Raw genomic sequence first — 57,671 nt, forward strand, 5'->3', positions numbered from 1 at the left:
ACAACGGAGAGGCTCTCGCTGAGCTGCGTGTTGTCGTCACTCAACCGATCGAGGATCTGCGGGCCGCGCTTAAGGCCGAGGTCGGGGACTATCCAATTCAGGTCAGCTATACCCCGCGCGGCGCGATCCTTAGCGGTACTGCGCCTAATGCCGATGTGGTCGAGACCGCCAGGAAGGTCACTGAGCAGTTTCTTGGCGCGGGCGCGCTGGTGGTCAACAAGATCCAGGTCGCCGGCTCATTGCAGGTAAATCTCAGCGTACGGGTCGCAGAAGTCTCCCGCAGCGCCGTCAAGGATCTCAACATCAACTTCACGGCCTCGAGCCCAAACGGCGCTTTCCTTGTGACCGGCAAAGGGGGCGGGTCCGGCGCGGCCGGCGGCGGCGGCACGATCGGGATTGGGTTTAGCGCCGGCAATACCAACCTAAGCGCTGTTCTCGACGCTCTCGCGAGCGAGCACCTCGCCTCAATCCTGGCTGAGCCGAATCTAACGGCCATGTCCGGCGAAGCCGCAAGCTTCCTCGCCGGCGGCGAATTCCCCATTCCGGTGATGCAGGACAACCGGCAGGTTTCCGTCCAATTTCGCCAGTTCGGCGTGAGCCTCGAGTTCGTTCCGACGGTTCTCAACAATAATCAGATCAATGTCCGTGTGAAGCCCGAAGTCAGCGAATTGTCGAGCGAAGGCGAAGTCAAAATAAATGGCATGGCGGTCCCTGCCCTCTCGACTCGGCGGGCGAGCACCGTGGTCGAGCTCGCCAGCGGTCAGAGCTTTGCGATCGGCGGCCTCATCAGGCGCAACTTCAACACTGATATCGGCGAGTTTCCCTGGCTCGGCGATGTGCCGATCCTGGGCGCGCTTTTTCGCTCCTCATCGTTTCAAAAACGTGAAACCGAGCTGGTCATTATTGTCACGCCCTACATCGTGCGGCCCGGACCGAATCCGAACCGGATGAGTGCGCCGAGCGACCGCATCTCACCGCCCTCAGACGCGGGGCGGATTTTGACGAACACGGTGGCCCGGCCGCCGCGAGAGCGCGATGCGCCTCGCGCCAGCGCACCAGGATTGACCGGCAGCGCCGGCTTTATTATCGAATGAGGTTCGCCAAATGACTTTGCGACATCTGTGCTACCCGATCGTTATTGGAGCAACATTGGGGGGCTGCGCAATTACTGCTTCGATCCAGCCCGGGCCTGCTGACCAAGAGATCCAGGTCGAGCAGAAGAGTAGCGTGCTGTTCCTGCAGAGCCTTCGTGGCCCCGAACGGCGTCGGCTGCGAAGCTTCATTGCAGCGACCAGTCGCGGCCGGCTGGATGCCCTCCATGTGGGCGTCATCGGCCCACCTAGACTCATTGCACAGGTGGCCCACGAGGCTCGCGCAATGGGCGTTGCCACCTACAACATCCGCCTGTCCGCTTCTCGTGTGGATTTTCCGGCTCGTTCCGGGGTGAGGATCGAAGCGATCACTTTCGAAGCCCATCCTCCGCTCTGCCCCTCGCTCTCCATCGTCGGTCCTACAGTGAACGACAATTCGTTCAATCCAACCCTTGGCTGCTCAGTCCGGCATAATCTTGCGGTCATGGTCAATGAACCTGGCGACTTGTTAGGCAATGGCGCTGTCATGCCGACCAGTGGTGATCGTGCAGTGCTTCCCATCACCGCACGTGGGGCCACGTCGGCGGGCAACAGGAGCAATTTGGCGGATGAAACGCATAACAGGGTTGCGCCAGAAACCCAATAGGCGGCTCGTAAGACCCGAGCAGCATGAACGTCGGTTGGCCATTCTTGTCCATATCAGTCTTGGAATCGGCGACGAGCCTCCTGGAATCCAATCTTTGCTCGTCCTTTTCTTGGGATCGTGCAGCTTGCAGATCAGGTTCTGGGACAGTTAGGTCGTTGACTAGAGATTTGAGCGCATCGCTGTTTTGCGCGACGCTAAACTAGGCCGGCGGCAAAGACTGCCTTCGCAACCCTCTCGAAACACTCCATCGGAACGGCCTTGCCCATCGCACCTTTTCGGATCAGCTGACGCGCCAATACATGATCCTCGACAATGCTCAGACGTTGGGCGCGCGCCTCCGCCAGTAACTGTGAAGCCGTTTCGCCCTCGCCGCGGCACACCAGTACCGGAACGCCGGTCTCGCCCCGAACGTAGCGCAGCCCAATCAATGTCGCTCGCCCCGTCAGTATCACTGTCGCCCGATGGATGCCGAGCGGAGACTCGTTCGCCGATTCCCGGCGGAGCCTGCGGTGTTCACCCTTGATCTGCGGATTACCATCCTGTTCCTTGGACTCGCGCTTGGCTTCGCTCTGCGTCATGCGCATGTCGCGCAAGAACAACCAACGCTGAATGAGCAGATCGGCCAAGCCGCCAATCAGAAGAGCGCCGGCAGCAATCGCGATCAGCACTTTGAGCTCTTTAAAGACAAAACCAAAGCAGCTCAAATCGCACACGGGCAAGTATACCAGTGCCCTCCAACTTGCGAGCACAGTGAAAACGAACGTAGCGCCAAGAACCAACACTTTGACGATAGACTTTCCAAGCTCGACAACCGACCGCTGGGAGAAAATCCGCTTCAGCCCTTTGACGGGGTCCAATTTTTCAAAGCTGGGTTTAAGCGGCTCAACCGAAATAGTCAGCCCGCCGCCGGCCAAGACACCGGCCAGAATCGCCGCAACAACCGCCGCACCTAGGATGGGAGCCGCGGCTGTTATAGAAAGGTCCATCAATCCGACCAACGCCTGCCGGGCCGCACTGTTGAAGGGCTGTTCCTGCAGCTTGTCGGTGAGCCGCACGGCTTCGCGCCATCCGTCTTCGATCGGGCCCGCCCTGAAGCACAGGCAGCCGAAACCAGCGCAAAGGCTTGCCGCGGTCACAAAGTCGGCGCTGCGCGGGCTCTGCCCTTTCTTACGCGCGTCCCTCAGCTTCTTGTGACTTGGTGGAAGGTTTTTCTCTTCGCTCGTGTCGTTCATTTCAAGAACTTCTCGAGCCACTCCAGCACGCCGTTGAACCGAATGATCTCTGCTTGCATATATTCGATCAGGAAGACGGCGTAGCTGACCATAATGATGCCAAAGGCGGCATTCTTGATGGTCGGAGAGAGATCGCTCAGCTTGATTTGCGGCGCAAAGCGCCCGAGCAGCATGACGGATACGTCGATCAGAAGCAGCAGAGCCAGCACGGGCCCGGCGACCACGAGGGTCGTATGCATGACATGGTCGAGAAGCCCGATAAACTCCATTGCCCCTTGGTGGGTCAGGGGCGGTAGCAGCCGATACACGGGCCAGATCAGATAACTTCCATAGAGGCATCTGACCATGGTCTGCAGACCTCCTGATACAACGAAGATCGTAACCGCGGCAGTCCCGAGAAAGAGCCCCATCGGGGCGGTTTGACTGCGTGTGGCAGGATCGTCCACCTGGCTGGAGATGCCGCGCTGGGTATCAATGATGTCACCAACGGCCTGGATGCTCCAAAGTGGTATACTAAGCAGAAAACCGAACAGCAGGCCGATAAATATCTCCTTCAAACCGAGGAGCGAGACCGCAACCATACGGGTGCCCGGATCTAGTGTCTGCAAGCCGTTCCTGATCTGCATCAAGCAAGGCAATCCAATCACAACCGTCGCGCTTGCGCGGATAATCCCGCCAATGTGCGGTCGCGTGAATACCGGAAGAACCAGCATAATGCCGAGGGCCCGGGCCGCGCCAAGTCCGGCCGCAACGACGAACTCGACAGCAGTCTGAATCAGAGTTTGCGTTTCGGTGGGTGACAAGGCATCCATTTGAGCTCAGCTCGTCGTTCCTTCAGCCAATGCAACCGTCGCACTCACGTCGCCGGATGTGAGACGTCAAGAACTCTGCAGATCCCGTGTCCCAGCGGTTGCAGAGCGACAGGCCTCCCACAAGGCAGATGACTTCGGCTTCAACCATCCATATGGCTACAGCCATCCGGCGCAGAGGTATGACCATTCGATGAAAGCACGGGCGAAATCGCGCCGCTGCGCGGCCTACAAGCCACGCTTCTTCCGCTCTCACCGGCCGCAGCGCGGTTTGGAGATCTGAGGGCCTCAAAGCTTCCATCAATTTCGCAGTCAATGGAGATCGGTCTCGAGCGGCACCTTCATTCGCAGGCTCATTCACCAGAACGCCAGAATCGTGGGGCCGCTTGCAATCAAGGCGGTTCGCCCGTTCACTGCGTCGACAACTCGCCAGGCAATGCATCGAGGACCAGGTCTCAGCAGGTAATTCCGTCACGTCGAAGCAAAACCTAAATCGAATGGATAGAACTTCCAAATGGGGTCATTCTCCCTCCGAATACGGCAGGCTCACGGAGCCGAACAGGACAGTTCGGATATTTATCCGTCGCATGCTAGTGAGGCGAGCTTTCGATAAGCTGACGAACTCGCCCTTTTGTGGTTCACAATCAAGGCCGACAAACGCGCGCTATAGCTAAAACTTAGACAGCCGTGCGTTCCGCGCACTAATACCTCGCTGTGAGCGCGGGGAACTCAGTGAATATATGCTGGGCTTGCTCGATCAGCGGCGCGCTCAGCACCGGAGCAAACAGAACGAGCACGGCGACGACGACGAGGAGCTTCACGGTAAGCGGCAAGGTTTGATCCTGGAGCTGGGTTGCTGCCTGCACGATGCCGATACCCAATCCGGCCACGAGGGCTGCCAGGAGCGGCGGTAGAACCCAGATCATGAACAGGACCAGTGATCGGCTCACGTGGGTGAGGATGCTGGCCTCGTCCATCTCAACTCCCCGGAGATGCGTAGCTTAAGACCAGTCCGTGCATGAGCCGTGACCAGCCGTCGATTGTGACGAACAGAAAAAGCTTGAAAGGAACGGATATCATTGTTGGTGACACCATTGACATGCCCATGGCCATCAGAATTGTCGTCACAATCAGGTCAATTGTGACGAACGGAAGGTAGAGAAGGAAACCGATTTCAAACGCACGCTTAAGCTCGGAGATCAAAAAGGACGGCACCAGGATCGCAAAATCATCGGCTGTTGCGTTGCCGCGCATCTCCTCCGACCAGATATGTTCTGTCGACGACAGGAAGAACGTGCGCTGCTCCTCAGTGGTGAACTTCTTGAGGTGGGCGCGTAGCGGCTCGCTGCCCTCCTTGGCGGCGGTCAACCAGTCGTCGGTGGTTTGGTAACGAAGTTGCATATCGGTCACGCGGTTGTATGTTTGCTCGAATACCGGGGCGTCTATGAACACGGTAAGGATCAATGCAGCGCCATACAGAACGATGTTCGGTGGTATCGACTGAGTGCCGAGCGCGTTGCGGATCAGGAAGAGAACGACGGAAACCTTGATGAACGCCGTCGTTGTGACGACTGCGAACGTCAACAGGCCAAGGCCGACGGTCGCCGCAACAAGCGCAAGGATGCTCGGTTGAATGTCAACCATTGACCGCCAACCTGCTACGTAACCGGATGCCCAACGCTTCACCGACATGTACGATGTCGCCGCGGCCGATCAATTGACCGTTGGCGACAATGTCGACCGGACCGTCCAGCTGCCGGCCAAGCTCGAACACGTGCCCCTCGTTGATGCTTCTCAACGTACCCAGCGGGATGGGCCAGCGGCCGCATTCGAACACAAGCGTGATCTCAACACTGTCGATGTCGGCTTCCGAGGGCGGGATTGCTTGCTCCGCTTGGGATCGTATCGTCATATTTGCATACCTTAGAGGATGGGACTGCAGGCGGAATGGTCCCCGAAGGATAAGTCTGTCGCCCGCGACCTGCGCCGGCGCCCACAACTTGTCCGCAGCGAGGATGAGCTGGCCATGGGCAAATGGAATGACGTCGGGCAGCAGTGCGTCGCCGGGCTGTGCTTGACGAAGAAGCCTGACGGGCGCCCGCAGCGAGCCGATCTCTCTCGCAATCACGACCGGCAATTCCGAAGAAATCATGCCTAAGTTTCGCGGTAGTTGGCCGATCAACTCGCCTAACACACGAAACGCAGACGGAACCAGACCGTCAAGTGGCGCGAACAAGAACAGGCGGGCCTCGGCCGCCAGCGGTCCGAAAGTAATGTCGAGCTCCAAATAGGGGTCTTTGGCCGTCGCGTCTTCGATGCGGATCAGCTGCAAATTCCGCTCGAGCATGATCTCTAAACGAGCGAGCCAAGGTTCCAGAGCAAGTTCGAGAAGCAGCGAGCGGGTTGGGTCGGAAGGTAAAGTAAGGCCATACTGGACCATTGAAATCAGCGCCTCGACGAGAGGGCGGGGCAAGGACAAGACAGCGGTCTCGCCTCCGGCGCAAAATACGCAGTCGAGCATCGACATGGCATATGGCTCGGCGTGCCAAACAAGCCGGCTTATACGGATCGATAGCGGCTTATCGCCAAGGCGGGTCTGCAGAACCGTGCGTGGTGCTGCGACCTCGTTGAGCCACGAGACCACGCCATGCGACAACTTTACCGCTGGCTGAAATAGTGCGGGTTCACCCACGGCATTTACCGAAAGGTTCCACGGGCGCAGCTCGCGACGTCATAAACGAGCCATCAGTTCGAGCCGCCGACCGCTTGGCTGCGCGAACCACCCTGATATCGGAGCAAAACCTCGTCGTCGGCATCGATTTCGGCTGCACACTCCGAACGGACAGCGGTCGTGCGCTGGACATCGCCCTCAATCTCCTCCCATTTCTGGCTCGCCGCCGAGCGCTTGGCCCATATGGTCCGCACCTCATTCACTGACCGCTGAGCCTGCTCATGCGCGACGCGCGCCTGCTCACGCGCCTGGCGTGCCGATTCGATCTGTGCTGCCAGCCCCCCAAGGATGAGTTGAAAGCGACGATCGAGCTCGGTCACGGACATCGTCTTGAGCGAAGCCAGCTCCTGATAAAGTTCAGCTTCGACCTTGGCGCGACGATTCTCCGCGCCTTCAAGATTCTCAGACGCTCGCTGCAGCGCTTCGACCGCAATTCGGCGCCTGGCTTCCATGTTCGACAATTCACGAAGCGCGCTTCGCTCTCTCATGTCTTTCACCAGCCGCAATTTCGACGCTTGCACGAGATTCAGGCCGTCAGACGCGACATCCATGAAAGGGTCTCCTCAAAGCTAGACGGCTCGTCCTGTCCCTGGCGCAAGAATGCGCGCAGTTCCTCGATTGAATCGATTGCCCGATCAGTCAGTGGATCGCTGCCCGGCTTGTATTCACCGACCTTAATCAGGAACTCAGCCTCATCGTAGCGCGAGAGCAGATCGCGGAAGACGGATGCCGCTTTGCGATGTGGACCAGAGGCGACCGCATCCATGACACGACTTCGGCTCGACAGCACGTCGATGGCGGGAAAATGCTCCCGCGAGGCCAGCGCGCGCGAAAGAATGATATGACCATCGAGAATGCCGCGCGACTCCTCGGCGATCGGATCGCCCGTGCCGTCACCTTCGACAAGCACGGTATAGAATGCCGTGATCGAGCCCCGCTCGCCCATACCGGCACGCTCCAACAGACCAGGCAGCAGCGCAAAGACGGAAGGAGGAAAGCCGCGCCGGGTAGGAGGTTCTCCTGCGGCAAGGCCGATTTCGCGCATCGCACGGCTAAAGCGCGTCAGCGAATCCATCATCAGAACGACCTGCAACCCTTGATCACGAAAATACTCGGCGAGTGCGGTCGCCACATGAGCGCATTGCGCCCGCTCCATTGCCGATCGATCGGATGTCTCAACGACAACGATCGTGCGAGCGAGGGCATCTCCAATATGACGTTCGATGAATTCACGCACCTCGCGTCCACGCTCTCCTATGAGCGCAACCACGGTGACGTCTGCGGCCGCGCCTTTTACAATTTGCGACATCAGCGTCGACTTACCGCAACCGGCATCTCCATAGATTCCGATCCGCTGACCTTCGCCACACGTCAGAAGTCCATCCAGCACGCGAACGCCGAGCGGAAACGGCTGCTCGATGCCACGCCGCCTCATCGGGTTGGGCGCCTTGCCGCGGAGCGGACACGTGTGGACCGTCTTTATCGGCCCCTTGCCATCGAGTGGACGGCCGAAGCTATCGATCACGCGGCCGAGCAGGTCGGGCCCGACTGACACCTCCTGCATGCGCCCGGTCGGGAGCACTTCCGCCCGGTGGGACAAGCCTACCAGATCGCCAATGGGCGTCAGCAACACCCCGTCCGGCAGCAAACCGATGACTTCCGCTTCAAGTGACCATCCGGAAGCGTGATCCTGCAACAGGCAAAGTTCTCCAACACGGGCCCCCGGCAATACGGCATGGAGCAAGGTGCCGATCGCACGCGTGATCCGTCCCCGCACGGCACGCGTATCGACATCCTTTGCTGCTAATCTTAGAGATGCTATCGCCGCATGCACATCTCCTTCGCCGGCCGATTGATCATGGCCTGATCGTTGCGTCGTCACAGATCGCTTTCCTGAGAAGATGGATTAAGGCTGAGACGCAATGTGCGGAGCTGCGCGGCAAGTCCTAAATCGACACTGCCGAACTCACTCCACAGAACGCATTGCTCAGGCCCCACGGCCGGGTCCGGATCAATTCTGACTTTCGGCCGACTATCCGTTCCATCGAACGCCACGAATTCATGCCTTAGTGCATCAGCATTCACAGGAGACACGTGAAGGCATACTTCTGCGCTGCCATATCTTTGCTCGATGCCGTGACGAACGGTCCTTACCAACATCTCACCCGGATCAAAGGAGCCCAACAAATCGGTCAATATCTCAATCACGAGCTGTGGCAACTCCTGTTGCAGAACGGCTTTTCGCCGGGCCACATCGGAAGCAGCTCGGGCGATCAGCTGTGCCATTTCGTCCGAGCCTGACCTAAGACCTTCGCAATGGCCGCGCTCCCGCTCCTGCTGATAGGCTTTCCTTGCCCAACTGCGAACCTGCCGCAGATATCGCTCGGCTAGCGCGCGCGTCTGCACCGCATCGTACCAGATACCAAGTTCCGCGGCTGGTATGAGCGGACCAAGCGGCCGTATCCGCGGGCTATCTGGCAAGACTGTTTCGTTGGCCGTCATGCCGCTGGCTCCTCCGTGGCCAAGTGGGCCACCACCAAAGACAGTAACTGACCCGCTGAATTGCGGTGTTCGGCTGCTGGGGATTCGGCGGTGGTCCCCACAGGTAAGCGGAAAAGAACGCGCACACGGTCAAGCTCTGATGCGTCCTTGAGCCAAGCACCAAGGCAGGCACATCCGTCATGTTCAATCTGGCTCGCGAGCTTTTGCGGATCGTCAATCGATGTGGTTGCGACGGCGCTGGATAAGTGTCGGATTGCGAAAGCATGAGCTTCCGCACCAATATTCTCGATCAGAATCGCTACATCGTGCTTTGACACAAGCTTGAGCACCGAACGGGCATGCCAGATACTGCCGGCGAGCAGGGCCGCCCGACGCGGATCATGCCCGAGCAGAACGTCCCTACCCCAGTCGGTTGCGTTCGAGACCAGCTCACTGCCCAATAGCAATTCGACCAGTCTTTGCTGCAGTCTCGGAGTCTTCTGCAGCTGCAGCACTGTGGCGGCCGACACGAGCCCATCAAGATGGCCGGCAAACCGGCCGGGATGAATCAAAGCGGCAAGCTCGCGGAGGCGATCGGAATGCGGCCTGAGTGAATGATTTGGGTCAGTGGATGCCATCGATACGGACCTGCTTGCCGCCTATTTCGGATCGGAGGACAGTTTTTTGCCGGCGGACTGGACCGCTGGCTTGCTGGCACCTCTGCGGAGATTTGTCACTTTGCGCCAGGATTGACGAAGCTGTCGCCCACGTGTGCTCAGCAGCACGTAAGATAGAATGCCGAACGCGGCGAGCGCACCTCCTGCACCGATCGCAATGTGAGTTGCGATGAACTTGGTTGGTTCGGCGGAAGCTGCCGCTGGCACAACGGAGACCTCATGCTGAGCTCGCTCAACCGGCACGAACACGACCGCCACCTTGTCGTACGATAGACCTTCGATGCTGTTGGCGACGAGCATCTTGATCTGCGGCAGCAAGGCTGAGAGCTTCGCGTTGGAGGCGTGTCGAATGAAAACCGACGCCGAGGACGGGGTTGCATCCTGTCGCAAAAGATCATTCTTCGGCAGAACGACATGAACACGGGCGGAGAGAACCCCATCGATATCGTTGATCGTGCGCGACAATTCTTCACTGAGAGCATAGACGTAGCGGGCTCGCTCCTCAACCGGAGAAGCAACGAGGCCCGCCCCCTTGAACACCTCACCAAGGCTTTTGAAGGATTGGCGCGGCAAGCCATGGTCATTCAGCAGCTCGATTGAGTAGGCGAGCTGCCTTTCTTCCACCTGAATTGTGCTGGTCCCATCCTTACCGACGACACGGATGGCATCGACGCCCTTGCTAAGGAGCAGCCCAAGCATCTCGTTGGCTTCACGCTCCTGAACTTTGGTATAGAGATCAGCTTTGCAACCCGCGAGGGTCAGCAAAAGCGGCAACAGGACGAGAGCATCAAGCCGCTTTCTTGCGGGCCGGCCATTACCGATCTTGTCTTTCGTCAAGACAGCCAACTGCCCACTCAGCCCGCCGATAAAAGCTTATTCAAAGATGAACTGACAGCACCCGTCCCCTTGGAGATGAGCGAAACCTGGATGACGCCGTTGTAAACATCCCGCAGATTCGCCAGCGCCGAGTCGAAATGATCCGCACCCTCCGGTTTGCCCACTGGATGCACCTCCACTTGCTGCACACGCAAGACCGGTTGCGCGGCCGGCCCAAGCTGCAGGCTCTTGGCAGGATCAGGCTCGCCCACGAGCGTCGGCGAAACTGCACCCGACGGAAGTGGTTTGCCTTGGTGGATAGCAGAAATGCTCTGAAGGACGCGATCGCCTAGCGGACTCGCCGGCGCTACTGCGCGCTGCACTTCCGGCAGCGATGGAGCTGGCGCGTGCTCGCTCACAGAAGAGGCGACACCTTGGTTCGAGGCCGCCTGCGCAAGACTTTCGCCAAACTGAGCGTGTGCCGGCGAACAGCCGTTGGAGGCACACTCGACGGCGTTGGCAGAGATCGACGTAACGCCAAACAAGATGGAGGAAATCATTTCTGTCACGTGGTGAGATGAGCCGTTCGTTCACACGAATGGGCCACACCTTAGAGAAGCAAGCTGACCAAAAACTGACGAGCATCTGTCATCTAATGATCACGGTTAGCTTCCAATTTGGGACGAAGCATCGGCTTCCACATTTTGGGACGAATCCCGGTGCTTGTTCTCAAGTGTAAAAATAGCAGGAATGCTCATCCCATCCACAAGGCTGCACATCTTGTCGAAAGTTCTCTATGCTGGTGTTTTCATTTACTTTGGCGTCGTCGAGGCGCTCGGCGCTCCCCTAGCGCTGCCATCGACACCTTATAGTTACACAGTTCTGGATCAGGACCTCGCGGCCGCACTGCAGGAATTCGGCAACAACCTAAATATCAGGGTCAATGTCAGCACCGGGGTGAAGGGGCGGATTCGCGGGCGAATGCCGGATCTCCCGCCGCGAGAGTTCCTCGAACGGTTGATTAATCTCTACAATCTTCAATGGTACTACGATGGGCTGGTGCTCTACGTATCCGATGCGCATGAGGCGCAAAGCCGCCTTTTGGTCTTGAGTCCAATCAGCTTTGATGCGTTCAAGGCTGCACTCGATGCGCTCAACATCTCCGACGAGCGTTACATCGTGAGACCCGTACCGGGAGATGGCCTCGTCTTCGCCTCTGGTCCACCCCGCTTTGTCGCGCTTCTGGAGCAAACAGTAAAAGGACTTGCGGCGGAGGCACAGGCGCGGCGAAACCCGAGCGGTGCCGAAAAGCCGCCGCACGAGTCGGTTTTGATGCTGTTTCGGGGATCCTCCAGCGTGGTCATTCGCGAAGGACGGCCGAATGACGCTCCTTCGCCGGAGGCACCACATCAAGACGGCGTGGTCCACACACCCGATGCAGGTAAGAAATGACTTGATGGCAACAGAAGCCTGGAAGAGATGCAATGAGTCTGCTTATGCCCTCTGTCAGCTTTTCGAAAGCTACTGCTGCCATTGTCAGAGCGCGGATGTGTAGATGGCCGATGCCGCAGGGTGGCGCAATAAACGTCCAACCGGAGCCACGGATGCGAAGCAGAATTCTAGCCAGCAGCATCGGTGAGCGTGCTTTGCCACTTTAGCGCCTCATGCGAGCTTTTGAACAACTCCACGAGTTCCGTCATGCAAATGAGCTTCGTCGCATAAGAATGAAAGCCACTCCGCTGTCCAAAAGGAGGAACAGGATGGACTTCAACGCGCTAAGCTGGGCGGACAACAGCCCAGCGTCCCACTCGTCCTCATCGCGCGCCGGTCCAAGGGAGTTTGAGCGTGAACTAATGGCCATTGCATGAAATACCCGAATACAGCCAGGACCTAATTTGGCAGGACTGGGAGGCAGATCATCGCGTGTCGAGCCATCATTGAGCGGTGGCCAGCGGTCCAATTCCGAACAACCGATCGCTCAACACCGCGCGGACGCCTCCGATCTCGGAGTTTGGCAAGATCTTGAGCCTTGGCTCATGCGGGCCGGGTCACCTCACGCGACCGTCTCAAGCTGGACCCACGTTGCACGCAAGGGTTGCTCCACCGAAAATTGGAGATTTCGCCATGGCGAACGGTCGTCGCGCCAAGGACGACTGGGTCTTCACTGGCCAAACAGCTACGCCCGCTCAGATCGAAATGCTAAGAAGCCGCGATCTCAAACCTCAGGGGTGTCCGGACAACAACGTCCACCATCCTGGGTGTGCCTCACACGGCGGAATGGCGAGAAGAGGGTTTTATTCGTCTCAAACCGTCGCTGGACCCTTCCCTTTGGCCTGTAGGTTCGAGCGAACACTCGCCAAGGGCTAAGCATGATGACATGAAGAATGCCGAGTGCAGCTGAGCTTCGATCCGCTCGGGGCAATAGGTGTCTGCACAATACCGTCAGACTCTTTCGAGCATCTACCCAAGCGCCAACACTCTCGTTGGGCGCAGGCGCGAGGTCGCTACGCGTGGGTGATTTCACCATAAGATGCTGCGGAGACCTGCGACGTTGTTTCACGAATCAGCGCACGTGACCATCCCCAGAGCGGCAGACTCGGCGTCGCTTAACGAACTAGTTGGCCCGGAGGCGAGCGATCGAGCATAACAAGCAAGCCGATTCCGATGTCGAGATCCATCACCGCCTCTCACACCATCATTGCGCGTCTCGTTGTGAAACCTCTGAGCGCCGTCAGCTTTTGGAAAGCTAATCGAACCTACCATGTGGCGTGAATATCTAGACGGCGATGTGCCTATAGATTGTAGCGGAAATGATCGCTGGGGGCGCACTGAGCAATCGGAAGCAAGTGGTAGGAGCCATCGAAGCCTATCGACATTTCTTGCTCGTTGTTCGTCGCAATTCTCGGGCTGCGCCACATGACCGGCTTGTGGTGCGATCTCAAATCAGAGGATGTATAATGTCAGTCAACAACCTATCGCTAACCGCCAGCTCGAGTTTGTCCGGGCTGGCCCCCGGGCCCTCATCGGCGCGGGATCTTTCAAACTTCGAGGCGATGCTGGCTAGTTTCTCGTTGAAAGACAATGTCGATGACCATTCCACTCCGCAGGATCCGCCGGCTGCAGACTCAGCCAAGCAGCTGACGGAGGAACTCACGCAGGAGGTGCGGAACATCCTCCCGCCGGAGATCAAGGCCGCACTGGACGCATGTCAGCAGGCCCCAGAGCCATCCTCCGCGGAGTCCTCCGCCGTAGCGAGCGCCCCGAAGATTGCAGAGGCACCTGTACAAAGCTCCAGGATCACGTGGAACAGCGGCACGCTGACTGATGCCGAGCTGCAGATTGTGTCGGTGCTGAACCGACACAAAGACAAATGCCCGCTGGATTGGAAATCTCTTGGAGATTTGGCCAACGATCCCTCCACACCGCCGGATCTAAAGGCGGCGATCGAGGCTCTGCAACTGGACCCAGAGCTCTTCTATGCGATAGGCTCGCAAGGTGACGGCCGCTGCGGCGGGAAGATCAAAGCAGGTGATCTCTCCGGCTTCTCCGATCACCACCCTCAGGTTGCTGCTTTCCAGGAGCAGCGGGCAAAGAGCTATACGCAAAACTACATCCCTTCCGACGGCACCCGGAATGGCGAGCCATCGGTTATGACCCAGACCGATGCATTGCGCGAGCTCTATCGGTATTCCGACAACCTGCCTAAGAACCTGAGCCTTGCGGATTTCAAGCGGATCGTCGACGGCGAAGCTAAAACCGGCAAATCCCCGCCACAGGTCCTTGCGGCCGCTCAATACTTCCTCGACCACCCGGATGAATGGAAGCACTTGTACGGTGGCTCGATAGACAAGGTCCACAAAGAGGACTTCCTGCAGGTTGCTTCATCATCGATGAATCTCTCGCAAGCCGAGCTCGATACGCTCAATACGATCAGCAAGAACCAAAACGCTTTCTTCGGAAAGGGTGATCTGACCCGAGAAAAACTGGCGAGCATGATCGATGATAAGAGCCTCCCGCCCAACGTGCGAAAGGCGGCCTCCCAGCTGCTCTCCGATCCTGTGTTGTTCGGATTGATGAACAACGCGATTACGGGCTACAAAACCCACCATAAGTTCTTCGACTTCGGCGGCGGCCATACGGTCGATTCCGGCAATATCAGCAACACCGACTTCAATCAGTTCTTCAACAACATGTCGGGGGCGAACCGCACCGTTCACCAAGTGAAGACGCATGCCGCCCGAACGCCTGCCGAGCAGGACGCGGTCGCGGACATGACGATGGGCGTGGCAGACCAGCCCGACATCAAGTCTCCCAAAAAGAACGGTGGCGCCTTCATGCACGCACTTAATGACGTGCTCAAAGTTGGCTCTAAAATGTTCGACTGGGCCGCGACAGCAGTCGGCGTACTTGGCTTCATTCCAGGCTTGGGTGAATTGGCCGATCTGGCGTCAATGGTGCTCGAAGCCGAGGCGCAAGCTGCAAATCTTCTTCACACTGCCATCAGTGGCGGCAACATGAAGCAAGCGCTGGAAGAAGCCGGGCTGAGCCTTGCGGCACAGGCGGTGGGCTGCATCGCCGGACCTGAGGTCAAATTAGCAATGCGAGAAGGCTTGGTGAAGCAGGCAATTCAAGAAGCCGCGACGGCCGGCATCAACCTGCCGGTTTCGGTGGCCCAGTCCTATGCGGAGGATTATCTGAATAACCTAAAGGCTCGCATCGAATCTGAGCGCTTGCAAGCTGCAGGCGCTAACGCCTAGGCGGAGAGCGACGCTATCTTCTCAGGATCACGCTGGAAACGCTAATCGAGCTTGCGCGGCCTCCGCGCGGTTGGGCCTCTCTGCCGAGCAGTAGGTCGCGCAAGCTCTACCAGCATACTTGAGACCGCCCCCGAATCCGAGGAACTTATTTCGGCTCTTCACTGCGTACAAACTATGTTGGCCGCACTCGATCGTTCGAACCCGACCTCAAACCCAGTCTGCCACTGGGAAGTTCACGTCGACTGCATACGTCCGCCTGTCAAGACCGCGATGCATTAACACTACGCGACAGACCGGCCGCAGCCGCGGAGCCTGCCGGTTGCGCAAGGATCGAGAGCACATTGGTCTAGAGCGATAGAAGTCCGAAGGGCTCTTTCTCGAGTGGCGGGCTTCTGCTCGGTCTCCCTGAAACTAGGTCGCGATTGACGGATCTGCTATGGGCCCGCCAGGACCGAGGGACCGCTCTTAGCCGCTGAATCGGCCGTCACTCTGGCTTTCCGCCTCGCTCCGACCAGGTCAAGCTCCATGCCCGCTTCGCCTGACTGCAAGCAAATCGTCGAAAGAGCTCGGAGGCATCGCAAGGGACGTGAGCCCGAGATTGCAGCACGTCGGCCTCAAAACGTTTTTGTTAGTGGTGGCTTTGATATTCCGCTATTGAAGCTTTCGAAACGATGAGCACTGTGCTCACCCGATCAAGCTCCACAAACGATTGTTTGTCTTAACACTGATCTCCAGCTTTCGCGGGCAACTTGTTCAAATACGGTCGGCTGGTGAAGACGTATAATGATGATCGACATCGGCTCGTTGCATTTTCTACGACTCGTCAGCTTGTCGAAAGCTAATACTTGCATAGTGGAGGACGGAAACTGCCTCCATTGGAACGATCGAATTGACATAGGAGAACCCGATGCGCGTTACGAGCTCTAGCGGCGCTGGGCACGTTGATGCTGACCTCCATGCGGCTGGCGGCAAAAGCGGCGGCAAAAAAGGATCTCACAAGCCTGGCGAGGGCGACGATCATGCCCGATCGCCTGATGCAAACATTCCCGTAAACGGCGGCGCGTCCACTCCGGGCGGCAACTCGCACGAAGCCGCTATGCAGCAAGCGTTCAGCGCCGCTTTGGGAGCCGCTGCTCTCCAAGTTGCGAATAGTGCAATGAGCCATTTCGACGATGTCATGGCCGAGACAGAGGAGGATTCCTGACGTCGCATGTTGCGACGTTAGGAAATAGGAGCCGCACGTCGCGGCGAAATTCGAGCACACAGGAGAATAGTATGACTAAGAATGTTGGTGCGTCTCATACCTCGACTGCAGGTGGAGCAGCCGGCACCGCTACTGCTGCAGCCGCTTCCACGGCTGCTGAAGCTGCTGGAGAGGCGGCATTCCAACGGCAAATCGCCGCCCTGACTTTGACCAGCACAAAGGCTGCTGAGAGGGATGTGGAGCTTCGCGTCGTCTCGACCGAGCTCTCGACCGTCAAGAAAGCGGCCGATGAGCGGGTGCAGTAAGGGATGAGATGGGGCGACGTCGCCGCCCCACTTTCCCCGGCTGCTTAGTCTGTGAAGTCGCACGGGCCGTACGGTTTTGCCGTACGGTTCCGTTCGCTGTTCTGGAAACCGACCGTGAATGAACCAAATTGCCCGCATTTTGAAGTGTTGTCGGGGTGTTACTCCGGGCTGACAAGTAAAGTGGGGGTCGGATCGTGTCTGATTGGCAGCAGCCTCGATGCTGACTTGATCTTCGTCGAACAAGGCCTCGAACCGCACCATCTTCGTGTCACCCCCCATTCCAATTCAATTGAGATCGAGGCCCTTGCCAGGGACGTTAGGATCGAGGGGCGCGAGACTGTTTTACCGAACGAATCCATTGTTGTCCCTCTTCCTGTCGTTTTGCATGCAGGGGCGATGTCCATTCGCTGGACGATCGAGGACTACAAACAAGCTGGCTCCATCGACCGCCGGCATATATCGCTCGCCTTTCTTGCTTTGGTCCTGATCAGCTCTGCCGCGGTTGGCGCAGTCTCACCCAGATTTGTCCAGACCGTCACCACCGTGGCGTCAAGTCCGTCGTCCCCTGCTCCGGACATTGCGCCCAAGCTGGCGCTCAGCGCTCCTGATGCTCTGGCCACCGATGCAGCTGCCGAACGGTTGCAAGAGGAAGTTGATAGAGCGGGCCTTGTCGGCATCAAGGTCGGCTCTGGGGCGGGCGTTGTCACCGCCGATGGCACCGTTACGCCCGCCTCGCTCGCCACATGGCGAGACGTCCAGCAGCGGTTTGATCACAATAGCAATGGCGCTTATACGCTCGTCAATGCGGTGGCTATCAAGGATGAGAAGACGCCTCCCGCAATTGGGGTCCAAGCTGTTTGGCGCGGGAGCGACCCCTATATTGTCATTGCTGGTCAAAAGTATTTCGTCGGCGCGCTCTTAAGCAATGGATGGACCGTCTACGGGATTGAGGAAGGGCGTGTTCTGCTGAGCCGGGATGGCCGGCTTGCCACTCTACCCTATTAGCGTTTCAGGCCGCAGGTAAGGAAGCAAAGTGCCATGACTAGGCTGCCCCCCCATCCCGTCGAGCCCGGCACCTCTTTTCAGGAGCCAAACGTTGATCATCATGCATCTGCCATCACGCCGGTCAATTCTCGAGCCAAGTCCATCGGGATTGACCGGACGCGTGGCAATGATCCCAAGAGCCACACCTCACTTTCTCGTCATAGTGACGTGCCGGATCTGTTGGTGGACGCCACGATCGAGAGCGCGCTCGAGCTCAGTTCGATCGATGCAGTTTCGCGCATCAATCTAGACGAGGCGCGCGCCCCGCCAGGTCAGATCGAGCCAAGCTCGGAACTCGCTTGGCTTAATGAGCCTAATCTCGCGCACAGTCTGCTCTCCTTCGTAACGCCGCGCTTACGTCATTCGCATGTTCTGCGTCCAGAGCAACACGGCCTTCTTCTGGAGCGTTTGGCTGATACGCTATCAGCCGCGCCAGAGGATTTGGTGCCACGTGAAGGGGCCGCCCTTCTGCAACTGGAGCTGCAACGTTTAATCCTGCTCCGGCAGAGTCACAACGGCTTGATCAAAGGCTAGCAATGGTCGTGCCAGACAAAGTGCAACACTTCACATCTACACAGCCGCCGATCGTTTCTGAAGCCGGCGCTATCGAGCTGATCTCCGGGCCGGAGCGAGATTTGCTCTGCGTGCTTTCTTATGTCTACCTTGCGTGCGGACAGAGCGCCAAGAGCCTGGCTCTGTTGCGGTTGGTCCCTCACGAACAGTCTCAAGACATCGGCCTGCTCCGCATCCTGGCCTACGCTCTCATCTCGGAGCGTCGCGGTGACGAAGCACTGTCGGTATTGGACAGGCTTGACAAACTGGATGACGAGCCGTCTTCGTGTCCGCCCTTGATGCTGATGCGCAGCCACGCCCTGCGCCACGCTGGCCGCATGATCGAAGCGCAAGCCGTCTTCAAACGCTATGTTTTGTTGCGGGGCAGCACAGCTGCAATCAAACAACAATAAGGCTTCTCATGGCCAACCTTCTACGAAATCTCATCACGCGCGCGCCGGCTCACCCGGATTTGATGGTCGCGTTGATGCTTCTTCTGGCGATCGCAATGATGATCATGCCGATCCCGATCGTCATGATCGATATGTTGATCGGCTTCAATCTGGGGTTTGCCATATTGCTGTTGATGGTAGCCCTGTATCTCAACACGCCGCTCGACTTTTCGTCCCTGCCGGGCGTCATCCTGATCTCCACCGTCTTTCGTCTCGCTCTTACCGTTGCAACGACGCGACTGATCCTCGCCGAGGGCGATGCCGGCAGCATCATTCATACGTTCGGCGATTTCGTCATATCCGGCAACATCGCCGTCGGCATTGTCATATTCCTGATCGTGACCATGGTGCAGTTCATGGTTCTCGCCAAGGGCGCCGAGCGGGTGGCGGAGGTATCTGCGCGCTTCACGCTCGATGCGCTGCCGGGCAAACAGATGGCGATCGACGCGGAGCTGCGCAACGGCCATATCGATCAGCACGAAGCCCGCAGCCGGCGCGGCGCGTTGGAGCGAGAAAGCCAACTGCACGGCGCGATGGACGGCGCTATGAAATTCGTGAAGGGCGATGCCATAGCCGGATTAATAGTCATCTGCATCAACATGCTGGGTGGCATCACGATCGGATCGCTCTCCAAGGGCATGTCCCTCGAGGAGGCGGTGCATCATTATACCATCCTGACGATCGGTGATGCGCTCATTTCGCAGATTCCGGCCCTGCTGCTGTCAATTACAGCCGCAACCATTGTCACTCGTGTCAACGGTCCTTCCAGACTCAATCTCGGCGCCGATATCGTCAACCAACTTACGGCCAGCACACAAGCGCTACGCTTGGCCTCCTGTGTCTTGCTTGTGATGGGGTTCGTTCCTGGCTTCCCTTTGCCGCCCTTTGTCATACTGGCCGCGCTGTTCTCCGCTGCCAGCTTTCTCAAGGTTGGCGTGCAAGAGGGCAAGACCGCTCTCAAGGCCGGCGCCGGTCCCACCGGTTCGGCTCCCGCTTCCGCACAAGGTCAGAAGCAAACCGTGCCCGCGGAGGCACTTCCGATTACGCTGTTGCTAGCGCCGAGCCTGATGCAGGCAATCGACGTAGGGGAACTCGAGCAGTGCGTCGCACGGGTTTCGGCACTGGTTTCAGCTGATCTTGGCATCACAATTCCACGCATTCCCGCCCAAAGCGCACAGCACCTGGCCCAATCGCAATTCCGGGTGGATGTCGAAGGAGTGCCGGTGGAAGAGGGCGCCATTGACCCGACACAACTCTTACTTAATGACGACGTGGCGAACATTGAACTGAGCGGGATTCCCTTTTGGCAGGACCCAGACACGAATCGGATCTGGATCGAAAAAGGCCATGCGCCCGCTCTCAAAGCTGCCGGAATAGGGCACCACCGTCCGAGCGAAATCATCGCCTTGCGCGTCCAGTCGACGTTGACACGCTATGCACAGCGCCTGGTGGGCATTCAGGAAACCCGTCAGCTGCTTAGCCGGATGGAGCAGGAATATGCTGATCTGGTGAAGGAGGTGCTGCGCACGACACCGATCCCTCGCATCGCGGATGTGCTACGTCGCTTGCTGGACGAGGGCATCCCGATCCGGAACACCCGTTTGGTTCTGGAGGCGCTTGCAGAATGGAGCGAACGGGAGCAAAGTGCCGTACTGCTCACCGAATATGTGCGCTCCGTTCTGAAGCGGCAGATCTGTCACCGCTATGCCAACGCCCATCGTGTCGTGGCGGCCTTTATCGTCGAGCGTGAGACCGAGGATATCGTGCGAGGTGCTGTGCGCGAGACCGCTGTCGGTCCCTACCTCGTTTTGGAGGATCGGCAAAGCGAGATGCTACTTGCACAATTTCGCCAGATCCATTCGAGCATCGCGCGCAGTCAGAACCAGCCAGTTATCCTGGGCTCGATGGATATCCGGCGCTTCGTCCGAGGCTTTCTCACCCGCAATGGAATAGACCTACCTGTTCTCTCGTATCAGGATCTCGCCTCGGATTTCACCGTCCAGCCGATTGGCTCCGTCAAACTTGCGCCTGGCAAGGACAAGACTCCTACAGGCGGGCATCGCGACCTCCTCCCTGCGGCCGGCTGACGAGCAGGTGTGGGGTCGTGAGATCGCTTATGAATTCATGTAAGATTAATGTTCTGCGGCGCTGGCGTAACTTTCGTCGCCATTCGTGCTCGGCCTTTCTCCCCATGCTTGCCATTGTGCTGCTCGCGGGTTGCGCTAACTCGCACACGTCGGGTCTTTCACAGCAGCCGACGTCTCCGGCAGAGCTGGTTAGGGCCAAGGAGGTCGATCCAGCTATGCGCGAGCGCATTTCTCACGCCCTCGGTCGCGATGCTGACGAGAAGGCTTTGCGCGATGCGCTGAAGCAACGACCGGACAATGTCGATGCGGCGATTCCTCTTGCGCGGGGCCTGCTGACGCGTGAAAGACCTGATGAGGCGCTTGAAGTGCTCGACGACATCTTGCTTGCAGCACCCGGCGACGTGCGCGCACTGAACGCCAAAGGTGTTGTGCTCGATCACGAGGGCCGCCATCACGAGGCGCAAACGCTATACCGCCAAGCCCTGGCAACTGACCCAGAAAATCCGATGTTGAGCAACAATCTCAAGCTGTCGCTCGCCCTTGAAGGGACGAGGCAGAACGGCAATCCCGACCCGCAACTGCAAGCGGATGGCCGGCACGCACCGTACCGTTAGAGGTAGTCAACGAACAAGAGCGGATCGCCGTTTCTCGGTGCCTGTCTGTCAGCTTACCGACAGCTAGCCGATTGTCAGCCGCCGTGGAGGCTCAAGACTTAAATTCCCTGCGAAGCGACATCGTTCGTACAATGAAACCGACATGTATAACCAGGATCAGTAATCCAACCACACGCCAAGTGTATCCGCGACGGATGAATGAGACGACCCACGAACAATGGCTCGTACTGAACTGATAGTCAAACGTTCAAAGGACATAGTCTCTACTAAGAATTCGGCGCCATCGAATTCTTCCTCCGGGTCAATCTTCGATGGCAATCCCGCCGTACTCGCTCATTTCCAAGCCGCCAGTGGTTGATATCTCAAAGTCTTGAGTTTGCTGGATGAGATGAAAGCACCTCGACGATAGATCTCAGCGTCACTCATCCGCTGAGCGAGAGCGCACATGCGCCAGCCCATCGTTCATTCCCTAAAGGTTCTTCTGAACCCGCACCACGCAGCGTCATCGCCGAAATCTGCGCCAAGACAAAGATCACCGGTTCCGGTCGCTCGACGCCGGCTTCTTTTGAAGGAGCGTCCTCGATATCGCTTCGCCACCGATGTTGAGCCGTCGGCCGCGCCCCCGCTCACCCTTCGATCTTGTTCTCCATGACACGTTAACCTCGCCTCGGCGCGAGCAGATGCATGCTTGCTATTTGCGTCACCAGCCCGCTTCAGCGCCCGCATATCTCGATATTCTTCAGCCGAGTGAGAGCTCGTCGTTCGGGGGGCATCCCTCGGTAATTGACGAGCCACTTCGCTATCTGCCGAAAAGACGATTTGATCCAGCACACCTTTGATCTGCCAAGCCACAGCCGAGCCGCGTAGCACCGCCTTCATTGCGCTTCCACCGAGCTCGCAGTCTGACGCTACGTAAGATTCGGTCGCTTCATGCAATCTAGATAGCGGCAGCGATGGATAACCTTTGGCAACCGCAACGACCACCACAGACAGACAGTTGATTCTTGGTGGTGCATTTCCAGTTGCCCACAATCCTCACGTAGATCACGAGCACAAGTGATTTACTCCCCATTCTCAGCCTGCATCGTCGTTGCGATCCAACGACGTCACTTGCTTGATGTTGAAAACGTTCATCAGTTGCAGAGCTCTCGCATCGAAGGTTCATTGCCCCTTCTTTCTGCCATGTTCGCACCCAAAGCAGAGACGCGCCGGTTGCGCACTTTGCGCGCGGCAATAGCGAGTATCTCAGGAGATTTCCATGGTGAAGCCAGTTGTAATTGTGGTCGGCGCGGACAAGGGAGGAGTCGGCAAGACGACCGTATCACGAACGCTACTGGACTACTTCAGCGTCAACAACGTGCAAATACGCGCATTCGACACGGAGTCGCCGCGGGGAACGCTGAAGCGCTTTTATCCCGAGATCACCGAGATCGTCGACATGACGACGACGGCTGACCAGATGAAGATCTTCGATACCCTGAACTCAGGGCTGTCCGTCACTGTGATCGATGCTCGCGCAGGATTACTGTCCTCTGCGTTGGCTTCCTTGCGCGACATCGGATTTCTGGACTCGGCGCGGTCTGGCCAGATCACGTTTGCCGTGTTTCATATCCTGGGATCATCCATCGCTTCGCTAGACGAGATCGCGGAAACCGCGACCTTCATGAGCGGCGCAAAGTACTATCTGGTCAAGAACTTCATCAACGACACTCAATTCTTCCAGTGGGATCAAGCGACCTATAATTCCTATTTTCACCGCATCAAACATGCGACTGAGTTGGTGATACCGAAGCTTAACGAGATGGCTTATGAGCAGGTGGAAGTCGCATCCGTCCCATTCATAGACTTCGTCGCAAACAAGGGGCGGAACGATGAACCAGCGAACAACTCTTTCGTGCTGCGCGGCTATGTACGGCACTGGCTGGCAAACGTCTGGAGCGAGTTTGATCGCATCAACTTGACGGAATTGGCCGGCGCCAAGTCCGCAACCCGGGCCGGCGAGAAGTAGTTCGCTTATTCGGCGAGCTCAGGTCGGGCCCACGTACGAAACAAAATTGATCTGCTGGCTATGTTAGCGACCCCCATCTACATCATCTGCTCTCCTAGCCCGCAGGTCGGTAAAACTCTCATCGCTCGGGCCATGAGCGAGTTCTTGTTGCTGAAAAACGGCACAGCGCTGTCGTTTGATGTCAACTTGAAAGAGCCGTCATTGCTCGACTACCTCCCCAATATCACGGAGACCGCGGATGTGATCGACACCTACGGCAAGATGCAGCTGATGGACCCCCTTGTCATCCACGATCGGGTACCCAAGGTAATCGATCTCGGCTTTCACGCCTTCGACGAATTCTTTAAGATGTGCGATGAGATCGGCTTCATGAAGGAGACGGCGCGCTGCTATGTCGCCCCTATCATCCTCTTCGTCGCGGGCGCTGACCGCATCTCGTTTCGCGGTTATGAAATGCTGCAGCGGCGAATTCCACCGGCGTCGCTGGTCACCGTCCACAATGAATTCGTGCTGCGTGGCGAATTACCTGAAGCGATGGATGGCGAGCGGGTGCTTCGGATTCCCGCGCTTCCTCTGTTCCTCAAGAGATATATAGACCGGCTTAGCTTTTCCTTCACTGGATATCTGCGCAACGAGAAGGACTGGTCCACCGAGCTGCATCAATGGATCCGACGGAACTACAGCATGTTTCGCGATCTGGATTCGAGTGTGATGCTGCGAAAGGCCTATCGATCTCGGGGCACGGATATCGACAGCCTACGTTCCACAAGGGCTACTTGAGATTCCGATCTGCTTGCCAGCTATTCGTCCGGCTATGAGCAGTCTTCAATAGCGTGCTCAACGGGACGCGAGCCCATGAATTGCGGTGTACGAATCTGCAGTGGATTGCCCATCTTTACCGTGACGTCCGCACCGATCACGCGACCGGCAGTGACGGCAGCTCATTCGCCGAATAGCTCATGCAGACACGCCCGTCCTCGAAAGGATCGATGACTGTCTTCACCTGTGAGCGGCTAGGCGGATCGACAGGCCCTTCCATCAGAGGACGCTCATAGATCAAGGCCGAGTTTCCCGAGCACCTGGTGCATGACCGCGCTTTTGATCTCGCGGGCGATCTCGTTTCGGATCTGGGCGCCGAGCACCCGCTCGGCATCGGCATTGCCTGTCAGACCTTCCTCGGCCAGTTGGAGACTCAGACGGGTTTGAAACTCTTCGCCCATAGCGTCGACGAGCCGCTCCTGCATGGCAGCATAATCGTCGGGCGCGATGCGCCTCGTCACGCTTTCCCACGGTTGCCAGCGCGTTGCCAGATAATCGGCAAATTCCGCCGCTTCCTGATTCCGCACCGATGCCCCAGCGCTGGCCACATCGTCCTCGGTCACGTGAGAGACGTTCATGAAGCGCATGGCGGGAGCGATGTGCCGCAGCTCGAGCGGGTCGCGCAGCTGGGTCTGGTAGGCAAGGTAGACCTCGATTTCATCGACGTCCGCGTCGGGATCGGCACGACGAAGCGAGTTGACCCTCTCGCGCGCGATTTCGTCTAGCGCTTCCAAGCGAAACATGACGCGGCCGTGCTGGAGCAGTTCGCCCAGTCGCCCGTCATAGACGCCGTCCTCGACATCGGCGTTCAGGCGTGCGGTCTGCATGCCGTTCCAGGCCAAAGTAACGCGATCCTCGCAGCTCGCGTTCGCTTCCGAAGCCAACTCGAAATATTGCTCGCGCAAACGCGGCCTGACGGCTGCCTGCCGCAAATCTTCGGCGACCGCCTGGCGGAACGCCTCGTTGCCATAGTTCACGGTGCCACGGAGCCTGTCGAGGAAGCGTGCATAGTCCGCGGCCCCCGCTTCATGGCCGAAGTGCTGCCAAGTGGCCATTGCCATGGGCTCGTCCTCGAGCCAGTCCGCGGCAACCTCTTGCAGGGAGCGCGGCTGAACTTCCACGGCTCCATCCGCCGTCGAGAAGAAAACCTGCGGGCCGGCATAGTTTCCGGCATGCATCGCTGTTGCAAGGCCGGCCTGCACCCAATCGGCGAGCGGATTATTCTCCAGATCAACACTCGAGTCACGACTTAGCTGCGTCAGCAGGGTCTCGGGCACGCTGGTCAGCTGGTTGTTGCTGGCGCCGAGCCACAGCAGCTCGGGCGGGACCGTCTCAGGCAGGCTGGTCAGCCAGTTGTGGCTGGCGCTGAGCCATTCGAGCTCGGCCGGAAGAGGCTCGGGCAGGTCCGTCAGCTGATTGTAGTCGACGTTCAGACGCTGGAGCCCGGCTGGAAGCCCGGGCAGGTGGGTGAGGCGGTTGCCGCTGACGTCCAACTCCTGAAGCGTTGCTGGAAGGCGTTCGGGCAAGCTGGTCAGCTGATTGTTGTCGACATTCAGCCGCCGCAATCCCGGCGGCAGCTCTGCGGGCAGCCGCGTCAGCCCATTGCTGATGGCATAGAGCCGCCGCAGCCCAGGTGGAAGCTCGGGTAGGCTGGTCAGCCGATTATTGCTGGCATAGAGCCGTTGGAGGCTCGCCGGAAGGGTCTCGGGCAAGCTGTTAAGCTGATTATCGTCGACATTCAGGCGGCGCAACCCGGCCGGAATGGACGCCGACAACGCGGTCAGGGACAGAGACGACAGATCTAACGGCTCATTGAGATCGTCCGCGCCCCGCCAAGCCCTCGTTACCGCCTGTTGCCGATCCTCATGTTCCCCCTGCCCGTTTTCGGCAGACCACTCCGTCAACATCTCGTCCTGCGAGGCAGCCGCCTCGGCAGCGGACGCCTGAACGTCCGTTAAGGCCTCTCCCCACTGCGATGCGGCCGGAGAGCCCGGTTCGGAGCTTTCCGAATCGAACGTTGCGGAAGGAGTACCAGCGCCAAGCCGTTCTGCATTCATCGATGTCGTCTCTTCGGTAGCAAAATGAAGCAAGCGCGCCGGGGCGGCGCATCGTAGAACTGGTAACCGGCCATGGAGAACGCTCCACCGGCTATCTGCAATGAGGTGCGATCACACAGCGGGGCCGTCACGCACCGTTGGCGCGAATACGCTGTTGCGAGTGCTGTCGAGTAACTTCAGACGGGGCAGCGAACCCAGGCGAAGTCTCGCTCGTGGATCAGTTGATATTGGAGTCTATCTCGGTGTCCCCTGCCAGATCTAGCCCTTTGAGCCGGCTCTGCCAGCGAGTAGCGATGTTCATGATACGAGAGCCAGCTGTCGATAAGCTGACAGACCGCGGAGCGACGAAACTGGACGGCTCCCATCAACTACACAACCTTAGGCTCAGCGCTACGCAGATGAATTACTTCGAGCTGGGCCGACTGGTGCCGGGTGCGGGCACCCTGGCAGCGGGACGCTTAGGCTGGCAACTTTGCTGTCGCTTGCGGAGACGGCTCCACTTCCCCCTGCGTTCAAACGCTTATGCAAAATAGCTGAGCTAAAAAGCTTGCAGCCCATCGCGCCTAATGCCGCTCGGCCTTCTGCGAGACGCGGCGCGCATCCGATGTTAACAACACGGGCTCGCTCAATTTCTCCGATGACGAGTTCCCAGCCATTGACATCGGGCACAAAGACCGGCCCTCCTCCCTCGGCTCACCGTCGCAGATCTCGACAGGCAAGCGCTGATGAGGCCGCACTCGACCCGTACGCGTTCGACTGAATGATCGAACAGCTGCATCTGCACTGGTGCTAAGAATTTCTGTATGCCGAGCTCAATTTAGTCGATCCGCGCCGCGATCAATGAACTCGAGCATCGACTGCGCCTCGTTGATCTCGCGTGAAACACGTTTCAATATCCGTATTGCCATCTCCTCCGTCGCGATCAGTCCCGCTCTCTCGCAGGATAGCCCAAAATGATGCATCACCTGCTCGTCAGAGGGCGCGATACGGTTCTGCAACAAGCTGGTCGTCAATGACGAGAGCATGTGCTCGACGACGTCATTCTCCGCCTGGATCAAGATCTTGTCCTTCTGATTTTCTGTTCGAATGGTCGACGTTGCGCAGTTTCTTGTCGCACTATTGAGAATGCAACGATGTCGCTGGCGCGATCGATTTTGCCTAGCGCCCCCGTGAGACTGGTTTGAATGGACATAACGACCTTCCGAGCTTTCACCGCAGCGCTCTGTGCGGCCATCAGTGCTGCCGGTCATCGCCTCTGGCCGGATATGAATAGTCTATTCCGTTGGAGTATTTGCTTGCGAGTGCGGGCTGTTCACCCAGCGTGCTTTCGCGGGACCGCTAAAAACGCGATTACGGCTGGGTCAGCCATATTCTGCTGCCTGTATCGTTCCACCATCCAGGCCATCTCGCGACTCCAACTGGTCGGTGTACCTTAGCCCGACGTCCCGTGCAGACGATGCAAATGGCTCCCTGGCACGCCGTCCCCATCGGTCTCCACTTGCGATGCGCCATCAACGCCTGCCAAGCGGGCCTTTATCTTTTACGCATCAGCAAGCCTACAACCTGTCGCAGCGTTAGATTCAAGCTATCAAATTGGTCTTCTGAGGCGGACTGTGCACAGCGGATGTCGATAGCAAGATTGTCCATGGAACTCATTTGGCTGGACACTGCGTCTAGCCGACATTTGCCTCAGATTGCCAAGATCCCAATCCCGGCGCGTGCGTCTCTTTCATTGGATGGCGCGTGCCGGGGATCGCAGCCAGGCTGGCTCGCCTTCCTAGAACAATCGTCCCCATGGCTTTCTCATGTTGTTGATGTGGTCCACCTCGCCCATAAATTATTTATTGCGAATGCCGGGTACCACCGCGGGACTGACCAGCATCAGAGAGGAGGCGTTCGCAAGAAGCCGCCGCCGCTTTACGCCGCTAGAGCTCGACATCGCTACGGTCCGACTCGCGAGCTGTGGCCCAAGTCAGGTCGCGCCCAGCGACTCAACAGGCAACAAAGCCGTCAAGCCCTTGCTAGTTCCGACCATGGGGACATGCGTTATGAGTTAATAGTTCCTGCTTGAGCCGTGTGCATGTCGGACATGAATTTAACTGCTCCGGTTCTCAGTTTTTCTTCGCGCACCAATCAATGCTGTGGAGCGCAGGAATTGTGCAAGGCACACGATCGCAACGCCGTGAAAACGCGAGGATCTGCCTCGAATTCTCGTCGCGCGCGCGGTGTAGGGTGATATCGATGATAAGAGTGGCATACCTCGAACTGCTCGCCGAAAGACGGGCGTGAAGTCGCAAGTCCTCGGATGCGGTTGTTCGGCAGGAATGCGGGGCCAAGGAATGGCCGCTCGATGACGATCACCATAATTGATGCTCCAGGGACGAAGTGAACTATATCTGTGATGACTTCAATTGATGATACATTGAGTGAGATCAGATGGCTGCGGAACGAAATCTGGCGCTGCCGTCGATTCCTTAAAAGGGACCTACCTGGCACGGAGCGCAAGGCCGTCGAGAAGCGTCTGCTTGAACAGCTTTCTGCCTTTGAACGGCTCTTGTCGACGGCGTTTCCTTTGACCTTGAGCCCTAAAGTGTATTCGGCCAAGAGCACCACGATCGGGCGAAGCGACTCCCCTGAAGCGCCCATCGAGAACGCCGCAATGGCATCAAGCGGTTCCTTCGAGAAGCCGATGGGCGGCTAAAAAAAGAGATTTCCTAGCTCAATCTGTACCTTGAGCCCGGCACTCGAGACCAAGCTAGTCCCAGCTGAGAAATCTGAGGAAGACCGCGACGGAACAAACGTCCAACGCTAACATTCCGGCGATCTTTTGCCAGTTATAGCGATTTAGCCACCTGACGGAAAATACCTCGTTGCTGACCACACGCCCTAGATTGATCGGCACCACGGATTCCTGCAGATGTCCGGCCGTAACCACCACAGTTTACGCAGATTGTCCTTCCGATCAGTTACAGTGAACCGATGGCAATCTCACGACGGCCGCAAAGTCGGCGAATGACTGCAGCGCTGAAAAAAGCGCAACTGCTGCAGTACGAAATAGAAGTTCAAGCGCATTACAACCTCGTAACACGCGTCGTCGCACTATTGATCGGTGATCGAGGCCAGTCGATTCACGGAGCTCAGTCCCCCTGATAGATGAACTGCGCTCAGCAGCTTCCAGCGCGATCGACTTTCGGCCACCAAGCTGGCCAAATTCCGGCGCCGTCAGTCTGAACACCTCACTGTCGCTCGATTTCTGCAACTGCTGCTCGGACGCTTCACTCTCGATGGAGGACGATCGGAAGCCTGTTGAGACGTCGTCTCGGTCCGTCGTTTCTCTCCGCCGCGGTTGGCATCATGCGGCGGCATTCGCCGCGCAAGTTCTTGAAGTTGTCCCTAAGACAAAATATGGCTACGTCCACATCGCTACGCCCTGTAAAGTGGTCACAGAAGCGCTTCACGTCTGGTCTGCACGACGTGAAGACTTCCTCGGCCCGCCGATCCCGCGCACGAGCGTGTCCTGTGCACCACGTGGCTGCGATCGCGATCACGATCGCAGCTAGGGCGGCTGTACAGCGATGCGCATTGCAAATCCAGCTCATTCCCCGCTCTCGATTCACCAAACCTGTCTTAAGCCGCATATCCTTCACTATTATTCTTCGCCCCGCGAGCGTAATCTGTTTACCGGATGGGCGCCTCGGGAGCCACTGTCGCTGTTGCGGGGTAGCCGCAATGATGACGGCCTCTCGAATCATCTTCCCGCAACACGCTCATTGCGAAGAGCGAGATACAACGGAGATTGGCCGTTTAGCGCTTGTGTGGCGACTGGCTCCCAATATGGTGTTCAGCTACGCAATGCCTACAACCTGACGCTACGGTCGATTCAAGCACTTTGAGCGTCCGGCATGTGTGAATACGTTCTGAGACGGGCATACCCAGTAGGGCAGTAAGACGAACTCCCGACAACTGCAGGCCTGACCGGCTGCCCCGGGTAGGAAGGTCACCGGTGTTGGTGGATGACGCTTGGCCTAGTGTAGAGTTTGAAGGCGAAAAGGGCACGCATCGAGACGATCGGCGACAAGCTGCGTCGACGCAGCTCGCTTTGTCCGCGTCCGAATCAGGCCTTGACGTGCAGAGTCAAAGAGATCGGTACGATGGGTTTCCGAGAAGCACAGAGGTTTGGACCGACAGGCCAGGATACCGTAGCTGGATGGTGATTGCGGCAACCGTCACGTACCGTCGATTCGACAGCCTCAAACCGCCTGCTGCGGTTCACGGTGCGCAATTGCTTCAAACCAGCTCGGCAGCTTCTGCCTTGAGCCGCCCTGTCATGCCGGTTGCTACTAACACCGGCAGCGCGTAAGCGTGGGTTCAGCCTAGCCGGAACTCGGAAGACACCATTTTGTCGTTGACTGCTCCAGGTCTTTCTGCGGACGGACGCGGACGCGCGCTATGTTCACGATTCCACTAGGACAGAAAGCGAGACTTCACATGAGGAATTGTCGGTACGCGAGCTTTCCTTGGCCCGCAGCTTAAGTGTTGTGGCCGCAGCCATTCTGGTTTCGCCAGCAGCAGGCGCCGATGAGGATTTGATGAGCGCCGCCAAGCGGATTTTCAAGTCGATTCCCTCAATCGTTCCAGCGATGAAGGACAATCCTATAACCCATGAAAAGGTCACACTTCGCAAATCCTTGTTTTTCTATCCGAGGCTATCGGCGATGGAGACGGATATGCTCTCACTGATCAGCAAAAAGCCGGGCTGAAGCTACGAAAAGGGATGCTCCTCTTGCCACAACGGAATCAACGTCGGTCGACAGGACTACTTCCCGTTCGGCATGATTGAAAGGCCAGCCGAAAGCTTGCTTCAGAGGGAGGACAAGGGTCGTTTTGCCGCAACCAAGGATCTTGGCGACGAGTATGTTTTCCGCTCGGCGCCGTTGCGCAGCGTCGCATTGCGTCTCCTCTACTTCCATTCTGGTCAGGTTTGGAGTCTTAAGCAAGCGGTTGACGTGATGGGTGAGGTTCAGCCTGGCGCAAAGCTCAGCGATGAAGAAGCTGACGAGATTGTCGCCTTTCTGAATTCGCTCACCGGCCAGCTGCCAAAGATCGATTACCCGATACTGCCCACTCGGACCGTTGCAACCCTAAAGCGCTCCTTAGACAAATAGGCCTTCACGATAGCGGACACGCTTGTTGTGATTAGCGAGGAAGATAGCGCTGCCGCAGCGAAATCAGGCGGTGTCGCGATCCAAGCTGGAGCATTCAGCAGACCCACATTGCGAGCCTCGAGCCCCAACCCGTCCCTCGCTGACGCAAGAATTCCTTACGGGCCTGTCAAATTATCCATCTTTGGCAGCTCAATCCTGGGTCACCTCGCGTTGCAACGAAAGGCCTGCGCGCCCTGAAATGCGCCAGCAACCGGTGCTGCGAGGAAGACGCTCTTCCCTAACTCGAGGGCACAGCATATCACCTCAAGATCAGCCCTTTTTTCCAAGCGCCCGGCAGCCGACCTTCTCCTGCGCGCACATCGGAAGGTTGGCCAAATCGGATGGCATGGACTTGTGCATCATTGACGAGTTTTACGGCCGCGTGTTCGCCAAAGCACCATCTCCAATGCAAGATGCGATGGATCATCCTCAGTGTGCGGTTGGTGACGCGAGCGTCCAAACCCCTACAATAAGATGCGGCGATTTAAGACGTCCGGTGGAAACCGATACAAAGCCCCCTTGCCGTTAGAGGCGGAGATATTCCTTGAAACGGCACGCGGATTGCTGGGTAACGATGACCCAGTTGCCGCGAAGGAAGCGGCCGCGGCGGAGCCGGAGTTCCAATGAGGCTTATCCGATTCATCCTGATCGATCTGGCTTTGATGCTGCTCGCACCCGAGAATGCAGAGGCCATGACCATGGCTACCGGCGCAAACTCCAAATCGGCTACCAAAGCTGTGGGATCCTTGACGCGAATTTCCGGCTCTGAGCCAGTATTCAGCTCTGGCGTGAGCCGGCATGTTTACCGCCAAACCTCTCAAGCCGCGCCATCTGGACATTCAGCAGAAGCCCTCCGCCCGGAGGAGCAGGCTCAGAACCTCGCGCTGCTGGACGGGCGCTTTGCCTCTCATTGGCAAGCGCACTGGGCAGCGTCCGATTGTCAAGATCCTCGCGGCGCGGGGATACTCAACAAGCCTCTGGTCTTAACACCGATCTGCAGTCCGCCGCCGCACCTTATGCCCTCACGCGAGCAGAGACGCCGTTCTGGAGCGGCACAGACTGGATTGTCGGAGGCATGGCCATCATCTGCATTGCAGCGATTGTGTTCGTAAGTTGGATAGGACGATACAGCACAGGCGCAGGTTCATGAGAGAAGCAAAAGCGGGCTATATTGAGGTTGCCTTCAACGACCCTCTCGCAAATATCCCGCTTGATGCGCAATTCAGCCTACCCGCCAAAGGCGTCACAGCAATTTTTGGTCCGCCCGGGTGCGGCAAGACCACACTCGCGCGCTGCATCGCTGGAGTGCAGCGTCTGCCCAGCGGATTTTGTGCGGTCAATGGAGAGATTTGGCAGGATGAGACGACGTTTCGACCGCCTCATCTGCGTCCCGTCGCATATGTATTCCAGCTATCAATTCTTCCTTCTCATTGGTCTGTACGGCGCACCCTCCTATATAAGGCGTCAAAATCGACACCGACACTGATCGATTTTGATGGTGTGGTCGAATTGCTCGCCTTGGCGCCACTGCTCGAGCGTTCCCCATCACATCTTTCCGTGGCCGAGCGACAGCGACTTGCCCTTGGCAGCGCGCTGTTAGGCCAGCCTCGGCTACTTCTGCTGGACGATCCACTCATTGTGCTCGACCGCTCCGCCAAATGCGAGATCCTGCCATTTCTCGAGCGCATGCGGGAAAAGCTCCCATTGCCGATGATCTACATCAGTCATGATATCGCTGATATCGAGCGTTTTGCCGATCATCTTGTCATGATGAAAGATGGCTTCGTGAGTGCGGCCGGGCCGCTCAATGTCGTTCAGAGCGATCCGGCGCTTGCCAGGCGCGGCGAAGCGGCAGTCTGTCTTGATACCTTGGTCAGCGGCTATGACGGACGCTATGGGCTGATCACGCTCCGCCTCAACGGGGCGCGCCTTCTGATACCTGGAGTGCCGCTTAGGCCTGGCGCGCAGCTGCGGCTGCGCATCGCAGCCAGCGATGTCAGCATCGCACGCGAGCCCCCACGTGCAAGCTCTATCCTCAATGTATTTCCGGCACGCATCAAAGCCTCTCTGCCGTTCGACGAGGCGGAGGTCACCTTGGTTCTGGCTCTTGAAACTGGCCGTTCTGGCGTGCCGCTTTTGGCGCGCATCACGCGCCGCTCCTTTGATGCGCTACGGCTCAGCAATGGAGCGGACGTTTTTGCGGAGGTCGCGCGCGCCGTTCCGCTCGGGGCTGCCGAGCGGTGCTTGCAACGCGTGCCACGATCAGCATGAGAGCGTTCAACAGCTATGCCCCGATACGAGAAACACATCAACAGGAACCCCGCCGTGATCGATAATCTGGATGAGATAGATCCGAATAGTGTGGGGGCTATTCTCTACCGTCCAAAAGACGATGTCGATCGGCTACTGGCCGATTTCGCTCAGGATATCGAGCAGCAAGGCGTACGCATCGGCGGCATCGTGCAGCGACACTCGAGGCGCGCAAATGGCACGCATGTCATGCTCGCAATCGACGTTGCGACGGGACAAGAGATCTCGATTTCTCAGCCACTCGGCAGTGGAGCTATGTCCTGTAATCTCGATATAAATGGGCTTGCCGAGGCCGCAGCTGTCGTTTCCCAGGCACTTCGCAACGAGATCGATCTTCTCGTGATCAACAAATTCGCCAAACAAGAAGCCGCTGGCCGCGGCCTGCGCGCCGAATTCGTTGATGCGATCATCCGAGGCGTACCAGTCCTGACAGCCGTTCCGAAAAAGTGCCTTGCCGAGTGGCGAACCTTCACCGCGGGCGTTGGCACGCTGCTGCCTTGCGATCGTCAATCCTTGGAGCAGTGGTGGTGCGATATTTCAACGCGTCGCGCGCAGCGGGGCCTTCAGCCCCAGCTGCGACTATTTGGCGACGACAATAACGGACCGCTTGATGACGACAGTGAGACTGTCGAGCACGTCGTCTCCGACATCGCCAATCAAACTCTTCCACCACCTCCGAAAACAGCCTTAGCTCTGGCGTTCGCTCCCACGCTCTGTGCCACGTGATGCCTCGCGAACGGCCGATTGCGGGCCTTCAATGGCCAGACGTCGCAGTTCAACCAGCCGCACGCGCTAACCAGTTCAAGCCGACATCAACCCCTCAGTTGGTTCTGCAGTGCCTGCCGGTCGACTACGAGATTGCTAAGGTCCAGGTCTGGCTGTCGTCTCCCCGCTAACCGCCTGGCCAGCGCCCGCGCACCGTCGAGCACAAAGACACCGCAATCGTAGCCGTTCCTCTGCTGGCGTATGGAGGCGTTTTGCAGGTTGGCCCCACACGTTGTGCGAGCGTGGCTGCAGGGCTATCATTGCCGCCTGGCGGAGTCGTAGTGGTGGGCTACGGGATTGTTGCGATCGCGGCGGTCCACCAGCAGCAGCGACCAACGGGAGCCGCGGTGATTGAGGTCCGTAGCGCTGGCTTCGTCCACGGGCATGAAGAGGAAGTCGGCTGTATCATTCCCATTCCGATCATCGTCAATGCGATGGAATGCGCGGAGCGCATCCGCCTCGGCCCGTTCAATACCATTCTCCATAGATGACATAACTCTCCATAGCCGCCCAGAGCCACACGCCGGTGCGCTGTCCACAGAGCCTCCAGCGCAAAAACGCCGGCCGACGAGATGGATGCCTGAACAAAAGAGACCCACATCGCACCGAGCTCGCGCATTACACACACTTGCCCAACCTTTCCTGCTGCAGCAGATCGCCCGCCCCTGAGCGGCATCGCTAAAACTGAAACAGTCCAAGAGAAACGAAGGCCAACTTGCTTCATCCCGAAGAGCAACGGCGTTCGCGCACTCTCCCGGGCAAGGTCGAATGAGGCACATCGGGATCGAAATTGGGCTAATCCATCGCCGTTGGAAGAGCTACCGGGATTTGATACTTGCAACGCAACGTTCTGCTTCGCATTCGATTCTTCACGCCAATGCCCTCACATCCGCGACAAACCGCGTCAAGCGTGCACAGCCACATACCCAATGCACCTAAGATCTTGAGACATTGAGGTCTCTCATTTGACCATGAAGCTCAGAGTGATCGCCGCATGCATGATCCGGACTGTACAACCTGACGCTACGTAGAGTCCAAGCCCCAATCGCCGCCGACGGCGAGCCTGGTTGGCTTTCAAGCGTTTCAGGATTCGGCAAACCCTCGAGCCTGGTGATCTACCGCCGCTTCAAGCGCCTCAATGCGAGGAGCCGCAGCCCATGATTACTCGCACCATACTTGGCAACGGCGAGCATCTGGCCTTACTAGCGCAATCTGTTGTCGCGGCGATACAGCCACTCTTGTTTGCGCCAGATGTCGCGCTTCGTCAGGTTCAGTATTTCCATTAAATCTCGGCAGGCCCACAGTCATTTGGCACGTTAATGGCGAGATGAGGCAGTTTGCCCTGAGGGACGCAGAACGGGCTCTGACCAGACGCTTGCAAGCGAACATCTCAGGTGGTCGCGCAAAGCAAGACTGTTTTCATGAGTTCTGCCAAGGAATCGCTTGGCGACAGATTTTTCGCTGATCGACGCTCTAAGCGCGCGGGCTTGCCTGTATCAAGGCCGCTGGTATCCACTCCTGAGAACGGATGGCATATAGCTTGCTTCAACAGTGAAGTCACCTTCTACAGAAAGCAAATTTGTGAGGACAGCATGCTCGGAATTGGAAGTCAGTTGCCGCCGTTCGAAATCACAGGAGTGAAGCCCGGTTTCCAAGCGCAGGAGGAACGAGGACAGAGTGCATTCGAGACGCTGACCGAAGCGAGCTTTCCAGAAAAATGGAAGATCATCTTCTTCTACCCGAAGGATTTTACCTTCGTCTGCCCGACAGAGATCGCCGAGTTTGCCCGGCTTTCCAAGGATTTCGCCGACCGCGACGCAGTTGTACTGGGTGGTTCGACTGACAACGAGTTCTGCAAGCTTGCTTGGCGGCGCTCACACGTCGATCTGCACAATCTACCCATATGGCAGTTTGCCGACACAAAGGGAACGCTCGTCGATGGTCTTGGGGTGCGTTCACCCGAAGGGGTTGCCTATCGTTACACCTTTATTGTTGACCCCCAAAACACGATCCAGCACGTCTATGCGACCAACCTCAGTGTCGGGCGCAGCCCTAAGGACACGCTCCGCGTTCTGGACGCGCTGCAAACCGACGAGCTCTGTCCCTGCAACCGCGAAATCGGCGGCGAAACATTGAAGGTTGCTTGAGGCATGTTGTCGATCGAACAAATAAGCGACAGGATTCCCGATTTCGCGAAGGACGTCAGGCTTAACTTGACCTCGTTGGTGGCCGATGAAACGCTTTCGCCGCAACGAAAATACGGGCTGCTGCTGGCGAGCGCGATTGCCACCCGCAATGCAGCCCTGATTGCCGCGATCGAAGCGGCTGCGTCCGCCGTGATGACGTCTGTGGCGATCGCCGCAGCGAAAGCCGCTGCCTCCGTGATGGCGATGAACAACGTCTACTACCGCTTCGCTCACCTCGTTTCCAACCCGGAATACAAGATGATGCCTCCACGGCTTCGTATGAACGTGATCGGCAATCCCGGCGTGGACAAGTCCGATTTCGAGCTGTGGTCGCTTGCGGTCTCCGCCATAAACGGCTGCGGTGCCTGCATCGATGCCCATGAGAAGACACTGAGAGTCGCGGGCGTCAATTCCGAAGCGATCCAGACCGCCGTGCGCTTTGCCGCGATCATGCAGTCAGTGGCGATCGCAATCGAGGCCGCTGGGCCCAACCCCTCTCAGGCGAGGGGCTGATCTTTCCTCTGCCATCCGATCGACCGCGTTGTGACGCCACTCGGTGACGCCACAACCAGTCCTTCGTGGCTCCCGAAAGAGCCGGACATCGGCAAGTCATGTCTTGCCTGGCGCCCCCATGAAGAGTGTCTTGCTCGAATCCCAGGCGCCGTGCATGTGACGCGGAATACGCTACAGGTACGGTGAGATCCGGTCGCCTAACTCGGTCGCACCATGGCCCTTCGTTCCACCATCACCCAAACTTGAACAGCACTCCATATCCGCCGCGCGGATGGCTCCATTGGATGTCGCCGGTGGGCTCGGCGATCACGCGGCAGGTACCGCACTCGATGCAGCCGTCAACTGTTATCTCGACCTGGCCGTCATCGTTGAGCTCGTAGCACCGCGCGGGGCAGGCTTTCAAAAGTGCAAGTAGCTGCGGCGATGGCGTCGTGTGCGCCCGGACCTTGACGTGAGGGTAACCGACGTCAACAAGATAGCGGTTGTAATACAGCTTATCTTCGACGCGCACTGGGGGTTCGACATTCATGCTTTGACCTTCCATTGTTGGACTTCACACACTGTTGCGATCAGCGCCAGGCCCGGGCGAAACGACAAGCATCGCCGAACAGACCTGTCCATGACCGCGCCTTGACAAAGGATTTCAGGGTCGCCTTCTCCTTCTCAGCCTTCGGCGTACCATCGACGCGCACAAAGTCTTGCATCGCCTTGGAGATGAGCTGCGGATAGGTGAGAAAGAAGTTTTGTGAGTGAGTATGCATCAGGGGCGGCAAATCCTTGTACTTCTTTAGATCTTTGACGACGAAGGAATCGTCCAGCATCTTCTTGTAGATCGACAGATTTGTTGCACTCATTGGCTCGCCGCGCGATTTCACCAGACCTATCGCTTCGGCGGCGATGCGGCCGGAAGTCATCGCTAGATTGGAGCCCTCACGATGAACGGCATTGTTGAGTTGGGCTGCATCGCCCACGACCACCCACCCCTCCCCATAAAGCTGCGGGATCGACTTATAACCGCCTTCAGGAATGAGATGGGCCGAATATTCCTTGACTTCGGACCCTGCTATCAGGGGCACCACAGAGGGATGCCTCTTGAATCGATCGAGCAGGCCGTAGGGCGTCTGGCCCGTGCGCTGGAAGTCGGCGACGAGACAACCTATGCCGAGCGAAATGCACTCTTTGTTGGCATAGATGAAACCCATTCCGGTCATGCCGCGGGAAATGGTACCGGCAGCCTCAATCACGACGCCTTCATCGCCCTTGAGATTGAAGCGTTCCTCGATAGTCTCGCGAGGCAAGAAGTGCATCTCCTTCACCGCGAGCGCAACATTATCGGGTGTCGGGCGCGCGCGCAGCCCCGCGCGCGTCCCGAGCAGGCCATTGACCCCTTCGGCCAGCACGACGACATCGGCGTGTATTTCGCCGTCTCGGCGATCTGTACGAACACCGACGATCCTTTCACGCTGGTCCCGTGCAAGCTCGGTGACGGTCGTCTCGCACAGCACGGTCGCGCCAGCCTCCCGCACCTTGGAGGAGAACCATTTGTCAAACTGGGCGCGTATAATCGTGTAGCGGTTCGGCCGTTCCTCGTTGAAGTCCTCCGAGCGGTAATGCATGCCGACATGGGAGCGATCGTCCATCATCCAGAAGCGCTGCTCGATCAAGTGACGTTCGAGCGGCGCCTCCTCTCGAAACTCGGGGACCAGCTTTTCCATCATGTCGGCGTAGAGGATGGCGCCCTGCACATTCTTCGATCCGGGATATTCGCCCCGCTCGAGCTGCAGCACCTTCATGCCGCGTTTAGCCATGGTCAATGCCGCCGCGTTGCCGGCCATACCGGCTCCCACCACGATCGCATCAAATCTCTCTTCAATCATCATCATCTCCTCTAGACTGCGATACGGGCGCGCGAATTCGGCAATAGCCGGGCACGAAATGCGGCCGTCAGCGCCGGTAGCAATTGCATGGCGTCACTGACGATCGCGAGATGAGCGAAGTCGAAGATCGGAGCGTTCTTGTCAGTATTGACGGCGACGATCAGATCCGCGCCCTCCACGCCAACACGGTGCTGGATCGCGCCGGAAATGCCGGCGGCAATATAGAGCTTCGGCCGGATGGTTTTGCCCGTCTGGCCGATTTGCCGGTCAGACGTAACCCACCCTTTTTGCACGAGAGGACGCGAGCAGCCATATTCAGCGCCAAGCAGAGTTGCGAGCTCGCGCACCAGCCGAAAGTTCTCAGGCGATCCCAATCCCAGGCCGCCCGCAACCACGACATCGGCATAGGCCAGATTGGACGTTTCTGCATCGCGGTCGGGAAGGAACGACAATACTTTTGTGACAATATCATCTTCGACAAGACCGAGCGGATGGACGATGATACGAGCGGAATCGCGTACGACGCGATCAGGCATCGGCATGACCCGCGGGCGTACGGTTGCCATCTGCGGACGATAATTCAAGGTATAGATCGTGCAGAGCAGCGAGCCACCAAAGGTCGGACGCGTCGCCGCAAGAGAACCATCGGCGTCGACCTCCAGCGCGGTGCAGTCGGCAGTGAGCCCCGTCGACAGGGTCGTCGCCACGGAACCTGCGAGATCGCGACCGAGGGTCGTCGCCCCCAACAGTAGGATTTCGGGTTTGTAGGTGTTGACGAGTTCGGTTAGCGCTTTGGTATAGGATTCGTTGCGGTAATCCGACAAAACATTGTCGCTCACGAGATAGGCCAGATCGGCGCCGTAGCAAAAGGCGTCAAGCGCGGCGTTACGTGTGTGCTGCCCCTCTGGACCGATAACGACAGCGGCAAGATTTACCTTTAGCCTGTCGGCAAGCCTGCGGCCCGCACCCATGAGCTCCCAGGAAACCGGATGCACCTGGCCACGCTCCAGCTCGACGAAGACCCAGACGTGCTTGTACGCCTTGAAGTGCTCCGGCAGTTCTTTTTTGGCTGCTGCGCGGCCGGCCGCCGCCGGCATGGCCGTTCTGGTGACATTGCTCATGCTCTAAATTCCCCTCGAAAATAGGCGCGCCCGCGCCACACGTTGCTTTTTAGGTTCGTTAACTGAAGATCACTTTGGATCAGCAAGTGGCCGGCTGCTCTGCCCCGTCTGCTTGGTCCGACCGGCCTCACAACAAGACGCGTCGTCGCGATAGACGTACCGGTCCCGCCGGATTTGGATAGGCCTTCCACACTAGAGCCTTGCGCGCGAGTTTCGACGAGCGCCACCGCGGCGGCCAGGGCGTCGCGGTGATTCTGACCGGTCGCTTCCATGCCTGAGTTGACGAGTCCGTTCGTTGCGCAATACCTGCGCCTCACTTTCGGCCCAGCGGCACCACATCGACTGTGACGACGAGGGCGATCCTGGCAACGCACCTGTCACGCGATCCATGCCGAGCCTCCAGCGCGGACAGCCCGTATGGGCCGACGTTGGCCCTCTTCCTGACGCATGTTGCAATCCGCCATGAGATGGATACAAATCTGAGCGGAATCCGGGGCCGATTTGATGCGGACGACACTGTGCATACCCTCTCCAGGTGTAGCGCGAACGGGCGACTTATCCATTGACCACCATCTCACCGTTCATACGGAGCCTTGATCGCGTCAAAGACCGTTTCGAACGGACCTGGCGCGATCGTAGGCCACGAGATGATGGCGCAGGGCTCGGCAGGCATTAAAAGCAGCATCATGGGTCTTCCTTCAATCTCATCTCGGACGACTACCATCTGTCGGCATCGATGATCGGATCGGCAGGACAACAGCAAGTGTCGTACCAGTTGCAAAAAACACTGAATGTCAGTCGAAAGTAATGGTTTGGCAGACACTTGAATATCCGCTGATACCGTGGACACGACCAGTCCAGACATGGGTCGGGAATACGACAGCCGCCGCTCGGGTGATAGCTGCAGAGAGTTGACCCGGAAAAAGACGAAGGCCGCACATCGGGTTGCCACGGTGCCCCGTCGGGCACACCTTGCTTGCAGTGGAACGCTAGATCACTTCAGCTCGCTCAATGGGACGAAGGCCGCCGCCTTCTTAGGGTCTGCGACCGCCTCCTTCAAAACCTTGAACACTCGCTGGTCGATCGGTGACGATGCCACGAAATCGGCATAGGCCTGCTCCAGCATCGCCTTGCACCGAGCTCTGATTTCCGGTTCTGCGGCACCAGCAAATTGCTCTTTTGCAAAATATTGTCCCATGCGCTTTAAGATGTGAAGGCGCGCGACATTCACGATTTTAGGGTCGTAATCGACGTCAAGTAGCGAAAAAAAATCCTCTGCCGACGAGGCCTTGCTGAGCCGATCCAGGATACCGGCTGCCGGGGATGAGTTGATCATGGAAAATCTCCTTCGGATTAGCTCTCGACGGTAAATGAGATGGGGTTGTCCCTGTTGACTGCTGCTGTCCTGCCTCGCACAGCTGGTACACATCGCCAAAGCCTGACTCCGGAAAACGAGCCCTCAACTTCGCTGCCCGACCAGCAGGTCCGCCGGTGACGACGCTGGTCCCGATGAAGATTTGGGATCAATGGCCAGACCACGATAGAGGTTGACGCTCGTCAGGCCGGTCGCCGGACCGGAAATCAGCCGCGCGAGAAGACGCCGATTGGCAGTCCGGGGACGGCTCGCCGTTGGGTAAGAGATCACAGCATGTATGGTGGAACGGCAAGTAAGATCTGGAGGTGAGATCGCGCCAGAGGATCTGACGTGCGAAAGCTGGACGCCGTTCGCGCCCATCAGCGATATCGAACACCGTCCTTGCGGCGCGTCGGTTTGCGAGTGGTCGACGCAAATATTGTTGGACACGGCTTTTCACGCGGGGTGGTTTGCCAGGCATCCACACACGTCGCGCCAGATCGCCGCCACGGTTTCGCGCGCGACCGGCCGCTTGTGCTCGATGGCATATTTGCGGACTTGCGACAGAATCTGTTTGGCTTGATCGGGGCTGGCGACGAGCTGCAGTTCATCGAGTAACGCGGTGATCGCTCCAAGTCCGGAATGCTTGCCGATCACAAAGCGGTTGCAGCGGCCAAGCAAAACGGGATCAAGCGATTGATAGGTGCGTTGATCCTTCAAAAGGCCATCGACATGGATGCCGGATTCGTGCGTAAATACATGCTCCCCGACGATGGCCTTGTTCGTAGGAATCGCACGTGCGGCCGCGGCTGCTACCACCGCGGCGACGTTCTCGAGCTCCGGGAGTATGATGCCGGTGTCGCGCCCGTAGAGCTGCTTGAGTGCGACCGCGATTTCCTCGAGCGGGGCATTTCCGGCCCGCTCGCCCAGCCCGATGACGGTCACTGAGGCGTGGCTCACACCAGCCTTGATAGCGGAGAGCGTGTTGGCAGTTGCGAGTCCGAGATCATCGTGACCGTGAAACTCGAGTTCGAGATCGGTGGTCGCACGCAAATTCATGACCAGCGCGTAGGTTGCGTCGGGATCGAGCACACTGAGCGTATCTGCAATACGAAAGCGACGCGCGCCCTCGGCTTTTGCAGTTGCCATCAGTCTGGTGAGAAAATTGATGTCGGCGCGGGAGGAATCCTCACCACCGACGGCGACCTCAAGTCCGCGCGCACGGGCATAGCCTACCACTCGCTTCACCCGTTCCAGTGCCAGGTCGCGATGACCACCTAGCTTGGCCGCGATCTGGACATCGGAGGTCGGGACCGACATATTTATCATGGACACCTTTGCTTCGATCGCCGCGTCGACATCCGATTCCCGCATCCGACACCAGCCTATGGTGGTCAGCGGAAGATCTGCTTCGACAATGGCGCGAATGGCGGCGATCTCCTCGTTGCCCATCGCTGGCGTTCCCGCCTCGATCTCCGTGACTCCGGCCCGCGCCAGCGCCTGCGCGATCGCCAGCTTTTCCTCTGTGGTGAACGCAACGCCAGGTGCCTGCTCGCCGTCGCGTAATGTCGTGTCGTTAAGCACGGTGGGCTTGGCGCGCACCTGGTCGGACCAAGACGATTTGGCGGCGGTGCTGGCGGCAATCACGCGAGAGCTCCTCATTGTTTGACCTACCTAAGCTTCAGCAACCAGCATGCCAGCCTATCGTCCCAGGCAACCCTCTGACTAAGCTAACGCTTCCGTCCTCGACCTTCTTCAGCAAATGGATTGTCGCAAATGCGACAGGCTCATGAAGCGGACGCCTTGCCTGTTGCCCCGCCGAGTTCGAACGTTAATGCAATTGCGGCGCGCAGGATGTGAGATTTGTCGCGGAGCACTTGAGCCCTCCGCCGCTTTGGACACATGGTCACTCGCTCGAAACGGCGTCAGCCGCGCCCTCAACCTTCCGCGCGGCTCACCAAATCCGGCGAGGCTTTCTGCGATGATGGTGCGATCGCGGACCCTTGTGGCAGTTCAGATGGCCAGTCGCCGGCAACGACCGGCCGAGCCGCCTGCAACAGAAAATCGCGCCGGCGCTCGGCCATCCGGCTCTCACCGCTTTCTTCGCCGAAGCAAAGGTTGAAGTCGGCACATTGCGTGCACACGGGTGTTGTGCACATCACGAGGCCTTCGTCCTCGCAAAGCATGCGGTAGAGGAAGCGCTTCCAGCGCATATTGTTGACATTGCGCACGGCGAGCGGCGCGAAATGGCGGCTGAGCAGACGAGAGAGTTCGCCACGATTGCGCAAGCCGAGAGCTTCCCACAGATGGTCTGGCTCAATGGCGCGGCGCGCGATCATCGCAGCCAGCCAGCGGCCGATATCCCCTTCAGTCGAGCGTTGCTTGAGCAAGAAATCGCGCAGCATTGCGATCTCGTCGTCCTCTTCGCACTTGAAAGCCGAGAGCTGCTCCGCGAGCTTGATCTCAAGGGAGGGAAAGTACTGCTCCAGCAAGGCCGCCAGTTCAAGGCCGCACAGGCCGGCCTTCTCGGGAAGGGAGCCACCATCCATTGTGGCAGCCGCCAGGATGGACGCCAGGACATGGCGGTCGAGATTGCTGTCAATGGCGATATCGGCATCTGCAGGAGGCACACCGGTGAGCAGGCTGTAGGTTGCAATTCCCCTGTGCATCTGGCTGTTGGCATCAACGGCACAAGCAGCCCTCAACGGAAGGAAGTGCGCTTCGGACATAATTTTGCGGGTTTCCACAGTGGTCAGGTTTGCCCCGCCGCATCCTGGTTTTGGTCAGGCTCGATCGTTAGAATGCCGGCCTCCCGGGATGGGCGGTTTGGGAGACCGGCACCCGTCGCGCGCCTTCACAAGGCTGCGACACGCGACCTTTACGACGCCGCGAGCTCGGCGGCGGTCTTGCCGATGATGGATTCGTCTACGGCCTTCATAATGCCATGCTCCATCAGCATGTCCTCAAGCTCGTCCATGGAGATCGGGGTCGGGATGATGCCCTTGCCGCCATTATTGTGAACCTTGGTCGCAAGATTGCGATAGTGATCGGCCTGCTTGGACTCGGGTGCATACTCGAGCACCGTCATGCGGCGTAACTCGGCATGCTGCACCACGTTGTCGCGCGGCACGAAGTAGATCAGCTGAGTGCCTAGCTTCTTGGCCAACGCTTCCGCCAGTTCCAGCTCCTTGTCGGTCTGCCGCTCGTTGCAAATCAGACCGCCCAGCCGCACGCCGCCAGAGTTCGCGTATTTCAGGATGCCCTTGGAAATGTTGTTTGCGGCATACATCGCCATCATTTCACCGGACATCACGATATAGATTTCCTGCGCTTTATTCTCGCGGATTGGCATCGCAAAGCCCCCGCAAACGACGTCGCCGAGCACGTCGTATGAGACATAGTCAATGTTTTCGTAGGCGCCGTTCTCCTCCAGGAAATTGATCGAGGTAATGACGCCGCGCCCGGCGCAGCCGACACCCGGCTCAGGACCACCGGACTCCACGCAGCGAATGTCCTTGTAACCGACCTTCATTACGTCCTCGAGCTCGAGGTCTTCCACGCTGCCGGCGCTCGCTGCAAGGCTCAAAATCGTGTCTTGCGCCTTGGCGTGCAGAATCAGGCGGGTCGAGTCCGCTTTTGGATCGCACCCCACAATCAGAATTTTCTGACCCATCTCGGCCAGCGCCGCTAGCGTGTTCTGCGAAGTGGTCGACTTGCCGATGCCGCCCTTCCCGTAGAACGCGATTTGTCTCAGTGAAGACATGTTGCTCTCCATCAACCGATTTGCCAAAAGTTGTGCGCTTCTTGCACGCGAGCTTGTTTCTCTCTCAGAAACGGGGGCACACGGGTTCAAGGGAAGGAGCGCATCGCTCGCCTTACGCGTCGGCGTGCACTCAGCCCTCACTCAGTGTTGCTGCCGCTTATTAGCAACCGCCGTGCCAACGCTTGACCACGCTCCTTAAGCATCTGATTACGTTTCTAAAAACCAACCAGCCGTGGAGTGATCCTGGTTGTTTCTGATCCGACAGGATCCGCGGCTGTCAGAAAGCGAACAACGACCACAACCATTAACGCGAAAAGCCGATTTGGCGGGACCTGTTCCGATGCCTTCAGGTGTGGAACGGAACTTGCTGCTGTTCTCGCAAGTCGAGCGATTTGAGAAGCGTGAATATGCCGGTCGGGCTCAAAACCTGGCGGACCAGCGGCGAGTGTTGCAAATACAGTACAGCGCTTGGTGCGCTGACATTGGAAATGATCGGGCAAGAAATTCGAACTGGCTCACGAAAGCAGCAGCGCCGTGCCAATCGTTCAGCTCAGCGCGCTCACATAGGTATGTCGTGGCGACAATTATCTTTTATCAGAAGCTCGGCTGCGCCACTAACGCGCGTCGGATTCAAGCGCTGAAGTCCGCCGGCCACGACGTGATCGCCCAAGACATCTTGAATAAGCCATGGGATGCGGAGGAGTTGCGCGAGTTCTTCGGCAACATGCCCGTCGAGGCCTGGTTCAACCGAGCTGCGCCCCGTATCAAGTCAGGCGAAGTCAATCTCGATACTATCGACGCGGCAAGCGCACTTGCATTGATGGTAGGCGATCCGCTCCTGATACGACGACCGCTGATCGACGTAGACGGCGCACGATTTGCCGGACTCGGTCATGAGCCCGTGCTGTCGCTGCTTGGCCGCAACACGCAAGATAATCTCGAGGAATGCTTCCACGAAGCAAACCGCACGCGTTGTCCACAGACGTGAGGAAACGGCGGAGCGTACCCCCAGGCCATCAAACGAGGCAAAGAATGACGTTCCCCACTTCCGGCTTCCTTCACCGGTAGTAACCGAGGGGATCTTCGCTGAGACGGCCGGCGCGAGTGGCTGCCCCGTAAGGCGGCATCGCCCATATTGCGCTCGCATGCTGCGCTTCTCGCCTTCGCAAGGTGTGAGAGGCCGCCGCAGCTGCCGCCTCTATCACCCATGACTCCGCGGCCTGGATTGGATCAGAGCACCAAGCCGAGAGGCAGTTTCTTGAACACTTCGGCTCTCTTGACTGAAATAACGATCAGAACAGACCACCACGCTCCGCGGTCGTGATCCTTATGCAACTTAGCGGCATAATTGTGCGACGGTCGCTCCCATTTTGATCGGTATCAAATCCTCCGACATCCCCCATGTGTGACAGAGATCTCGCGCGGCTCCTCGCGTGAACCTATGGAATGGAGACTTCGATGAGAACAAGGACAGTTCTGACGGCGGCATCGCTCCTCGCACTAGCGAGCTCGTTGGCCAGCATCTCCGTACGGGCTGCGGATCTGCGTCCGGCTCCGGTCTACTATAAAGCGCCTCCAATCGAATCCTTCAATCCATGGATGATCCGCCTGCGCGTGCTCGGCGTTTTGCCGGATACCGCAGGAAGCTCGGTCAACGTTGCCGGGACGCCCTCGCTGTCCTCACCAAGTTCTGGGCTTTCGATCAGCTATCAAGCCATACCCGAGCTCGACATCACCTATTTCTTCACGAAAAACGTTGCAGCTGAACTCATTCTCGGCGTGACCAGCCATCACATCAGCGGCAGTGGCGCGCTCACTGGGCTCGATATCGGCAAAGCCTGGCTGTTGCCGCCAACACTGACGCTGCAATATCACTTCACAGATTTCGGCCGGCTCAAGCCCTATATCGGCGCGGGCGTCAACTACACCGCATTCTTCAACCAATCGGCAGCGAATACCTCGCTCGCCGGACTTGCCGTGACGGATTTGCGCATTAGCAACAAATTCGGCGCGGCTGTCCAATTCGGCTTCGATTACATGCTTGATCGTCACTGGGGTCTCAACTTTGACGTGAAGAAGCTGTGGCTGCGGCCGCAGTACTCCGCGACCGTAAACAATGCAGTTGCCGTCACCGGGCGCGCCAACATCGACCCATGGCTCGTCGGCGGCGGCGTCACCTACAAGTTCTGAGGCTAGGACAGGACCCAGTTGATCAACCGGACGCGGCGAGCTCATCGAGCGCGTCCCTTAACCTCACCACAGCGCAAGGAAGGAGCGAGATGACGCGGTCAATTACGTATCATCTCGCGAGACGCAGGGAGCCATTCGCAGCATCGCTCTCGCTGCGAGCTACGGATCGCGTGGCATGAGTAACGGTACACAAACAGACCGACCCAGTTTACGATCATATTCTTGTTTCATCGCGCGTTGCAAAGGCGCCATTTGCCTATTGGGCGGAGAAAAACGGCGGCACGCCGCGCCAAGGTCAATGACCTGCTGTTCGCAGACCCGGAGCGTGAGGCTTCCCCTCAACCTCAGACGATCTGAGCTCCGAGCGGCCCGCTCATGGACGGACAAGCCGTCCATGCTCGCTAGCTCGGCAAGTGGCCGCTAAGCGAAGCTTCTAGCCTCGCTTTAGCACCATCACAAGGCGGTCGACACGTTTGTCCTGCTTGAGGTGGGAGTTTACGATTTCGTCAACGTCCTCAGGCGTGGTCGCGCGATACCACACTCCGTCAGGATAAACGACCATCAACGGACCGGAGTTGCAAAAGCCAAGGCAGCCTGCCATCGTGAAGCCAATATCGTAGAGGCCTTGCGCTTCGATCGCCTTGCCCATTCGATCCCACAGGGCTTGCGCGCCGGAGGCGCCACAGCTGCCGTGCGGATGAGTTGGCGGACGCTGCGTGTTGCAGGCAAAGACATGATGCCTATAAAGTTGAGGAAGCTCGAATTCGGTTTCTGAGTTCATGCGCCTATCCTGTGATCAATGCGCTTCATCTGAAAGAGCCAAAGTGCGAGCACATTGCCCCTCACAATCTCTTAAGATTGAACGCCGCATCGACCAATTGCTGCTAGTGATTCCTACTCGCGCTTGCGAAAAGCGGCGAAATGAGCGGGCACCATCGTGATTGTCGTCGCTGAAGATCAGCGATAGATACCTTCGCGTCCGGAGCAGCCTCCTTGATCAATTTCAACCTCTTCTCCCGTCATCGCGGTCTTTTTACTCCCGCATCACTTGCTCACCATCCAACTTCTCCAAAGCAAGTTGCGCACCAGATACGTTACGTTCGTTTCTGCAAGGATCCCTTGCTTTGCCCGGCGCGACTCACAATTATTGCCGAAGTTGTGACAAATGTCGTTTGCTTCTGTTTCGGACACGACAAACGTCGCATAGCGTTTGGCCTCCCGCTTCAACCTTCTGCAGTTCGTACGCAGGATAAGCGAGAATCTCGGCTATTTGCCCAGCTCTCGCGCTATCATATCTTGGAATGAGCAGCGATCTTCATGAGCCTCATGCCGCCTATCGAGGAGTCTTCATTCTCGACGATCGCGCGGTGACTCGAGCGCTCTGTTCTGCCATGGCGTGATCGGCTCGCCGCATCGCCCGGCGCGAACCCACAGCATCTTTTTCGCCTGCCGGCTCGATTTGGCGAGCTAAGGCAGGAGCAGCTTCTTGGTGCGGCGAAGGTCGCGGAGTGCAACGCCGTAATCCACGCCAAGCCCCGTTTTGTCTCACAAGTCAAAAGCCGTGACACCCATCTGCCAACGCTCACGAGTAGGACGGCCTCTCAGACGGCAAAGCGCCTCAGGCAGCTTGAGCACAACAAAGCGATGGGGCCGTTAGTGGGATGGATCGTTATATCTATGGTTTTGTCGCTGTCTCCGAACGGGCGGCCGACAAACCGGGTCCTCCAGCAGCTTGACGCCGCAGGCAGACGTCACCTCCGATCACGCCGAGCGCTACCGCTCGTCCATCGCTGGGGCCGTCGATGCACATCACAGTGTCGATCTCGAATCTTGCACCGTGCCGGCCGCATCTGAGGAGCGATCCACCCAAGAAAACGCGCCAGAGCCGATGTTGAGCCGGACGCTCTCATGCGGACAACGATTGACGTAGCCAAGATAGTCGTTGCTGAAGGTGCGCACCACAATAACTGAAAATGGCCGGCTCTCGCCTCCATCGATCCGCGACAAGCTACACCCCATGGCGCCACGCCGCTCGATGGCGTCGACCAGACAGACGGCAAACCCCTCGATTTGATCGCTCATCAGGTTGCCGTTTATCGGTTCGCTCATCCCGGCCTCGCAGTTTCCTGCTTAAAGGCTTCGATCGCAGTCCGGCTCAGCCGAAACGTCCCACGGCCACGAGCGAGCGGCCGATAAGCCGAGCTTGCACGGGCGTGGAGGACATCAAACCATTGGTTCGGCGTGAGCTTCGTCGGACGCTCGCTGATCTGGATCACCCTCCCGTTCGGACCGAAGCGGACGTGGATGATGACTTGTTGCGAGTTCATACCGATCTCCTGTTCTGGTAACTCCAAAGATCCCGAGCGAACACCGACGATGTCGACTGTCGCCCCATGGACGCGGCGCCTTTGCTATCGAGCAGGACCTCTTCGCGTCGCTTGAAGCATCTCTTAGGTTCCCTTGCTCATCACTCGCGATGACAAACACTGTGATCATCGCAATTCAATTCTCGTTCTTCCGTGTGTTGGATCACGAGCATCTCAGTAAATCGCTGCACCGGCTCCCACGTTGATCGACGCATCTTTCATGGTCTCGACGATAAACTCGATCTGCTTGTTCGTGATATGGGTGTGAAACGGAAGCGCAAGAGCGCGATCTGATATTTTTTCCGCAACCAGGAAATCGCCACGCCGATAGCCGAAGTCAAAGTAGTGGCGTTGCAAGTGCAGCGGTTGGCTATAGGCGGCGGATTCAACCTGCGCGACGCGCAGATCATCGATAATGGCGTCGCGCCCCGATCGAGTGAAGCGTGTCCCCAGATGAACGAGATAAAGCAACCAGTTTACCTCGGTTACATCGGGGCCGACATAAGGCGGCTTGAGGCCCTCAAATGATTGCATATGCGCGTTATAAAGCTGCTCGATGAACCGACGCCGCTCCAGGATTTCATCGAGACGCTTGAGCTGCGCTAGGCCCAAGGCGGCCGTGAGATCGCTCATGCCGGCCTGATAAGGCGCCGTACTACCGACAACAACGGAAGAGCGCTCGTCCAGGCGATGGGCGCGATGGCGACGCAAGTCGAGCGCAATGTCGATATCGTCGGTCACCACCATTGCGCCTTCGCCACAGGTTAGGGCCACCGGCTGAGCAAAGTCGAACACCGCGAGGTCGCCAAACCGGCCGACGAGCTCACCCTTGTAGCTCGATCCGATCGCCTCGGTGGAATCCTCCAAAAGCAGTAGCTGATGGCGCTGTGCGACCGCGCGCAGCTCCGACCATGGTGCTGGATGACCGTTGGGATTGCCGGCGACAATCGCCCGCGTGTTGGCCGTGATGCGCTCTTCGGCCTTCGCTGGGACTAATGCTCCCGACCAATAGTCGACATCTGCAAATACCGCTCGTGCGCCTGCGAGACTGATGGCATGCGCGGTCTCACGAAAGCAGTAGGGCGAGGCGATAACCTCCTGCCCCGGGCCAATGCCGAGCGCCCTCAGCGCAAGCAGGAGCCCGATGGTACCACTCGAGACCGCAACAGCATATTTGCGCCCAAGATAGGCGGCGAAAGCGTGCTCAAAAGCCTCAGTGATCCGCCCGTTAGAGATCTGCGGCGAACACAGCAGCGTTTCCACGGCGGAGAGCTCGGCGAAGGTGATATCGGGATCGGACAGTGAAATGAATGATGCATTCTCGTCCACAGTGTGCGCGCCATCAAGCCGATGCTCTGCTAGTTCAGTGCTCACCGCCCAACATTCCTTTTGGCCAATACGATGCCGGTCGCCCGCGTCGGATCGGCCGTAATCTGCACGCAGTGATCCGATCCGTCGATCAGATGAAGATCGAAACCCGGAAATTGCCGGAACGGCTGGTCCGGCACATCCGACGCATCACAGCGCACCCAAGCAAGCTGCGGAAAGCGGCGCCGCAGCTCGGCAAACGGGCCCATCTCGGCGCCATCGGCTGCAAGCAGCCGCTCGATTTCGATCACTTCCTCCTCGGTGAGCGCCATCGTGGCTCCTCTGTGACTGGTGAAAGGCGGGCGTCATTGCCAAAACAGACGCTCCGGATCCGCACTCAATTCGTCGATTGCCGAAGTTAACCGGTGGTAAAGGCTGTGAAATTCCCAGATTTCTCGCGCGTGGTTCTTGCGAAACAGCTTCCAGACCCCGCTCACGGCATCATAAAGAACCAGCGCGACATCGATGAGAGCGCCATCCTTGTTGATGTTGCGCGAGCAACAGGGGCTCTCGACGAGGTAGCCGCCCCTCACCGGCGTCACGTTCGGCGAGACGTAGAGATAGCGCTGGCGCGAGCTCAAGCCGCGCTCGATCCGTTTGCGATCGAGCTCGTTAGGGTGAGGCATTAGCCCGGCTTTTACCTTTCTCATCAGCGCAGCATTCATGGCGGGAGCCTCCATTCAAAGCTCTTCAAGACAGCCGATGAGCAGCTGCTCACCAAAATCGACAATGTAGATCGGCACGTTCGCTTCGGTATGGGTCGCGACGTTGATGATCTCACCGGTCGCTCCGGCGGCTAGCAAGACTCCCTCGGGCTCCGTATCGGGAAATGAGTGGTCGTTGATGAGGTCGACTGCGGTCTTGACCCGCTGGCCACGCCGATATTTCGGAAAGCCGGACTGCGTCATGACTCCTCCGGCAATGGCAGATCATCGATCTCCTCGCAGGCATCCACCAGCTCCAGTTCCTTGCGCTTCATGCCAACGCGGTAGCCGCTTTCCAGATACTCGACGCCGTAGATGTAGAATTGCTGCAGGAACGTGCCGATCGATACGACGTAGCCAACCTCTCCCTTCTTGACTAAAACGTCGCCAATCTCCTTGCCGCGATAGGTGCCATCATTGCGGATGGTGCGATTGGCCCGAACCTTTTGGCCAAAGCTGAAGACAGGCGGCTCGCTGAGCTCGACGACGTCGCTGTCGCGAACGATGCTGTTCATGTACCGCTCCTCATGCATCGCTCCTTTAAAGATGCGGGGATCCGCCTCGCCAACCGCAGGCGAGATCCTGCATCACTACATCGTGGCGCGGCACTGTCAGTCACCTCGACGATTGCAGCGCTGCCGAGAAGGCCGCGCTCGGCATCGCGAAGCGCCTTTGGACCATCGCGCGCAATGAAATGGCCACCAGGGCCATGCTACCGACCAGCAACAGCACGATCGCAGGGCAATCCAGCGCTGTCGCCGTCCGTGATGGAGGACCGAACGTCGGCGCCTGGGCCGACGCCAACGCGCAGCACGACGCTTACGACGGTTTCATCACCAGCCCTTGGCATGCCAATCATCGGCCTCACGCTTTAGGCTGGCGCCTGGTAGCGAGGCAAGGATGTGTCAACCACGCAGGTATTGTCGACCGGACAGGCGGCGACACATTGCGGGTCATCGAAATGGCCAACACATTCAGTGCATTTCGCCGCTTCAATGACAAAGCTCGCCCCCTTCTCCGAGATGGCAACGTTCGGACATAACGGTTCGCAGGCTGAGCAGCTCGTACACTGCGAGGCGATGATCTTGAATGGCACATATTCCCCCTTACGCTGCAGAGATCAGAGATCCTTGCCGGATCACAGCGTCGCCGCGCTGCACGTGCTGGATCTCCCCGCGTTTCACCTTGTCCAGATAGGATTTGAACCAGGCGATCGCCGACTTCTCGATGAACTCATGGGCGTATTGATCGACCGGCTCGATCCCCGCCTTGATCAGATTGCTTTTCGGGCAGCCGCCGATCTTGGACACGAAGACCGCATGGCAGTCATGGATGCCACGCATGATGGCAGCAAGCCTGTCCTCCTCGCCATAACCGCCCTGGCAGTAAACGTCCACGCGGCGGTGGCCGACGAATTTGGCGCCGGATGTAGAAAGTTCGTACACTTGGAATTCCTTGGCATGCCCAAAGTGCTCGTTGATCAACCCCGAGGCCTTGGTTGCGACGGCCACTAGAAGAGTGATCGCGCTCGTCTCTCCGGCAAATTCCGCAAGCTCCTTTTGGGCGGCCGCGACTTTGGCGGCACGCTCATCCTCTACCCTGGCCTGATATGCCTTGCGCATCTCTAAGTCATACTGGACGTCCATCCTCATGACCTGATCGGTGGTGAACTCTGCGCTACGATTCTCCCCCAGTAGACCGACCGCATCGGCGCGGCACTGGCGGCAATGTCGCATCATTTTGATCTCTCCTTCGCAAGCATCTTGCAGCGCCTTCAACTCCTGGGCTGTCGGTCCGCGCTGACCGTTGAGGCCAAATACTGTGCCGTGCTCGGGCGCAGAGATCAGCGGCATGATATTGTGAAGGAAGGCACCGCGCGACTTCACCGCCTTGTTGACCTCGATCAGGTGGTCGTCGTTGATGTTTGGGATCATCACCGAGTTCACCTTGCATAGGATACCGCCTTCGCTAAGCATCTCGAGGCCTTGCAGCTGGCGGTCGGTGAGTATCCTTGCCGCGTCGATGCCGGTGTAGCGCTTGTGGTTGAAGAAGATCCACGGGTAGATCTTAGCGCCGATTTCGGGATCGACCATGTTGATAGTGATGGTGACGTGGTCAATTTTCGACCTGGCGATGGCATCAATATGGTCCGGCAGAGCCAGTCCATTGGTTGACAGGCACAGCTTGATGTCCGGAGCCGCCTTGGCGACCAGCTCGAACGTCTTGAACGTCTTTGCTGGATTGGCCAGGGGGTCGCCGGGGCCAGCGATGCCAAGGACCGTCATCTGCGGAATGGTGGTCGCGACCGCGAGCACTTTTCTTACCGCCTGCTCAGGCGTGAGCTTCTCGCTAACCACACCCGGACGCGATTCATTGGCGCAGTCGTATTTTCGGTTGCAGTAATTGCACTGGATGTTGCAGGCAGGCGCGACCGCGACATGCATGCGGGCGTAATGATGATGCGCTTCTTCGCTGTAGCAGGGATGGTTCTTGACCTTTTCCCAGATTTCGATCGGCAGATCGCCTTGACCTACCTGCGAGCCGCAGCTCGCCTGCCCGGTCTTGGCCGAAGCGCGGCAGCCCTTATGCTGGGCGGCCGGCTTCATCTTGCCGCTATCCACTACAGCTTTGACATATTTTCCGCGTCCGACGACCGCGTTCATTTTCATTTTTCCCTGCAGGCATCATCGGCCCCCCAAGGACCATCCGTGAGCGAGCCTCAAGAAGCTGGGTAGCAACTTGCATGCCATGGCGGAGACGATGAAATTGGAGCCATACGCCAACGAGTTAGCGGAAACGATCGGCGCTGGGGCATGTAAGAGCATGCAATGATGCGCTTGTTGACAATGCAACAGATACGTCGTCATTCTCACGCAACGCTCCACAGCTTGCGCATTCATTCTGGCGCTGAGTGCCGGAACCCGGCTCCATCTGAACGGGTCTTCTCGCGTTGCGGCTCTCGCAAATATGTCGATAGGAGCTGGGATTCGGCTTCACAAGGACACTAATGGGTGATCAGTATCTCAACCGCGCAAGAGAGCCCAATCGCAAGCGGTGTAAGGCCTTGCTCGAGTAGAAAGCGGAGCTCGTTGCGAGAGAGCGCGTCCGGATCAACGATCGCATAGAGGGTGTCGGCCGAGCGCTTGATGATCTGCCGGGCATAGCTACACAAGAGCTGGTCGTTGAAGCGACAGCCGATGAAGAGGAAGGTCTGTCCGGTTCGCCTTTCCCTGATGATGTCCGGAATTGGCGTCTGAATGTCGATTTCGGTCAACGCCTCGACATAGTCGGCGTCGGAGATAAGGAAGTTGTTGGCCGGCTGCACGCTGCCATGCGGCTTGTACGACACCGTCGCCCAGGTGCCGGCCACGGCACTGTCGACCTCTTGGCCAAGCGAATCGTAAAAGCGATACCAGCGATTCTCGCCAATGCCGATGCGGGTGATACCCTGCACTTCGCCTCATCCATCGCGCTTACCCAGCGCCGAGCGCATGGCGGCATCATACCAGGCGTCGACTATGACGGGCAGCGACAGGGACGCAAGATGATGGTGCAACCGCGTCGGCTCGACCGGTCGAGCGAAGGCCTACGTCATCAATGCGGTCACGGAGGACCAGTGTTTGCTGATCTCGATATGCTGCGCCGACCACCACGCATTGCCCCTAGCCCTCCGCGGCAGCGCAACCTTGCTCGCGAAGAAGCTGGCCAACGCCTCTGGCGTGGTCGGCATATCGGATCTGCACAATTCGGTGAGGCCAGGACCGAGATAGGGAATGACGCTCGCGGCCCTCAGGCCGGCAGCGATGTCCACGAGCGTCGCCTTTGCATCGGCAGCATCGACAAAGTCAATCTGCGGGGGCGCCTTCATGGATCGCCCCCGTTGTCACCCCGTTTTTTTGCGTTGATTGTGATCGGTAGCCGTGTGTCGCTCGCCATCTCGGGCAAATCGAGCACCCAGCCATTAGCTACTTTGATCCAGCCGCCCCATAGCGTCTCGTACTCGGATTCCACGATTGGCTCTTCGAGATCTTTTTTTGGCACGTAGATTGACAGGCCCGCGTCCGGAGACCGGCGGATCATGATTTTCACGAGGTCTACTCCCTGACTGCGACGGGGGAGGTGGCGCGAAGGCGAGCCGCGATGTCGGACACTGCGCACACGACCTCATCGACCTCCGCGAAGGAGGTTTCACGGGACAGGGAAAAGCGCACCGCGCCACGCATCCGCCACGCCGGCACCTGCATGGCACGCAGAACATGGGATGGCTGCATTGAGCCAGCGTTGCAGGCTGATCCGAGCGACACGGCAATGCCCGCTCCATCGAGGTGGTGGGCGATGGCTTCGCCTTCGAGATGATCGAAGGCAATATTGGCCGTGTTCGCTAATCGATTGCTGATATCGCCGAGCGCAACGCACTCGCCATTGTGCAAAATTCCCTGCTCAAGGCGGTCGCGCAACGCGCCAATGCGAACGCGCTCCGGTTCGAGCCGCTCCGCCGCAAGCTCGGCGGCCTTTCCCAGACCAACAATGCCGGGAATATTCTCGGTCCCGCCGCGGCGACCTCGTTCCTGTGATCCGCCGCAGATCAGTGGCCGGAATTTTGTCCCTGTGCGCAAATATAGCGCGCCGATGCCCTTGGGGCCGTGCAGTTTGTGCCCGGATAGCGACAGCATGTCGATCGCACTGTCCTTTAGGTTCACGCGCACCTTGCCGACGGCCTGGACCGCATCGGTGTGAAACAGCGCGCCCGCCTCACGGGTCAACCCGGCCAGAAACTCCACGGGAAACATCGTTCCGGTCTCGTTGTTGGCCCACATAACCGAGGCAATCGCTGTACGTGGCCCGAGTGCGCCGCGAAACGCCTCGATGTCGAGCCGGCCGTGGGCATCTACGGGTACGATGCGCGTCTTGACTCCTCTTGCCGCCAATTGCTCGGTTAGCGCAAGAACGGCGAAGTGCTCAACTGAGGTGGTGACGATCTCGTCGCGGCCTTCCTGCATCGCAAGCGCAGAGAGGACCGCGGCATTATTGGCCTCAGTCCCTCCCGAGGTAAAAACGATTTCATGTTCGTATGCGTTCCCTAGTAGGCCCCGCAAGCTACGCCGGGCCTGCCTCACAGCGACTGCGACCTCGCTGCCGAAGGCATGCGTGGACGAAGCATTGCCGAATTGCTCCGTGAAGAACGGCAACATGGCTTGCACAACGGATGGATCCGTCCGCGTCGTTGCATTGTTATCGAGGTAGATCGGCACTCGATTTTCGCTCAATGCACTGCCTCGCCTGCAGCAGCGACGGGGATCAGGCGAACCAATTCGCCGAGTTTACCGACCAGCCGCGCCTGAATGCCTTTCAGCGTCACGATCGAAAGCTTACACAACGTGCAGGCACCGGTGAGCCTGACCATGACCCTGCTGCCATCGATCCCCATCAGGTGACGGTCGCTACCGTCGCGTTGCAGATTGGGTCGGATCTCTTCGATTGCGCCGCGAATGCGACGCTCTCGGTCTGTCGCAGTGGACGACGATTGCCTCAGTTGTCCGGTTCCGCCGGCATGCTCCGATGACCTTC

General features: G+C 58.2%; 55 protein-coding genes and 1 pseudogene (2 of these 56 cut by a window edge). 23 read left to right on the forward strand and 33 right to left on the reverse strand.

The features are described from left to right. Both GGD62_RS29975 and GGD62_RS29980 read left to right on the forward strand, forming a co-directional pair. Window positions 1-1,094, forward strand: partial view of a type II and III secretion system protein family protein gene (locus GGD62_RS29975; RefSeq protein WP_183711748.1) — the 3' portion only. The gene continues 355 nt to the left of window position 1, outside the view; only the last 1,094 of its 1,449 coding nucleotides appear in the window; its start codon lies beyond the left edge, outside the window; the stop codon is at window positions 1,092-1,094. Between the two features lie 10 nt (window positions 1,095-1,104). Continuing rightward, complete coding sequence (locus GGD62_RS29980) at window positions 1,105-1,737, forward strand: CpaD family pilus assembly lipoprotein (RefSeq protein ID WP_183711750.1); 633 nt, start codon at window positions 1,105-1,107, stop codon at window positions 1,735-1,737. Between the two features lie 194 nt (window positions 1,738-1,931). On the opposite strand, the gene GGD62_RS29985 is transcribed toward GGD62_RS29980, so the two are convergent. From GGD62_RS29985 to GGD62_RS30035, 11 genes are all read right to left on the reverse strand, one after another. After that, window positions 1,932-2,969 carry an EscU/YscU/HrcU family type III secretion system export apparatus switch protein gene (locus GGD62_RS29985; protein ID WP_179733259.1) on the reverse strand — a complete coding sequence of 346 codons (1,038 nt, stop codon included), beginning with the start codon at window positions 2,967-2,969 and terminating at the stop codon, window positions 1,932-1,934. Beyond that, window positions 2,966-3,781: a type III secretion system export apparatus subunit SctT gene (sctT, locus tag GGD62_RS29990; RefSeq protein WP_091956606.1), complete on the reverse strand. Its 816-nt coding sequence runs from the start codon at window positions 3,779-3,781 to the stop codon at window positions 2,966-2,968. The genes GGD62_RS29985 and sctT overlap by 4 nt, the downstream gene beginning before the upstream one ends. Before the next feature lie 698 nt (window positions 3,782-4,479). Further along, complete coding sequence (locus tag GGD62_RS29995) at window positions 4,480-4,755, reverse strand: EscS/YscS/HrcS family type III secretion system export apparatus protein (RefSeq protein ID WP_050403016.1); 276 nt, start codon at window positions 4,753-4,755, stop codon at window positions 4,480-4,482. A gap of 1 nt (window position 4,756) precedes the next feature. After that, the gene (gene sctR / locus GGD62_RS30000; RefSeq protein ID WP_104461810.1) at window positions 4,757-5,422 is read right to left on the reverse strand and encodes a type III secretion system export apparatus subunit SctR; all 666 of its coding nucleotides are present in this window, start codon (window positions 5,420-5,422) and stop codon (window positions 4,757-4,759) included. Next, complete coding sequence (sctQ, locus tag GGD62_RS30005; RefSeq protein ID WP_246788852.1) at window positions 5,415-6,305, reverse strand: type III secretion system cytoplasmic ring protein SctQ; 891 nt, start codon at window positions 6,303-6,305, stop codon at window positions 5,415-5,417. The genes sctR and sctQ overlap by 8 nt, the downstream gene beginning before the upstream one ends. Window positions 6,306-6,523: 218 nt before the next feature. After that, complete coding sequence (locus GGD62_RS30010) at window positions 6,524-7,060, reverse strand: hypothetical protein (RefSeq protein WP_183236309.1); 537 nt, start codon at window positions 7,058-7,060, stop codon at window positions 6,524-6,526. Next, entirely contained in the window at window positions 7,036-8,391 is a 1,356-nt protein-coding gene (sctN, locus tag GGD62_RS30015; RefSeq protein WP_312014309.1) for a type III secretion system ATPase SctN, read from the reverse strand. The genes GGD62_RS30010 and sctN overlap by 25 nt, the downstream gene beginning before the upstream one ends. Further along, complete coding sequence (sctL, locus tag GGD62_RS30020; protein ID WP_183711754.1) at window positions 8,388-9,011, reverse strand: type III secretion system stator protein SctL; 624 nt, start codon at window positions 9,009-9,011, stop codon at window positions 8,388-8,390. The genes sctN and sctL overlap by 4 nt, the downstream gene beginning before the upstream one ends. Beyond that, entirely contained in the window at window positions 9,008-9,628 is a 621-nt protein-coding gene (locus GGD62_RS30025) for a nodulation protein NolU (RefSeq protein WP_183711756.1), read from the reverse strand. Before GGD62_RS30025 ends, sctL begins: the two co-directional genes overlap by 4 nt. Before the next feature lie 21 nt (window positions 9,629-9,649). After that, window positions 9,650-10,504 (reverse strand): type III secretion system inner membrane ring lipoprotein SctJ, encoded by an 855-nt coding sequence (gene sctJ / locus GGD62_RS30030; protein ID WP_246788853.1) that lies wholly within the window; start codon window positions 10,502-10,504, stop codon window positions 9,650-9,652. Window positions 10,505-10,521: 17 nt separating this feature from the next. Further along, window positions 10,522-11,043, reverse strand: a complete 522-nt coding sequence (locus GGD62_RS30035; RefSeq protein ID WP_183711758.1) for a nodulation protein NolB — start codon at window positions 11,041-11,043, stop codon at window positions 10,522-10,524. Window positions 11,044-11,233: 190 nt separating this feature from the next. Here GGD62_RS30035 and GGD62_RS30040 point away from each other — a divergent pair, with 190 nt between their 5' ends. The 11 genes from GGD62_RS30040 (at window position 11,234) to GGD62_RS30090 (ending at window position 24,286) form a co-directional block, all read left to right on the forward strand. After that, window positions 11,234-11,935 (forward strand): secretin N-terminal domain-containing protein, encoded by a 702-nt coding sequence (locus GGD62_RS30040; RefSeq protein WP_183711760.1) that lies wholly within the window; start codon window positions 11,234-11,236, stop codon window positions 11,933-11,935. Between the two features lie 1,505 nt (window positions 11,936-13,440). After that, window positions 13,441-15,240 (forward strand): HrpF/NolX family T3SS translocon protein, encoded by a 1,800-nt coding sequence (locus tag GGD62_RS30045; RefSeq protein ID WP_283813343.1) that lies wholly within the window; start codon window positions 13,441-13,443, stop codon window positions 15,238-15,240. Between the two features lie 907 nt (window positions 15,241-16,147). Beyond that, window positions 16,148-16,444: a hypothetical protein gene (locus tag GGD62_RS30050; protein WP_146101257.1), complete on the forward strand. Its 297-nt coding sequence runs from the start codon at window positions 16,148-16,150 to the stop codon at window positions 16,442-16,444. Window positions 16,445-16,515: 71 nt separating this feature from the next. Continuing rightward, window positions 16,516-16,749 carry a nodulation protein NopA gene (locus tag GGD62_RS30055; RefSeq protein ID WP_084674877.1) on the forward strand — a complete coding sequence of 78 codons (234 nt, stop codon included), beginning with the start codon at window positions 16,516-16,518 and terminating at the stop codon, window positions 16,747-16,749. Between the two features lie 114 nt (window positions 16,750-16,863). Beyond that, complete coding sequence (locus GGD62_RS30060) at window positions 16,864-17,754, forward strand: hypothetical protein (protein ID WP_183711762.1); 891 nt, start codon at window positions 16,864-16,866, stop codon at window positions 17,752-17,754. Between the two features lie 33 nt (window positions 17,755-17,787). Then, the gene (locus GGD62_RS30065) at window positions 17,788-18,327 is read left to right on the forward strand and encodes a hypothetical protein (protein ID WP_183711764.1); all 540 of its coding nucleotides are present in this window, start codon (window positions 17,788-17,790) and stop codon (window positions 18,325-18,327) included. A gap of 2 nt (window positions 18,328-18,329) precedes the next feature. Then, window positions 18,330-18,758 (forward strand): M48 family metallopeptidase, encoded by a 429-nt coding sequence (locus tag GGD62_RS30070; RefSeq protein ID WP_183257906.1) that lies wholly within the window; start codon window positions 18,330-18,332, stop codon window positions 18,756-18,758. A gap of 8 nt (window positions 18,759-18,766) precedes the next feature. Next, window positions 18,767-20,884 carry a type III secretion system export apparatus subunit SctV gene (gene sctV, locus GGD62_RS30075; protein WP_183711766.1) on the forward strand — a complete coding sequence of 706 codons (2,118 nt, stop codon included), beginning with the start codon at window positions 18,767-18,769 and terminating at the stop codon, window positions 20,882-20,884. A gap of 215 nt (window positions 20,885-21,099) precedes the next feature. Continuing rightward, on the forward strand, window positions 21,100-21,498 hold the full coding sequence (locus tag GGD62_RS30080; RefSeq protein WP_246800349.1) for a tetratricopeptide repeat protein: 399 nt from the start codon (window positions 21,100-21,102) through the stop codon (window positions 21,496-21,498). A 1,258-nt stretch (window positions 21,499-22,756) separates the two neighbouring features. Continuing rightward, window positions 22,757-23,506 carry a hypothetical protein gene (locus GGD62_RS30085; protein ID WP_091956594.1) on the forward strand — a complete coding sequence of 250 codons (750 nt, stop codon included), beginning with the start codon at window positions 22,757-22,759 and terminating at the stop codon, window positions 23,504-23,506. Between the two features lie 60 nt (window positions 23,507-23,566). Further along, window positions 23,567-24,286: a hypothetical protein gene (locus tag GGD62_RS30090; RefSeq protein WP_183236304.1), complete on the forward strand. Its 720-nt coding sequence runs from the start codon at window positions 23,567-23,569 to the stop codon at window positions 24,284-24,286. A gap of 269 nt (window positions 24,287-24,555) precedes the next feature. Here GGD62_RS30090 and GGD62_RS30095 read toward each other — a convergent pair whose 3' ends face one another. After that, on the reverse strand, window positions 24,556-26,382 hold the full coding sequence (locus tag GGD62_RS30095) for an NEL-type E3 ubiquitin ligase domain-containing protein (RefSeq protein WP_183711768.1): 1,827 nt from the start codon (window positions 26,380-26,382) through the stop codon (window positions 24,556-24,558). A gap of 812 nt (window positions 26,383-27,194) precedes the next feature. Then, on the reverse strand, window positions 27,195-27,440 hold the full coding sequence (locus GGD62_RS30100; protein WP_246800350.1) for a hypothetical protein: 246 nt from the start codon (window positions 27,438-27,440) through the stop codon (window positions 27,195-27,197). Window positions 27,441-28,804: 1,364 nt separating this feature from the next. Between GGD62_RS30100 and GGD62_RS30105 the strand changes: the two genes are divergently transcribed. The 8 genes from GGD62_RS30105 (at window position 28,805) to GGD62_RS30135 (ending at window position 37,360) form a co-directional block, all read left to right on the forward strand. Then, window positions 28,805-29,083 carry a hypothetical protein gene (locus tag GGD62_RS30105; protein WP_246800351.1) on the forward strand — a complete coding sequence of 93 codons (279 nt, stop codon included), beginning with the start codon at window positions 28,805-28,807 and terminating at the stop codon, window positions 29,081-29,083. Between the two features lie 1,816 nt (window positions 29,084-30,899). After that, complete coding sequence (locus GGD62_RS41105; RefSeq protein ID WP_246800352.1) at window positions 30,900-31,142, forward strand: hypothetical protein; 243 nt, start codon at window positions 30,900-30,902, stop codon at window positions 31,140-31,142. 72 nt (window positions 31,143-31,214) lie between these two features. Next, window positions 31,215-31,547 carry a hypothetical protein gene (locus GGD62_RS41110; RefSeq protein ID WP_409333970.1) on the forward strand — a complete coding sequence of 111 codons (333 nt, stop codon included), beginning with the start codon at window positions 31,215-31,217 and terminating at the stop codon, window positions 31,545-31,547. 1,185 nt (window positions 31,548-32,732) lie between these two features. Next, complete coding sequence (modC, locus tag GGD62_RS30115; RefSeq protein WP_183711770.1) at window positions 32,733-33,857, forward strand: molybdenum ABC transporter ATP-binding protein; 1,125 nt, start codon at window positions 32,733-32,735, stop codon at window positions 33,855-33,857. A gap of 54 nt (window positions 33,858-33,911) precedes the next feature. Next, window positions 33,912-34,622 carry a DUF2478 domain-containing protein gene (locus GGD62_RS30120; RefSeq protein WP_312014310.1) on the forward strand — a complete coding sequence of 237 codons (711 nt, stop codon included), beginning with the start codon at window positions 33,912-33,914 and terminating at the stop codon, window positions 34,620-34,622. 323 nt (window positions 34,623-34,945) lie between these two features. Continuing rightward, entirely contained in the window at window positions 34,946-35,152 is a 207-nt protein-coding gene (locus GGD62_RS30125; protein WP_183711774.1) for a hypothetical protein, read from the forward strand. A gap of 1,101 nt (window positions 35,153-36,253) precedes the next feature. Continuing rightward, entirely contained in the window at window positions 36,254-36,808 is a 555-nt protein-coding gene (locus tag GGD62_RS30130) for a peroxiredoxin (protein WP_104461824.1), read from the forward strand. Window positions 36,809-36,811: 3 nt separating this feature from the next. After that, on the forward strand, window positions 36,812-37,360 hold the full coding sequence (locus GGD62_RS30135; RefSeq protein ID WP_183711776.1) for a carboxymuconolactone decarboxylase family protein: 549 nt from the start codon (window positions 36,812-36,814) through the stop codon (window positions 37,358-37,360). Window positions 37,361-37,592: 232 nt separating this feature from the next. Here the strand turns inward: GGD62_RS30135 and GGD62_RS30140 are convergent, their stop codons facing one another. The 7 genes from GGD62_RS30140 to nifH form a co-directional block, all read right to left on the reverse strand. Then, window positions 37,593-37,889, reverse strand: coding sequence for a ferredoxin family protein (locus GGD62_RS30140; protein WP_183257919.1), 297 nt, complete (start codon window positions 37,887-37,889; stop codon window positions 37,593-37,595). A gap of 40 nt (window positions 37,890-37,929) precedes the next feature. Then, window positions 37,930-39,237, reverse strand: coding sequence for an FAD-dependent oxidoreductase (locus GGD62_RS30145; RefSeq protein ID WP_183711778.1), 1,308 nt, complete (start codon window positions 39,235-39,237; stop codon window positions 37,930-37,932). A gap of 11 nt (window positions 39,238-39,248) precedes the next feature. Further along, window positions 39,249-40,358, reverse strand: a complete 1,110-nt coding sequence (locus tag GGD62_RS30150; protein WP_183711780.1) for an electron transfer flavoprotein subunit alpha/FixB family protein — start codon at window positions 40,356-40,358, stop codon at window positions 39,249-39,251. 994 nt (window positions 40,359-41,352) lie between these two features. Next, on the reverse strand, window positions 41,353-41,694 hold the full coding sequence (gene nifW / locus GGD62_RS30155) for a nitrogenase stabilizing/protective protein NifW (protein ID WP_183711782.1): 342 nt from the start codon (window positions 41,692-41,694) through the stop codon (window positions 41,353-41,355). Between the two features lie 474 nt (window positions 41,695-42,168). Next, entirely contained in the window at window positions 42,169-43,359 is a 1,191-nt protein-coding gene (gene nifV / locus GGD62_RS30160) for a homocitrate synthase (RefSeq protein WP_409333972.1), read from the reverse strand. Between the two features lie 290 nt (window positions 43,360-43,649). After that, window positions 43,650-44,441, reverse strand: a complete 792-nt coding sequence (locus GGD62_RS30165; protein WP_183711784.1) for a nitrogen fixation protein NifQ — start codon at window positions 44,439-44,441, stop codon at window positions 43,650-43,652. Window positions 44,442-44,590: 149 nt separating this feature from the next. Beyond that, window positions 44,591-45,475: a nitrogenase iron protein gene (gene nifH / locus GGD62_RS30170; protein ID WP_183257923.1), complete on the reverse strand. Its 885-nt coding sequence runs from the start codon at window positions 45,473-45,475 to the stop codon at window positions 44,591-44,593. Window positions 45,476-45,839: 364 nt separating this feature from the next. Between nifH and GGD62_RS30175 the strand changes: the two genes are divergently transcribed. Continuing rightward, window positions 45,840-46,463 carry an ArsC/Spx/MgsR family protein gene (locus GGD62_RS30175; protein WP_312014311.1) on the forward strand — a complete coding sequence of 208 codons (624 nt, stop codon included), beginning with the start codon at window positions 45,840-45,842 and terminating at the stop codon, window positions 46,461-46,463. 458 nt (window positions 46,464-46,921) lie between these two features. Beyond that, complete coding sequence (locus GGD62_RS30180; protein WP_183711787.1) at window positions 46,922-47,665, forward strand: OmpW family protein; 744 nt, start codon at window positions 46,922-46,924, stop codon at window positions 47,663-47,665. Between the two features lie 433 nt (window positions 47,666-48,098). Here the strand turns inward: GGD62_RS30180 and GGD62_RS30185 are convergent, their stop codons facing one another. The 13 genes and pseudogenes from GGD62_RS30185 to GGD62_RS30245 form a co-directional block, all read right to left on the reverse strand. Continuing rightward, entirely contained in the window at window positions 48,099-48,446 is a 348-nt protein-coding gene (locus tag GGD62_RS30185; protein ID WP_104461830.1) for a ferredoxin, read from the reverse strand. Window positions 48,447-49,474: 1,028 nt separating this feature from the next. Then, window positions 49,475-49,774 (reverse strand): hypothetical protein, encoded by a 300-nt coding sequence (locus GGD62_RS41115; protein ID WP_246800353.1) that lies wholly within the window; start codon window positions 49,772-49,774, stop codon window positions 49,475-49,477. A gap of 431 nt (window positions 49,775-50,205) precedes the next feature. Next, complete coding sequence (locus tag GGD62_RS30195) at window positions 50,206-51,360, reverse strand: DegT/DnrJ/EryC1/StrS aminotransferase family protein (RefSeq protein ID WP_183711848.1); 1,155 nt, start codon at window positions 51,358-51,360, stop codon at window positions 50,206-50,208. Window positions 51,361-51,401: 41 nt separating this feature from the next. Next, on the reverse strand, window positions 51,402-51,671 hold the full coding sequence (locus GGD62_RS30200; protein ID WP_183711789.1) for a DUF6129 family protein: 270 nt from the start codon (window positions 51,669-51,671) through the stop codon (window positions 51,402-51,404). A 33-nt stretch (window positions 51,672-51,704) separates the two neighbouring features. Then, window positions 51,705-52,064 (reverse strand): DUF3024 domain-containing protein, encoded by a 360-nt coding sequence (locus GGD62_RS30205; protein WP_183711791.1) that lies wholly within the window; start codon window positions 52,062-52,064, stop codon window positions 51,705-51,707. Between the two features lie 15 nt (window positions 52,065-52,079). After that, window positions 52,080-52,307: a nitrogen fixation protein NifZ gene (locus GGD62_RS30210; RefSeq protein ID WP_183257928.1), complete on the reverse strand. Its 228-nt coding sequence runs from the start codon at window positions 52,305-52,307 to the stop codon at window positions 52,080-52,082. Then, a complete protein-coding gene (locus tag GGD62_RS30215; RefSeq protein WP_183258076.1) occupies window positions 52,304-52,618 on the reverse strand; it encodes a nitrogen fixation protein NifZ in 315 nt (104 codons plus the stop codon). Before GGD62_RS30215 ends, GGD62_RS30210 begins: the two co-directional genes overlap by 4 nt. 356 nt (window positions 52,619-52,974) lie before the next feature. Beyond that, entirely contained in the window at window positions 52,975-53,199 is a 225-nt protein-coding gene (locus GGD62_RS30220) for a 4Fe-4S binding protein (RefSeq protein WP_183711793.1), read from the reverse strand. A gap of 10 nt (window positions 53,200-53,209) precedes the next feature. Then, window positions 53,210-54,709: a nitrogenase cofactor biosynthesis protein NifB gene (gene nifB / locus GGD62_RS30225; protein WP_409333974.1), complete on the reverse strand. Its 1,500-nt coding sequence runs from the start codon at window positions 54,707-54,709 to the stop codon at window positions 53,210-53,212. Between the two features lie 398 nt (window positions 54,710-55,107). Then, window positions 55,108-55,971, reverse strand: a pseudogene (locus GGD62_RS30230) (SIR2 family NAD-dependent protein deacylase). Beyond that, entirely contained in the window at window positions 55,968-56,192 is a 225-nt protein-coding gene (gene nifT, locus GGD62_RS30235) for a putative nitrogen fixation protein NifT (protein WP_104461836.1), read from the reverse strand. Before nifT ends, GGD62_RS30230 begins: the two are co-directional and overlap by 4 nt. Window positions 56,193-56,197: 5 nt before the next feature. Next, a complete protein-coding gene (gene nifS, locus GGD62_RS30240) occupies window positions 56,198-57,370 on the reverse strand; it encodes a cysteine desulfurase NifS (RefSeq protein WP_183711797.1) in 1,173 nt (390 codons plus the stop codon). Next, window positions 57,367-57,671, reverse strand: the 3' portion of a protein-coding gene (locus tag GGD62_RS30245; RefSeq protein ID WP_409333973.1) for a NifU family protein. The gene runs 46 nt beyond the window's last position; only the last 305 of its 351 coding nucleotides appear in the window; the start codon falls outside the window, past its right edge; the stop codon is at window positions 57,367-57,369. Before GGD62_RS30245 ends, nifS begins: the two co-directional genes overlap by 4 nt.

The sequence above is a fragment of the Bradyrhizobium sp. ERR14 genome (genome assembly GCF_014198235.1).
Classification (GTDB): domain Bacteria; phylum Pseudomonadota; class Alphaproteobacteria; order Rhizobiales; family Xanthobacteraceae; genus Bradyrhizobium.

Coding starts and splice junctions, on each gene's coding strand:
- GGD62_RS30065 (WP_183711764.1), top strand. CDS start 17,788: ATGACTAGGCTGCCCCCCCATCCCGTCGAGCCCGGCACCTCTTTTCAG.
- GGD62_RS30035 (WP_183711758.1), bottom strand. CDS start 11,043: ATGATTTCCTCCATCTTGTTTGGCGTTACGTCGATCTCTGCCAACGCC.
- GGD62_RS30140 (WP_183257919.1), bottom strand. CDS start 37,889: ATGAATGTCGAACCCCCAGTGCGCGTCGAAGATAAGCTGTATTACAAC.
- sctR (WP_104461810.1), bottom strand. CDS start 5,422: ATGGTTGACATTCAACCGAGCATCCTTGCGCTTGTTGCGGCGACCGTC.
- sctV (WP_183711766.1), top strand. CDS start 18,767: ATGGCCAACCTTCTACGAAATCTCATCACGCGCGCGCCGGCTCACCCG.
- sctL (WP_183711754.1), bottom strand. CDS start 9,011: ATGACGGCCAACGAAACAGTCTTGCCAGATAGCCCGCGGATACGGCCG.
- GGD62_RS41115 (WP_246800353.1), bottom strand. CDS start 49,774: ATGAGCGAACCGATAAACGGCAACCTGATGAGCGATCAAATCGAGGGG.
- GGD62_RS30045 (WP_283813343.1), top strand. CDS start 13,441: ATGTCAGTCAACAACCTATCGCTAACCGCCAGCTCGAGTTTGTCCGGG.
- GGD62_RS29995 (WP_050403016.1), bottom strand. CDS start 4,755: ATGGACGAGGCCAGCATCCTCACCCACGTGAGCCGATCACTGGTCCTG.
- GGD62_RS30085 (WP_091956594.1), top strand. CDS start 22,757: ATGGTGAAGCCAGTTGTAATTGTGGTCGGCGCGGACAAGGGAGGAGTC.
- GGD62_RS30050 (WP_146101257.1), top strand. CDS start 16,148: ATGCGCGTTACGAGCTCTAGCGGCGCTGGGCACGTTGATGCTGACCTC.
- nifW (WP_183711782.1), bottom strand. CDS start 41,694: ATGATCAACTCATCCCCGGCAGCCGGTATCCTGGATCGGCTCAGCAAG.
- GGD62_RS30200 (WP_183711789.1), bottom strand. CDS start 51,671: ATGGCGCTCACCGAGGAGGAAGTGATCGAAATCGAGCGGCTGCTTGCA.
- GGD62_RS30055 (WP_084674877.1), top strand. CDS start 16,516: ATGACTAAGAATGTTGGTGCGTCTCATACCTCGACTGCAGGTGGAGCA.
- nifH (WP_183257923.1), bottom strand. CDS start 45,475: ATGTCTTCACTGAGACAAATCGCGTTCTACGGGAAGGGCGGCATCGGC.
- GGD62_RS30040 (WP_183711760.1), top strand. CDS start 11,234: ATGCTCATCCCATCCACAAGGCTGCACATCTTGTCGAAAGTTCTCTAT.
- GGD62_RS30145 (WP_183711778.1), bottom strand. CDS start 39,237: ATGATTGAAGAGAGATTTGATGCGATCGTGGTGGGAGCCGGTATGGCC.
- GGD62_RS30215 (WP_183258076.1), bottom strand. CDS start 52,618: ATGAACAGCATCGTTCGCGACAGCGACGTCGTCGAGCTCAGCGAGCCG.
- GGD62_RS30205 (WP_183711791.1), bottom strand. CDS start 52,064: ATGAATGCTGCGCTGATGAGAAAGGTAAAAGCCGGGCTAATGCCTCAC.
- sctT (WP_091956606.1), bottom strand. CDS start 3,781: ATGGATGCCTTGTCACCCACCGAAACGCAAACTCTGATTCAGACTGCT.
- GGD62_RS29980 (WP_183711750.1), top strand. CDS start 1,105: ATGACTTTGCGACATCTGTGCTACCCGATCGTTATTGGAGCAACATTG.
- GGD62_RS30165 (WP_183711784.1), bottom strand. CDS start 44,441: ATGTCCGAAGCGCACTTCCTTCCGTTGAGGGCTGCTTGTGCCGTTGAT.
- GGD62_RS29985 (WP_179733259.1), bottom strand. CDS start 2,969: ATGAACGACACGAGCGAAGAGAAAAACCTTCCACCAAGTCACAAGAAG.
- GGD62_RS30130 (WP_104461824.1), top strand. CDS start 36,254: ATGCTCGGAATTGGAAGTCAGTTGCCGCCGTTCGAAATCACAGGAGTG.
- sctQ (WP_246788852.1), bottom strand. CDS start 6,305: ATGTCGATGCTCGACTGCGTATTTTGCGCCGGAGGCGAGACCGCTGTC.
- GGD62_RS30070 (WP_183257906.1), top strand. CDS start 18,330: ATGGTCGTGCCAGACAAAGTGCAACACTTCACATCTACACAGCCGCCG.
- GGD62_RS30180 (WP_183711787.1), top strand. CDS start 46,922: ATGGAGACTTCGATGAGAACAAGGACAGTTCTGACGGCGGCATCGCTC.
- GGD62_RS30210 (WP_183257928.1), bottom strand. CDS start 52,307: ATGACGCAGTCCGGCTTTCCGAAATATCGGCGTGGCCAGCGGGTCAAG.
- nifB (WP_409333974.1), bottom strand. CDS start 54,709: ATGAAGCCGGCCGCCCAGCATAAGGGCTGCCGCGCTTCGGCCAAGACC.
- GGD62_RS30010 (WP_183236309.1), bottom strand. CDS start 7,060: ATGGATGTCGCGTCTGACGGCCTGAATCTCGTGCAAGCGTCGAAATTG.
- GGD62_RS30025 (WP_183711756.1), bottom strand. CDS start 9,628: ATGGCATCCACTGACCCAAATCATTCACTCAGGCCGCATTCCGATCGC.
- GGD62_RS30080 (WP_246800349.1), top strand. CDS start 21,100: ATGCGCGAGCGCATTTCTCACGCCCTCGGTCGCGATGCTGACGAGAAG.
- modC (WP_183711770.1), top strand. CDS start 32,733: ATGAGAGAAGCAAAAGCGGGCTATATTGAGGTTGCCTTCAACGACCCT.
- GGD62_RS30150 (WP_183711780.1), bottom strand. CDS start 40,358: ATGAGCAATGTCACCAGAACGGCCATGCCGGCGGCGGCCGGCCGCGCA.
- GGD62_RS30090 (WP_183236304.1), top strand. CDS start 23,567: ATGTTAGCGACCCCCATCTACATCATCTGCTCTCCTAGCCCGCAGGTC.
- GGD62_RS30135 (WP_183711776.1), top strand. CDS start 36,812: ATGTTGTCGATCGAACAAATAAGCGACAGGATTCCCGATTTCGCGAAG.
- GGD62_RS30095 (WP_183711768.1), bottom strand. CDS start 26,382: ATGAATGCAGAACGGCTTGGCGCTGGTACTCCTTCCGCAACGTTCGAT.
- GGD62_RS41110 (WP_409333970.1), top strand. CDS start 31,215: ATGATTGAAAGGCCAGCCGAAAGCTTGCTTCAGAGGGAGGACAAGGGT.
- GGD62_RS30185 (WP_104461830.1), bottom strand. CDS start 48,446: ATGAACTCAGAAACCGAATTCGAGCTTCCTCAACTTTATAGGCATCAT.